Origin of the sequence: Sphingomonas sp. CFBP 8765 (assembly GCF_014841445.1) — a bacterium.
In the GTDB taxonomy this organism is placed as follows: Bacteria; Pseudomonadota; Alphaproteobacteria; order Sphingomonadales; family Sphingomonadaceae; genus Sphingomonas; species Sphingomonas aerolata.
The window spans coordinates 1-47,196 of sequence record NZ_JACYTY010000013.1; the positions used below are offsets into that span (position 1 = coordinate 1).

51 protein-coding genes and 1 riboswitch are annotated in these 47,196 nt (G+C 63.1%); of the genes, 21 read left to right on the forward strand and 30 right to left on the reverse strand.

Annotated elements, in window-relative coordinates:
- Nucleotides 1-2,155 (forward strand): Ti-type conjugative transfer relaxase TraA (gene traA, locus IFT87_RS19100; protein ID WP_192191635.1); only part of this gene is annotated, 2,155 nt, incomplete at its 5' end.
- 61 nt (nt 2,156-2,216) lie between these two features.
- Entirely contained in the window at nt 2,217-2,945 is a 729-nt protein-coding gene (locus tag IFT87_RS19105; protein WP_192143182.1) for a DUF6118 family protein, read from the forward strand.
- A gap of 49 nt (nt 2,946-2,994) precedes the next feature.
- On the opposite strand, the gene IFT87_RS19110 is transcribed toward IFT87_RS19105, so the two are convergent.
- A complete protein-coding gene (locus IFT87_RS19110) occupies nt 2,995-3,432 on the reverse strand; it encodes a MerR family transcriptional regulator (RefSeq protein WP_056677700.1) in 438 nt (145 codons plus the stop codon).
- Between the two features lie 36 nt (nt 3,433-3,468).
- On the opposite strand from IFT87_RS19110, the gene IFT87_RS19115 reads away from it, so the two are divergent.
- On the forward strand, nt 3,469-4,131 hold the full coding sequence (locus IFT87_RS19115) for a cation transporter (protein ID WP_055763288.1): 663 nt from the start codon (nt 3,469-3,471) through the stop codon (nt 4,129-4,131).
- 79 nt (nt 4,132-4,210) lie between these two features.
- Here the strand turns inward: IFT87_RS19115 and IFT87_RS19120 are convergent, their stop codons facing one another.
- Entirely contained in the window at nt 4,211-4,357 is a 147-nt protein-coding gene (locus IFT87_RS19120) for a hypothetical protein (RefSeq protein WP_156349056.1), read from the reverse strand.
- 194 nt (nt 4,358-4,551) lie between these two features.
- Here IFT87_RS19120 and IFT87_RS19125 point away from each other — a divergent pair, with 194 nt between their 5' ends.
- The 4 genes from IFT87_RS19125 to IFT87_RS19140 are packed head-to-tail and all read left to right on the forward strand — an operon-like array spanning nt 4,552 to nt 10,910.
- The gene (locus IFT87_RS19125; protein WP_192191636.1) at nt 4,552-5,817 is read left to right on the forward strand and encodes a TolC family protein; all 1,266 of its coding nucleotides are present in this window, start codon (nt 4,552-4,554) and stop codon (nt 5,815-5,817) included.
- On the forward strand, nt 5,814-6,983 hold the full coding sequence (locus IFT87_RS19130; protein ID WP_055763292.1) for an efflux RND transporter periplasmic adaptor subunit: 1,170 nt from the start codon (nt 5,814-5,816) through the stop codon (nt 6,981-6,983). The genes IFT87_RS19125 and IFT87_RS19130 overlap by 4 nt, the downstream gene beginning before the upstream one ends.
- Nucleotides 6,984-6,986: 3 nt before the next feature.
- Nucleotides 6,987-10,220, forward strand: a complete 3,234-nt coding sequence (locus tag IFT87_RS19135; RefSeq protein ID WP_055763295.1) for an efflux RND transporter permease subunit — start codon at nt 6,987-6,989, stop codon at nt 10,218-10,220.
- 3 nt (nt 10,221-10,223) lie between these two features.
- Nucleotides 10,224-10,910, forward strand: coding sequence for a ZIP family metal transporter (locus IFT87_RS19140; protein ID WP_055763298.1), 687 nt, complete (start codon nt 10,224-10,226; stop codon nt 10,908-10,910).
- A gap of 243 nt (nt 10,911-11,153) precedes the next feature.
- Here the strand turns inward: IFT87_RS19140 and IFT87_RS19145 are convergent, their stop codons facing one another.
- Nucleotides 11,154-11,342 (reverse strand): hypothetical protein, encoded by a 189-nt coding sequence (locus tag IFT87_RS19145; protein WP_041394287.1) that lies wholly within the window; start codon nt 11,340-11,342, stop codon nt 11,154-11,156.
- A 179-nt stretch (nt 11,343-11,521) separates the two neighbouring features.
- Here IFT87_RS19145 and IFT87_RS19150 point away from each other — a divergent pair, with 179 nt between their 5' ends.
- Nucleotides 11,522-11,737 carry a hypothetical protein gene (locus IFT87_RS19150; RefSeq protein WP_055763301.1) on the forward strand — a complete coding sequence of 72 codons (216 nt, stop codon included), beginning with the start codon at nt 11,522-11,524 and terminating at the stop codon, nt 11,735-11,737.
- 56 nt (nt 11,738-11,793) lie between these two features.
- Here the strand turns inward: IFT87_RS19150 and arsH are convergent, their stop codons facing one another.
- From arsH to IFT87_RS19215, 13 genes are all read right to left on the reverse strand, one after another.
- Nucleotides 11,794-12,552 carry an arsenical resistance protein ArsH gene (gene arsH / locus IFT87_RS19155; protein ID WP_055763304.1) on the reverse strand — a complete coding sequence of 253 codons (759 nt, stop codon included), beginning with the start codon at nt 12,550-12,552 and terminating at the stop codon, nt 11,794-11,796.
- Nucleotides 12,552-12,875, reverse strand: a complete 324-nt coding sequence (locus tag IFT87_RS19160) for a YnfA family protein (protein WP_055763308.1) — start codon at nt 12,873-12,875, stop codon at nt 12,552-12,554. The genes arsH and IFT87_RS19160 overlap by 1 nt, the downstream gene beginning before the upstream one ends.
- A complete protein-coding gene (locus IFT87_RS19165; RefSeq protein WP_055763311.1) occupies nt 12,872-14,158 on the reverse strand; it encodes an arsenic transporter in 1,287 nt (428 codons plus the stop codon). The genes IFT87_RS19160 and IFT87_RS19165 overlap by 4 nt, the downstream gene beginning before the upstream one ends.
- Entirely contained in the window at nt 14,158-14,586 is a 429-nt protein-coding gene (gene arsC / locus IFT87_RS19170) for an arsenate reductase (glutaredoxin) (RefSeq protein WP_082446616.1), read from the reverse strand. Before arsC ends, IFT87_RS19165 begins: the two co-directional genes overlap by 1 nt.
- Before the next feature lie 11 nt (nt 14,587-14,597).
- The gene (locus tag IFT87_RS19175) at nt 14,598-14,930 is read right to left on the reverse strand and encodes an ArsR/SmtB family transcription factor (RefSeq protein WP_055763316.1); all 333 of its coding nucleotides are present in this window, start codon (nt 14,928-14,930) and stop codon (nt 14,598-14,600) included.
- Nucleotides 14,931-15,103: 173 nt separating this feature from the next.
- A complete protein-coding gene (locus IFT87_RS19180) occupies nt 15,104-15,547 on the reverse strand; it encodes a DUF411 domain-containing protein (protein WP_055763320.1) in 444 nt (147 codons plus the stop codon).
- A gap of 54 nt (nt 15,548-15,601) precedes the next feature.
- Nucleotides 15,602-15,991 (reverse strand): DUF305 domain-containing protein, encoded by a 390-nt coding sequence (locus IFT87_RS19185; protein WP_235516307.1) that lies wholly within the window; start codon nt 15,989-15,991, stop codon nt 15,602-15,604.
- Between the two features lie 36 nt (nt 15,992-16,027).
- A complete protein-coding gene (locus IFT87_RS19190) occupies nt 16,028-16,780 on the reverse strand; it encodes a PepSY domain-containing protein (RefSeq protein WP_055763323.1) in 753 nt (250 codons plus the stop codon).
- Nucleotides 16,771-17,982, reverse strand: a complete 1,212-nt coding sequence (locus tag IFT87_RS19195) for a copper resistance protein B (protein ID WP_055763326.1) — start codon at nt 17,980-17,982, stop codon at nt 16,771-16,773. Before IFT87_RS19195 ends, IFT87_RS19190 begins: the two co-directional genes overlap by 10 nt.
- On the reverse strand, nt 17,979-19,916 hold the full coding sequence (locus IFT87_RS19200) for a copper resistance system multicopper oxidase (protein ID WP_055763328.1): 1,938 nt from the start codon (nt 19,914-19,916) through the stop codon (nt 17,979-17,981). The genes IFT87_RS19195 and IFT87_RS19200 overlap by 4 nt, the downstream gene beginning before the upstream one ends.
- 43 nt (nt 19,917-19,959) lie before the next feature.
- The gene (locus IFT87_RS19205; RefSeq protein WP_055763333.1) at nt 19,960-20,553 is read right to left on the reverse strand and encodes an RNA polymerase sigma factor; all 594 of its coding nucleotides are present in this window, start codon (nt 20,551-20,553) and stop codon (nt 19,960-19,962) included.
- On the reverse strand, nt 20,550-20,990 hold the full coding sequence (locus IFT87_RS19210; protein ID WP_055763336.1) for a periplasmic heavy metal sensor: 441 nt from the start codon (nt 20,988-20,990) through the stop codon (nt 20,550-20,552). The genes IFT87_RS19205 and IFT87_RS19210 overlap by 4 nt, the downstream gene beginning before the upstream one ends.
- Entirely contained in the window at nt 20,987-21,259 is a 273-nt protein-coding gene (locus IFT87_RS19215) for a hypothetical protein (RefSeq protein WP_055763369.1), read from the reverse strand. Before IFT87_RS19215 ends, IFT87_RS19210 begins: the two co-directional genes overlap by 4 nt.
- Before the next feature lie 122 nt (nt 21,260-21,381).
- Here IFT87_RS19215 and copC point away from each other — a divergent pair, with 122 nt between their 5' ends.
- From copC to IFT87_RS19235, 4 genes are all read left to right on the forward strand, one after another.
- Nucleotides 21,382-21,753: a copper homeostasis periplasmic binding protein CopC gene (gene copC / locus IFT87_RS19220; RefSeq protein ID WP_055763339.1), complete on the forward strand. Its 372-nt coding sequence runs from the start codon at nt 21,382-21,384 to the stop codon at nt 21,751-21,753.
- A 1-nt stretch (nt 21,754) separates the two neighbouring features.
- On the forward strand, nt 21,755-22,684 hold the full coding sequence (copD, locus tag IFT87_RS19225) for a copper homeostasis membrane protein CopD (RefSeq protein ID WP_055763342.1): 930 nt from the start codon (nt 21,755-21,757) through the stop codon (nt 22,682-22,684).
- A 318-nt stretch (nt 22,685-23,002) separates the two neighbouring features.
- Nucleotides 23,003-25,285, forward strand: coding sequence for a heavy metal translocating P-type ATPase (locus tag IFT87_RS19230; protein WP_200909707.1), 2,283 nt, complete (start codon nt 23,003-23,005; stop codon nt 25,283-25,285).
- Nucleotides 25,282-25,665: a MerR family DNA-binding protein gene (locus tag IFT87_RS19235; protein ID WP_055763348.1), complete on the forward strand. Its 384-nt coding sequence runs from the start codon at nt 25,282-25,284 to the stop codon at nt 25,663-25,665. The genes IFT87_RS19230 and IFT87_RS19235 overlap by 4 nt, the downstream gene beginning before the upstream one ends.
- A 221-nt stretch (nt 25,666-25,886) precedes the next feature.
- On the opposite strand, the gene IFT87_RS19240 is transcribed toward IFT87_RS19235, so the two are convergent.
- The 4 genes from IFT87_RS19240 to IFT87_RS19255 form a co-directional block, all read right to left on the reverse strand.
- On the reverse strand, nt 25,887-26,459 hold the full coding sequence (locus IFT87_RS19240) for a PIN domain-containing protein (RefSeq protein ID WP_055763351.1): 573 nt from the start codon (nt 26,457-26,459) through the stop codon (nt 25,887-25,889).
- Entirely contained in the window at nt 26,459-26,941 is a 483-nt protein-coding gene (locus tag IFT87_RS20605) for a helix-turn-helix domain-containing protein (RefSeq protein ID WP_055763354.1), read from the reverse strand. Before IFT87_RS20605 ends, IFT87_RS19240 begins: the two co-directional genes overlap by 1 nt.
- Nucleotides 26,942-27,549: 608 nt before the next feature.
- A complete protein-coding gene (locus IFT87_RS19250; RefSeq protein WP_031392880.1) occupies nt 27,550-28,113 on the reverse strand; it encodes a recombinase family protein in 564 nt (187 codons plus the stop codon).
- Nucleotides 28,114-28,259: 146 nt separating this feature from the next.
- Complete coding sequence (locus IFT87_RS19255) at nt 28,260-28,730, reverse strand: hypothetical protein (protein WP_031392881.1); 471 nt, start codon at nt 28,728-28,730, stop codon at nt 28,260-28,262.
- 201 nt (nt 28,731-28,931) lie between these two features.
- Here IFT87_RS19255 and parA point away from each other — a divergent pair, with 201 nt between their 5' ends.
- Complete coding sequence (gene parA, locus IFT87_RS19260; protein ID WP_031392882.1) at nt 28,932-29,609, forward strand: ParA family partition ATPase; 678 nt, start codon at nt 28,932-28,934, stop codon at nt 29,607-29,609.
- A gap of 1 nt (nt 29,610) precedes the next feature.
- Nucleotides 29,611-29,880 (forward strand): ribbon-helix-helix domain-containing protein, encoded by a 270-nt coding sequence (locus tag IFT87_RS19265; protein ID WP_031392883.1) that lies wholly within the window; start codon nt 29,611-29,613, stop codon nt 29,878-29,880.
- A gap of 283 nt (nt 29,881-30,163) precedes the next feature.
- Here the strand turns inward: IFT87_RS19265 and IFT87_RS19270 are convergent, their stop codons facing one another.
- Nucleotides 30,164-31,582, reverse strand: coding sequence for a YncE family protein (locus IFT87_RS19270; RefSeq protein ID WP_051916163.1), 1,419 nt, complete (start codon nt 31,580-31,582; stop codon nt 30,164-30,166).
- Nucleotides 31,579-32,076, reverse strand: a complete 498-nt coding sequence (gene copM / locus IFT87_RS19275) for a CopM family metallochaperone (RefSeq protein ID WP_235516305.1) — start codon at nt 32,074-32,076, stop codon at nt 31,579-31,581. The genes IFT87_RS19270 and copM overlap by 4 nt, the downstream gene beginning before the upstream one ends.
- Nucleotides 32,077-32,220: 144 nt before the next feature.
- Between copM and IFT87_RS19280 the strand changes: the two genes are divergently transcribed.
- The 6 genes from IFT87_RS19280 to IFT87_RS19305 all read left to right on the forward strand — a co-directional run bounded on the left by IFT87_RS19280 (nt 32,221) and on the right by IFT87_RS19305 (nt 38,370).
- On the forward strand, nt 32,221-33,390 hold the full coding sequence (locus IFT87_RS19280; protein ID WP_051916164.1) for a hypothetical protein: 1,170 nt from the start codon (nt 32,221-32,223) through the stop codon (nt 33,388-33,390).
- A gap of 46 nt (nt 33,391-33,436) precedes the next feature.
- Complete coding sequence (locus tag IFT87_RS19285; protein WP_031392887.1) at nt 33,437-34,420, forward strand: malate dehydrogenase; 984 nt, start codon at nt 33,437-33,439, stop codon at nt 34,418-34,420.
- An 88-nt stretch (nt 34,421-34,508) separates the two neighbouring features.
- Nucleotides 34,509-35,381, forward strand: coding sequence for a LysR family transcriptional regulator (locus tag IFT87_RS19290; protein ID WP_031392888.1), 873 nt, complete (start codon nt 34,509-34,511; stop codon nt 35,379-35,381).
- Nucleotides 35,378-36,529: a TDT family transporter gene (locus IFT87_RS19295; RefSeq protein WP_031392889.1), complete on the forward strand. Its 1,152-nt coding sequence runs from the start codon at nt 35,378-35,380 to the stop codon at nt 36,527-36,529. The genes IFT87_RS19290 and IFT87_RS19295 overlap by 4 nt, the downstream gene beginning before the upstream one ends.
- A 106-nt stretch (nt 36,530-36,635) precedes the next feature.
- Nucleotides 36,636-37,880, forward strand: coding sequence for a molybdopterin-dependent oxidoreductase (locus IFT87_RS19300; protein ID WP_197975372.1), 1,245 nt, complete (start codon nt 36,636-36,638; stop codon nt 37,878-37,880).
- Nucleotides 37,881-37,893: 13 nt separating this feature from the next.
- Nucleotides 37,894-38,370 carry a hypothetical protein gene (locus IFT87_RS19305; protein ID WP_031392891.1) on the forward strand — a complete coding sequence of 159 codons (477 nt, stop codon included), beginning with the start codon at nt 37,894-37,896 and terminating at the stop codon, nt 38,368-38,370.
- A gap of 9 nt (nt 38,371-38,379) precedes the next feature.
- Here the strand turns inward: IFT87_RS19305 and IFT87_RS19310 are convergent, their stop codons facing one another.
- The 8 genes from IFT87_RS19310 to IFT87_RS19345 form a co-directional block, all read right to left on the reverse strand.
- Entirely contained in the window at nt 38,380-39,744 is a 1,365-nt protein-coding gene (locus IFT87_RS19310) for a chloride channel protein (RefSeq protein ID WP_192191637.1), read from the reverse strand.
- A gap of 23 nt (nt 39,745-39,767) precedes the next feature.
- Nucleotides 39,768-39,844, reverse strand: a riboswitch (Fluoride riboswitch).
- A gap of 239 nt (nt 39,845-40,083) precedes the next feature.
- Nucleotides 40,084-40,524, reverse strand: a complete 441-nt coding sequence (locus IFT87_RS19315; protein ID WP_051916165.1) for a YidH family protein — start codon at nt 40,522-40,524, stop codon at nt 40,084-40,086.
- Entirely contained in the window at nt 40,524-41,609 is a 1,086-nt protein-coding gene (locus tag IFT87_RS19320) for a sulfite oxidase (protein WP_031392894.1), read from the reverse strand. The genes IFT87_RS19315 and IFT87_RS19320 overlap by 1 nt, the downstream gene beginning before the upstream one ends.
- 555 nt (nt 41,610-42,164) lie before the next feature.
- Entirely contained in the window at nt 42,165-43,040 is an 876-nt protein-coding gene (locus IFT87_RS19325; protein WP_031392895.1) for a replication initiation protein, read from the reverse strand.
- Between the two features lie 702 nt (nt 43,041-43,742).
- Complete coding sequence (locus IFT87_RS19330; RefSeq protein WP_082446614.1) at nt 43,743-45,293, reverse strand: type IV secretory system conjugative DNA transfer family protein; 1,551 nt, start codon at nt 45,291-45,293, stop codon at nt 43,743-43,745.
- A complete protein-coding gene (locus IFT87_RS19335; protein ID WP_031393027.1) occupies nt 45,293-45,574 on the reverse strand; it encodes a hypothetical protein in 282 nt (93 codons plus the stop codon). The genes IFT87_RS19330 and IFT87_RS19335 overlap by 1 nt, the downstream gene beginning before the upstream one ends.
- The gene (locus IFT87_RS19340; RefSeq protein ID WP_031393026.1) at nt 45,571-45,795 is read right to left on the reverse strand and encodes a conjugal transfer protein TraD; all 225 of its coding nucleotides are present in this window, start codon (nt 45,793-45,795) and stop codon (nt 45,571-45,573) included. Before IFT87_RS19340 ends, IFT87_RS19335 begins: the two co-directional genes overlap by 4 nt.
- A 13-nt stretch (nt 45,796-45,808) precedes the next feature.
- Nucleotides 45,809-46,138 carry a conjugal transfer protein TraD gene (locus IFT87_RS19345; protein WP_192191638.1) on the reverse strand — a complete coding sequence of 110 codons (330 nt, stop codon included), beginning with the start codon at nt 46,136-46,138 and terminating at the stop codon, nt 45,809-45,811.
- A gap of 174 nt (nt 46,139-46,312) precedes the next feature.
- Between IFT87_RS19345 and mobQ the strand changes: the two genes are divergently transcribed.
- Nucleotides 46,313-47,196: MobQ family relaxase (gene mobQ, locus IFT87_RS19350; RefSeq protein WP_192191639.1), on the forward strand; the 884-nt coding region annotated here is incomplete at its 3' end.

Consider the following 47,196-nt stretch of genomic DNA (forward strand, 5'->3'; position numbering starts at 1 on the left):
GCAGTTCGACCAGGTGATGGGGGCGGTGCGCGCCAGCCCCGAGCTGGTCGCATTGGGGAAGGACGGGCGCGACCAGGAGCGGTTCACCAGCCGCGACATGATCGCGGTGGAGAACCGGCTTGAGCGCGCGAGCGACGAGCTGGCGGGCCGCGCCGCGCATGGCATCGTCGATCGGCATCGTGACGCCGCGATCGACGCAGCCGAGGGCCGAGGGCTTGTCCTGTCGAGCGAGCAGCGCGACGCCTTCGATCACGTCACCGGCAACAGTGGGCTGGCGTCCGTCGTCGGCTATGCCGGCAGCGGTAAATCGGCGATGCTGGGCGTCGCGCGCGAGGCTTGGGAGGGGCAGGGCTACACGGTGCGCGGCGCGGCGTTGTCAGGCATCGCGGCCGAGAACCTTGAGGGCGGGTCCGGCATCCAGTCCCGCACCATCGCCAGCCTTGAACACGCATGGGGGCGGGGGCGTGAACAGCTAGGCCCAAGGGACGTGTTGGTGGTGGACGAGGCCGGCATGATCGGCTCGCGTCAGATGGAGCGGGTGCTGTCCCAAGCACGCGATGCCGGGGCCAAGGTCGTGATGGTCGGCGACCCCGAGCAGTTGCAGGCGATCGAGGCCGGCGCGGCCTTTCGCAGCGTCACCGAGCGCCACGGCGCGGCCGAGATCACCGAGATACGCCGGCAGCGCGAGGACTGGCAGCGCGACGCCACGCGTGCGCTGGCGACCGGGCGCACCGGCGAGGCGATCCATGCCTATGACAGCAAGGGCATGGTCCACGTCGCCGACAACCGTGACGAGGCGCGGGGCGAGCTGGTGGACGGTTGGGATCGCGCACGCCAGACCGAGCCGGGCAAGACCCGGATCATCCTCACCCACACCAACGCCGAGGTGCAGAGCCTCAATGGCGAGGCGCGCAACCGGTTGCGCGCATCCGGCGACCTTGGCGACGACGTGACGGTGAAGGCCGAGCGCGGTGAGCGGCAGTTCGCGACGGGCGACCGCATCATGTTCCTGCGCAACGAGCGCGGCATGGGGGTGAAGAACGGCATGCTGGCGACGATCGAGCGGGTATCGTCCGAGGGCATGGCGGTGCGCCTCGATGACGGGCGCGGCGTCGCGTTCGACACCAAGGACTATGCCCATGTCGATCATGGCTATGCGGCGACGTTCCATAAATCGCAGGGCGTGACGGTCGATCGCGCGCACGTCCTCGCCACCCCCGGCATGGACCGGCACAGCGCCTATGTCGGCATGTCGCGTCATCGTGACGACGTGCAGCTCCACTATGGCCGCGACGACTTCAGCGACCAGCGCCAGCTCGTCCGCGCGCTCTCGCGTGATCGCGGCAAGGACATGGCGGGCGATTACGCTAAGCCCGAGCAGGATCAGGCGCGGGCGTTCGCCGATCGGCGCGAGATCCGGTTCCCGGAACTCGCACGCCAGATGGTCGAGAAGGTGCGCGACAAGGCCAAGGGCATGTTTGCCGGTTTCCGGCCAAAGCCGGCTGTCGCGAAAGAGGGGGCGATTAACACTGCCCGCGATCACGGCCAGGGGGGTCTGATTAACACCGCCCGTGATCGCAGCCAGGGGGGGCCGATTAACACCACCTTGGACGTCTCTCAGGCCAAGGCGATCGAACGCTATGCACGTGCCGCGGGCGATATCGGCCGGATGCGCAACAAGGGTCTGCCCGTGCTGCCGCATCAGGAGAGCGCTTTGCAGAAGGCTGGCGAGAGGCTGGACGCGACCCGTCCCCATGCCGCGCGCGACCTTGCATCGGCGCTTGCGCGTGATCCGAAGCTTATCGAGCAGGTGTCGGGCGGCAATACAGTTGGCGCGGCACGCGCGATGGCCGACGAGAAGCGTGTGCGGCTAGACCCGGACGCGCGTGCCGAGCGGTTCGTGGAAGGCTGGCAGAAAATGCAGCAGGCGCGGGCAGGCATGGAGCGGGCCGGCGACAGTGCCGGTGCCGAGCGGTTGCGCGAGCGGATGGAGAAGGCGGCGGGCGGGCTGCACCGTGACCCGCAGCTCGAATCCGCACTGCGTCGCCATGCACCCGACCTGGCGCTGAAGCAGGAAAGCGAGCGGTCGATCGGCGATGCGCTGTCGTCGTCGCTCGATCGTGGGCGCGACCGGGATCGGGGGATGAGCCGGTGACGGTTCGTGCTTTCGGGTACGATCCGGTTTGTGGTTTCATGCAGTAAAGGGGAAGAAGTGCATGAGTGACGATCACGAACCGGACGCCGCAGCGGAGGCGTTTGAAGGTGTCCGCGGTGAGCTTGCGCTGTTGCGCCGCGCCGTCGAGCGGCTGTCCGCGGAGCGCGCCGAGGTGCCGGAGATACCCGATTACAGCGAGACGCTGGGGAAAATGGCGAAGGCGCTCAACGCGACCATGCAAAATGTCGGCGTGCTGGCGAAAACGGCCGAGGACAATGTCGCGCCGCGCTATGTCGCCGACCGGATCGTCGCGGCTGGCGGCCATGCCCGCGACGAGGATCGGCGCATGATCGCGACCGCCGGTGAGAAGATGGACAAGGCGACGACCGCTTTGCACGGTATCGGCGGTTCTGCCCGCCGTGCGGACGAGCAGCGCCGTACCTTGTGGCAGGTCGGTGCGGGAGCGTGCCTGGGCGGGGCGCTGCTATGGACGATCGTGCCGGGGATCATCGCGCGCGAGCTCCCGGGGAAGTGGCAGGTGCCCGAGTGGATGGCAGCGCGCACGCTTGACCTACCGAAATGGGAAGCCGGGCAGCGCCTCATGCGAGCTGCTGGGCCGGATGCTTTCGCCAACATCGCGGCAGCCGATCGGATCATCACCGCAAATCGCAAGGCTGTGCAAGCCTGCTACAAGATAGCTGTGAGGACTAAGAAGACGGTGCGCTGTACCATCGAGATCAGTCGGGATGACGTGGCGGCAAGAAGTGCGATCGTCAGCTCCACGGATTGAAGTGCCCAAGCGGTGCAAGCCGATCATTCCACCGGACAGCAGCGATGCGCTATGCGGAAGGGGCAAGTGCTTCGATGATCCGGCAGTCGGCGACGGTGTTGCGGCTACAGGAATCTATTAGCGCGTCGAGTTCACCAGCAAGCGCGGTGAGGTCTGCAATTTTGCGTCTAATCGCGTCGCGGTGTTGGTTGGCAACGACATCGACGGCGATGCAGGACTGATCGCGCCGATCGGCAAGCCCCATAAGCTCGCGCACCTGATCGATTGAAAAGCCAAGATCACGCGCGCGACGGATGAAGGACAGGCGGCGTAGATGCGCGCCCTCATAGGTCCGATAGTTCCCCGCCGATCGCTCAGGAGCCGGCAGCAAGCCAATCTGCTCATAGTAGCGGATCGTCTCGACTTTCGTGCCGGTCGCACCAGCCAGTTTTCCGATCGTCAGTTTCTCAGACACAGCGCTTGACCCTCTAGCGACTAGAGGGTGCATATAGGCTGTCAGATCGATTCTATCGAGGTGGCGAATATGGCCTGCACAAGCTGCGCGTCCGACAAGGCGGACACTCTCAACGACCCTAAGTGGCGGCGCGCGCTATGGATTGCGCTCGCCATCAATGGCGGCATGTTCGTTATCGAGATCGTTGCCGGCATCACGGGTGGATCGAAGGCGCTGCAAGCCGACGCGCTCGACTTTTTTGGGGATACTGCGAACTACGCAATCAGCCTTGGCGTTGCCGGAATGGCGATAGCCTGGCGCGCACGCGCTGCGATGTTGAAGGGGGCGACGCTTGCTTTGCTAGGCGTCTATGTCTTGTTCGCGGCGGGATGGGGGGCGCTCCACGAAGCAACGCCCCATGCCGAAATTATGGGCGTGGTCGGCATCGCCGCGTTGATCGCGAACCTTGTAGTCGCGGTCATGCTGTACCGCTTTCGAAGCGGTGATGCGAACATGCGGTCAGTGTGGATTTGCTCGCGTAACGACGCGATTGGCAACATCGCCGTCGTACTGGCCGCAGGCGGAGTGTTCGGCCTCAACAGCGCGTGGCCTGATCTCGCCGTCGCCACCTTGATGGCTGTGTTGGGAATATCGGGCGGTGTTCAGATCATGCGGCAGGCACGCGCCGAAATGCGTAGCGAGCCCTCACCCGCCCCCGCTAGTTACCAGCAGTCGTTACATGGCAGTCGGTAAGCTGCTAAGGCGCGGGCCGATGCACCGCCTCTCCGCCCTGTTCCTCAGTTTCATGCTCGTGCTTATGCTCGGGCTTGGATCAGTCGCGCATGCGACCGAAGGCGTGACGTGCGTTGATACCACAGCGGTCAGCTCCCTCGATCATTGCGACGGCGATGCCGACCAAGTGCCGGCAGACGCCGACAAGGCTTATCCTCACCATCATGGTGGTTGCCACGGCCATCATGTCGGCGTGCCGATCGCGTCCGATTCAACCGGACCAGCCAGCAGCGTTCGTATGACTGCATCGATGTGGCGCAATGCGCCCAAGGCCCCGGTAGCGTCGGACCCAGCCCTACGTCCTCCCCAAGCCTGACCAACGCCTAATTCCGCCGGGAAAGCCCGTGCGGATGCCCAAGGTTCGTCAGGAGTCCGTTACCCATGCACCGTTTTATTGCGGCCTTATTGGCCGTGGCGTCGTGCGCGTCGATCGCACAGGCGCAGTCAGCCGATCCAACATCGACCAGTCCCCCGCTCACCCTTGAGCAGGCGCTTTCGCTTGCCGGAGCCAGCGCCCCCAGCCTTGAGGCTGCCACGGCTGGCGTCCGGGCAGCACAAGCAGGCCGCACGGTTGCCGGCTACCGCCCGAACCCGTCGATCGTCGCCGAGACCGAGAACATTGCCGGCAGCGGCCAATATCGCGGTCTTCGAAGCGCCGAGACAACGGCAGGTCTGGCACTACCGATCGAGTTGGGTGGCAAACGATCGGCACGGATCGCTGTCGCAGATGCGATTGGTAATCGAGCGAGGATAGGCACGGCGTTGGCCGAGGCTGATCTACGGCTTGCCATCACGCAGCTCTACATCGAGGCGACCGCAGCGGAACGCCGACTGGTGACCGCGCGCGAGCAGGCCGGTATCGCCCGCGAAGCATCGCGCGCAGCCGGCGTCCGCGTTCAAGCGGGGCGAGCATCACCGCTCGAACAGCAGCGCGCCGATGTATTGCGGATCAACGCGGAGACGGCTGTGGAGCGCGCAGAGCGGCTTGCCGAGGTCGCCCGAAGCAATCTTGCCCGACGGATCGGCCAACCCCTCACGGGACCGTTGGACTTGGTGTGGTTCGGCCGTGTCGAGGGCTTTGGTCCAGCGCGGCCGATCGAGACCGCCGGGACGCTGGCATTGGCGGCGACACGCGCGGACGTGACAACGGCAGAGGCACAGGTGCGGCTTGCTAGGTCGCAGCGCATTCCCGACGTGACACTCAGCGCCAGCGCACGACGGCTTGAGGCTACGAACGACGTGGCAGCGGTGTTCGGGCTGTCGATCCCGTTCCCACTGTTCAACAACGGCAAGGCGGCAGTGGCGCAGGCGCGGGCGCAGACTGATCAGGCGCAGGCGCTACGTCGCGCGGCCGAGCTGGATACCGCGCAGGATATCGCAAGCGCACAGGCGAACGTCGCGAATGCCGCGACGACCGCTCGCAACGCCAGCGGGCCGGCATTGGCGTCGGCAAGCGAAGCCGCTCGGATCGCCCGGATCGGCTACCGGGAGGGCAAGTTCGGTCAGCTCGATTTGCTCGATGCCGAACGTACCCTGTCCGAAACACGAACCGCCGCGATCGATGCGCTCGCCACCTATCACGACGCCAAGGCACGCCTCGAACGGCTCGTTGCCGGAGCGCCCTCGACCGAGGAAACCAATCAATGACGAAGACCATCATGCGGGCGCTCGCGCCTGTGACCCTGGCTGTCCTCCTTGCCGGATGCGGCGGGGGTGGCAACGGCGAGGCCGGTGAGAAAGCCGGAGCCGAGAAGACCGAAGGTGCCGAGGCCAGCGAAGCCAAGGAGGGTCCAAAGGATATCGTCACCCTGTCCGCGCAGCAGATTGCGGATGCCGGGATAGAGGTTACGCGTCCTACAGTAGGCGGCGTGGCCGGAGCGATCGAGCTATCGGCAACGATCGAGGGCGATCCTCAGGGTGTGCAGGTTGTGTCCACCTCCGTAGGCGGTCGGCTCGTTTCCCTCACCAGCAATCTCGGGCAGTCAGTCAGCCGGGGAGACCCGCTGGCTATCATCGAAAGCCGGGAAGCGGCATCACTGAAAGCGGAGGTAGAAGCCGCGCGCGCGCGTTCCGCACTCGCCCAATCAAACCTTCGCCGCGAACAGCGCCTGTTCGCTGAACGTGTTTCGCCAGAGCAGGATCTGGTCGCAGCGCGGACGGCAGCGACGGAGGCCAGCATTGCCCTTCGCCTCGCGCAGCAGCAATTGTCAGCGACGGGCAGCGGAGGCGGCGCGCTCAACCGCATCGCGGTTCGCTCGCCGATCGCCGGCCAGGTCATCGCGAGATCCGCTACACTCGGGCAGGCGGTCGCGGCCGATGCAGAGCTGTTCCGCGTCGCCAACCTGTCGAAGGTCACTGTAACCACCTCACTCGTCCCCACCGATGCCGGTCGGGTGAAACCCGGCGTGCGTGTCGAAGTGACGGCACCGGGGCGGCGTCAGGAGGGGCGCGTCACGTTCGTATCCCCCATTCTGGACGAGACGACCCGATTGGTGCCGGTGATCGCTACCCTCGACAACGCCGGCAGCACATGGCGCGTCGGCGAAACGGTCAACGTATCGATCCTCGTTCCTGCGACCGGGGACCGCACCGTCGCCGTGCCATCGGCCGCAGTGCAGATGATCGAGGACAAGTCGTTCGTGTTCGTCCGCACTGCGACAGGATTCCGGGCAATTCCCGTGACGCTTGGTCGCACCAACGGCGGGCAAGTCACCGTAACGGCAGGCCTTACCGGCTCGGAGCGCATCGCTTCCACCAACAGCTTCACGCTCAAGGCCGAACTCGGCAAGGGTGCAGGCGGGGATGAGGACTGAGCCATGATCGGTCGCATCGTCACCCTCTCCGTCGAGAAGCGCTGGCTCGTCCTGCTTCTCACCATCGCGGCTGCATTGCTCGGGATTGGCGCGCTGCGTCAGCTTCCGATCGACGCCGTACCCGACATCACCAATAACCAGGTGCAGATCAATGTCGTTGCTCCTGCCCTCTCCCCCGATCAGATCGAGAAGCAGGTTGCGTTCACGGTCGAAACCGCGCTCGCGGGCATTCCTGGCCTTGAATATACCCGCTCGCTAAGTCGCAATGGCTTTGCCCAGATCACAGCGGTTTTCGGTGAAAAGACCGATATCTACTTTGCGCGAGCGCAGGTCGCGGAACGTCTGCGAACCGCTGAGGAAGACCTTCCCGAAGGTGTGAACCCCGAGATGGGGCCGATCGCTACGGGCCTCGGCGATATCTTCATGTGGACGGTCGAATATCGCGAGCTGGACCAAGTTCACCACCGCAACGGCGAACCCGGCTTGCAGCGCGATGCCAGCTATATCACCCCCGAGGGGGATCACCTTGTCAGCGACGCCGACAAGGCGACCTATCTGCGCACCGTACAGGATTGGATCGTCACGCCGCAGCTCAAAAGCACGGCCGGGCTTGCTGGCGTCGACTCCCTTGGTGGCTACACCAAGGAATATCTCGTTATTCCGGACATACAGCGCATGGCGGCAATGCGGCTAACGCTTCAGGATCTCACCACCGCCCTTCAGCGCAGCAATACCAGCGCGGGCGCTGGCGTGGTCAACCGCAACGGAGAAGGGCTGGCGGTTCGATCGGATGGGCGTGTTCGCAACGCCGACGAGCTGGCACGTACCGTCGTTGCCACCCGCGAGAGCGTTCCGATCCTGCTTAACCAGATCGCGACCGTTCGCACCGGGCAGGCGCTACGCATGGGATCGGCGTCAGAAAACGGCCATGAAGTTGTCGTCGGCACCGCGGTTATGCGGATCGGGGAGAATAGCCGCACGGTATCGACCGGCGTTGCCGAACGGCTGACGCAGATCGGCCGCTCTTTGCCGGTCGATGTTGTCGTGAAGCCGGTCATGAACCGGACCGAGCTGGTGAACTCCACAATTTCGACGGTTGCCCGCAACCTCGCCGAAGGTGCGGTGCTGGTAATCGTCGTTCTGTTTGCGCTGCTTGGCAATTTCCGCGCGGCGCTGATCGCGGCCTGCGTCATTCCGATCACGATGCTGCTGACCAGCATCGGCATGTTGGAGGCGGGCGTTTCCGCAAATCTGATGAGCCTTGGTGCGCTCGACTTTGGTCTGATCGTAGATGGCGCGGTCATTATTGTGGAGAACGCATTACGGCGTTTGGGCGAGGCGCAGCATGGTCGTGATGACGTGCTGACCATCGAGCAACGTCTCGGGATTGTCGCGGCGTCGGCGCGCGAGATGATCCGGCCATCGGTGTACGGGCAGGCTATCATCATCCTTGTCTATGCGCCGTTGCTCACCTTCACGGGTGTCGAAGGCAAGATGTTCGAGCCGATGGCGCTCACGGTCATCATCGCTCTGGTGTTCGCCTTCATCCTATCGCTGACCTTCATACCGGCAGCGATTGCGATCTGTCTCAGCAAGCGGGTCGAGGAGAAGGAAAGCCGCGTCGTCACCTTCCTCCGGAAACGTTATGAGCCGGGACTTGATGCGGCAATGCGCCGACCCACCCTCACCATCGGCGTCGCGATCGGTGCGCTGGCACTCGCCGGGGCCGCTTTTACGACATTGGGGCAGGAGTTCTTGCCGCAGCTCGATGAGGGCAACATCCTCGTGCAGGCGGTCCGCATCCCGGGCACATCGGTCGATCAGAGCCAGGCGATGCAATTCCAGGTGGAAAAGGCACTCGCCAAGGCCCCTGAGGTCCGTTTCGCCTTCTCGCGCACCGGCACGTCCGAAATCGCATCGGACCCGATGCCGCCTAACGCGACCGACACCTTCGTCATCCTGAAGCCGAAGAAGGAGTGGCCCGACCCCGGCCTGTCCAAGGAAGAGCTGGTCGAGCGGCTGGAAAAGCGGCTCTCCACTCTGCCCGGCAACGCCTATGAGATCACTCAGCCGATCCAGATGCGGTTCAACGAGCTGATTGCAGGCGTGCGCGGCGACATCGCGATCAAGGTCTTTGGCGACGACTTTGGCGAGATGAACGCGACCGCAGATCGGATAGCCGGCATCCTTCGAAAGACGCGGGGTGCAGCAGACGTGCGGGTTGAACAAACCGAAGGCTTGCCGATGCTCGATATCCGGCCGAACCGCACTGCCATGTCCCGCGTCGGGGTGACGGCGGGTGACGTGCAGGACACGGTTGCCGCAGCCATTGGCGGCCGACAGGCTGGCGTGATCTTTGAAGGCGATCGTCGCTTCCCCGTCGTGATCCGGATGGCCGAAAGCTCACGATCCGATCTGACGGCGGTTGCTCAGGTGCCGGTGCCGACCGGCAGTGGCGGCTTCGTACCGCTATCGACAGTGGCGGATATCGCCGTGGTCGATGGTCCCAACCAGATCAGCCGCGAGAACGGCAAGCGGCGTGTCGTGGTGCAGGCCAACGTGCGCGATCGAGACGTGGCCGGTGTCGTGGCTGATGCCCGGTCAGCCATCGACGCTCAGGTGAAATTGCCGCCTGGCACGTATCTCGAATGGGGCGGTCAGTTCGAGAACCTGGCATCTGCCCGCGATAGGCTTAGCGTTGTGGTGCCGATCTGCTTCGTGGTCATCATGTTCCTGCTCTACGGCGCGCTTGGCTCCGTCAGGGATGCGTTGATCGTGTTTACCGGCGTTCCGCTGGCGCTGGTCGGAGGCATCCTTGCGCTGGTGCTAAGAGGCATGCCGTTCTCCATTTCAGCGGCAGTCGGCTTCATCGCGCTATCAGGTGTCGCGGTTCTCAACGGGCTGGTCATGGTGTCGTCCATCCATGATCTGATGCGGCAAGGCATGGGTCGTGCGGTAGCGGCGCATCAAGGCGCTCTGGCGCGGCTCCGGCCGGTTGCGATGACGGCGCTCGTCGCATCGCTTGGCTTTGTGCCGATGGCACTTGGTCATGGTGCTGGAGCCGAGGTGCAAAAGCCGCTGGCGACCGTCGTCATTGGTGGCCTGATATCCGCAACCTTGCTCACCTTGTTCGTGCTGCCGACGCTCTACGCTCGTTTCGGACGGCGCGAGCTGCCAGCCCCATCAGGGGGACACATCGAACTGCCGCCTTTGAATCATGACAGCGTGAGGGCTTAAGCTATGCAGGCCGTTGCCTTCACGCTCATTCCCGTCGTCGCCGTACTGATCGGCTCGCTATTCGCGGTATCGAGACGGCCAAGTGATGCCTTCGTAAGCGCTATGCAGCACTTGGCGGCAGGCGTCGTGTTCGCCGCAGCGGCAGCCGAGATCTTGCCCCAGGTGATGCACGAAGGTTCACCGATCGCGACATTCACAGGCGGCGCGCTTGGCATTCTCGTGATGCTGTCGCTCAAAGCTCTTGAGGGTCGCGCCAGTGGCCCGATCGCTATGTTGGGCGCGGTCGCAGTGGATATCCTGATCGACGGGCTTGTTCTCGGGTTGGCGTTCGTCGCTGGCGGGAAGGCCGGCGTGTTGCTGACGATCGCGTTGACGTTGGAGGTGCTGTTTCTCGGACTGACCGTGACCACCGAGTTGGGCGAGACGATCAAGTCCAAGGCGCGGATCATCGCGATTACGATGGGGATCGCGTTGTTGCTGCCGATCGGTGCGGCGATAGCGACTCCCGTTGCGACGTTTCCGCCCGTCGTCATCGCCGGGTTTCTCAGTTTCGGTTTGATGGCGCTGCTCTACCTTGTGACGGAAGAGCTATTGGTGGAGGCGCACGAGAAGCCCGATACCCCGCTTATCAGCGCCATGTTTTTCATCGGCTTTTTGGGATTGCTCCTGATCGAGGAGTTTTTGGGCTGACCGCTCGACGTGGAACGTCTTGGACCAATGATGATGACGTCGAGCTTCGTCGGCGTATCGAGGCCAAGCAGACTCTGGCGGTAATCGCACGCGAGATGGGCCGAACGATGGATGCGGTTCGGGGAAGAGCCTCAACCCTACGGGTAACTCTCCGCTCGTCACAGCGACCATGGCGCGACGGCGTGCCGCGGCGGGTAGATGTAGACTAGAAAAATAGGGGCGGTTGCCCGCCCCTATCCAGCTTCAGCCGTGCTTCATGCCGCCCTTAGCATGATCGCAGCAGTCCGCGGCCTTGGCTTTTGCGCCATCCTTGCAGCAGTCCGCACCGTCCTTGCAGCACGCCATGTCGGCGCAGCAATTGGCGACAGCGGCGAATGCGCCAGTCGACAGAGTGAGGGCGAAGGCAGCGCTGATGAGCTTAAACTTGGTCATGATATTCTCCGAAATTTACGTGTGATGGTGTTCGACGTCACACGGTTTGCGGAGGGGGCGTGGCCGGAGCGTATGCCATGCCCAAAAGGCCCGTCTGTGGAGCTGGCCAAGGCGATAGATGGGAGGACGGAACCAGCCCGATATGCTCGACGGTTTCGCCGGCAACCGCAACGCACGGTATGGCGCAGGCCGACGCAGGTGCCTTTTTGATGGGAGCGCCTGCTGATTTGCTGGCGCAGTCCATCATCGCGGACGCAGCCGGAGGCGCGGCCATCGCCATCGTCTCGCAGAGCGGGCCAAGCCGGACCAGCAACATCACTGCCAGGACGAAAAACGCCATGGAACGCAATATCTTGGAGAATGGGCGAGCCCGGCGTTTCATTGGATGCATCTAGAAGCACACTCAGTGATGCACAATGTCGGAGGAGCGGTTCGCCACACTAAGAGAACTTTACTCGCCTTTCCGGTACGTTGGCGAGGTTGCGATGCTCGAAAGGTCCGTGGCGCTATCGATCGGCACATCTGCCTCCTTTCGCTCGGAATAGCGATCAACAAGCTGCGTGGTGTGCGGGCGTAGAAGGACCGTGAAGCGCACCAGCTCCTCCATCACATCCACGATCCGATCATAGTAGGCCGAAGGCTTCATTCGGTCGCTTTCGTCGAACTCCGCAAACGCCTTCGCGACGCTCGATTGGTTTGGGATCGTCACCATTCGCATCCAACGGCCGAGGACGCGCAGGGTGTTCACGCTGTTGAACGACTGCGATCCGGCCGACACCTGCATGACGGCAAGCGTGCGGCCCTGCGTCGGGCGCATCCCACCCATCGACAGCGGCAGGTGATCGACTTGCAGCTTCATGATGCCGGTGATCTGGCCGTGGCGCTCGGGGCTGCACCACACATGCCCCTCCGACCACATCGACAGTTCGCGTAGCTCGTGGACGGCCAGGTGATCGTCCCCCGTCACCTGATCGGGCAGCGGCAACGTCGAAGGATCGAAGATTCGCGTTTCGCAGCCGAAGAATTGCAGCAGGCGAGCGGCTTCCTCAACGCACAACCGCGAAAAGGACCGCTCCCGCAAAGAGCCGTAGAGCAACAGTATGCGCGGAGGTGGATCACCAGCGCCCAGCCCAAGGGCAGGACGATCGAGCGCATAGCGCCGATCAAGGGCGGGTAGATGATCGGGGTCAGAGAGGGCGCGAAGCGGCATCAGGCGGTCCTTGGGCCAAGCAGAATGATACAGGTGCCGATCAGGCAGAGTGTCGCTCCACCAGCGTCCCAGCGGTCGGGCCTCACCCCTTCGACAGCCCACAGCCAGATCAGCGATGCACAGATGTAGACGCCGCCATAGGCTGCATAGGCCCGCCCTGCTGCATCGCTGTCCACGCGTGTCAGCAGCCAGGCGAACAGCACAAGCGATACCACGCCCGGAGCCAGCCACAGGGGCGATTTGCCCAGCCGCAACCATGCCCAAAAGGCAAAGCAGCCTGCGATTTCCGCGAGCGACGCGGCCAGATATACGAGTGCCGTCATCCCATGCTGATCCTGATCGCGAGTGCCGCGAGCGTTACCAGCAGCACCGGAATCGTTAGCGTCGCGCCGACCTTGAAGTAATAGCCCCAGCCGATCCGAATGCCCTTTTGCCCGAGGACGTGCAGCCAGAGCAGCGTCGCGAGCGAGCCAATCGGTGTGATTTTCGGGCCAAGGTCGCACCCGATCACGTTGGCGTAAATCATGGCTTCCTTGATCGCGCCCGTGGCGTGCGTCGCGTCGATCGACAGCGCACCCACCAGAACGGTCGGCATGTTGTTCATCACCGACGACAGCAGCGCGGCAATGATCCCGGTGCCGAACGCCGCACCCCAAACGCCGCCTTGCGCGGTGCGATCGAGCAGGCCGGCAAGATGGTCGGTCAGTCCGGCATTCCGCAGGCCATAGACGACCAGGTACATGCCGAGCGAGAAGATCACGACCTGCCACGGCGCGCCGGCCAGCACCTTGCGCGTCTGGATGACATGGCCGCGCGCGGCGATGACCAGCAAGAGCACGGCACCGGCAGCAGCGACGGCGCTGACCGGCACGCCGATAGGTTCGAGCAAGAAGAAGCCGGCGAGCAGCAGGGCGAGGACGACCCAGCCCGCCTTGAATGTGGCATGGTCACGGATCGCATCAGCGGGCGCGCGGAGCTGCGCCACATCGTAGCTGGCGGGTATGTCGCGCCGGAAGAACAGCAGCAGCACGACCAGCGTCGCGGCGATCGACGCCAGATCGACCGGCACCATCACCGAGGCATAATCGGCAAAGCCGATCCGGAAGAAGTCGGCCGACACGATGTTGACGAGGTTGGAGACGATCAGCGGCAGGCTTGCGGTATCGGCAATGAACCCCGCCGCCATGACGAACGCCAGCGTCGCCTTGTCCTTGTATCCCAGGGCCCTCAGCATCGCGATGACGATCGGCGTCAGGATCAGCGCGGCGCCGTCATTGGCGAACAGCGCCGACACCGCCGCCCCGAGCAGGACGATCAGCACGAACAGCCGACGACCATGCCCCCCGCCCCAGCGCGCAACGTGGAGCGCCGCCCATTCGAAGAACCCGGCTTCATCGAGCAACAGGCTGACGATGATGATCGCGACGAACGTCGCGGTCGCGTTCCAGACGATGCCCCACACCACCGGCACGTCAGAGAGCGAAACGACCCCGACGAGTAGCGCGACGGCCGCGCCGCCTAGCGCGCTCCAGCCGATGCCCAGGCCCTTGGGCTGCCAGATGACGAGCGCGATCGTGACGACGAAGATAGCGAACGCGAGCAGCATCAGGCGATGCGCTGGCCCGAAGCATCCACAACCTGTTCGCCGTCTTCCTTGGCAAACGCGCCCTGTTGGGCATCAGGCAGCAGATCGAGGACCGCTTCGGACGGTCGGCACAGCTTCACGCCGAGCGGCGAGACGACCAGCGGCCGGTTAATGAGGACCGGATGCGCCATCATCGCGTCCACCAGCGTGTCGTCTGACAGCGCATCGTCACCAAGGCCCAGCTCCGCATAGGGCGTCCCCTTCTCGCGTAGCAGATCGCGGGGCGTGATCCCGGCGCGGTCGATCAGCTCGACCAGCAACGCGCGCGAGGGTGGGGTTTTCAGATATTCGATGACGTGCGGCTCGATGCCAGCATTGCGGATCATCGCCAGCGTGTTGCGCGACGTGCCGCACTCGGGGTTGTGATAGATCACGATATCGACGGCCACGGGGCGTCCTTTCAGCAGCAGGGGGTGAGTTCGGCCAGGAGCGGCGCACACAGTTCAGGCGAGCCGGCACAGCAATCCTTGACGAGGAACAGCGTTAGCGCGCGCAGCCCGTCTAGATCGGCACGGTAAATAATCGACCGGCTATGCCGTTCCGAGCGCACGATGCCGGCGCGCGCGAGAATGCCGAGGTGCGCGGACATGGTGTTCTGCGGCACGTCGAGCTGACGGGCAATTTCACCCGCCGCCATGCCGTCCGGTTCGTGGCGAACCAGCAGGCGAAACACGTCGAGGCGTGTGCCTTGCGCGAGCGCACCAAGCGCAATGATAGCCGAATCGTTATCCATGCATCCGGCATAGCGGATATGTTAAGTTATGAAAGCTCTCACGATCTTCAAACCACTATCGATTCCGACAACGCCCTGCACCGACATGAAAGCGGCAGGCGTAAAGACCATGCCGGCCACGACATGTCGGGCATGAAAAGTAAATGGGAGGGAGGCGTCCGCGCCTCCCTCTTTTAATGGCGGGCGAACACCTTGCGTCCGGTTGGTCCGAACGCGATCACCTCATAGGGCTGTGCGTTCATGCCCGGCATTTCCATGCCAGGTGATCCCACCGGCATACCCGGCACGGCAAGCCCGTTTACGCCTTTGGGATGCTGGGCAAGCACCCGTTTCATGTCGGCAATCGGTACATGGCCCTCAAATGCCATACCGTCGACTACCGCGGTGTGACATGAACTGAGGTCGGCGGGGACACCCATCTTGCGCTGAAGCACATCGCGGTGAGCGTCATCGATGATCTGCACGTTGCGCCCGAACTGCTGACGGACCTGCTTGGCCCACTGCTCGCAACAGCCGCACCCTGGATCGCGGTGCATGGCAATGCTGTTCGCCGCTAAGGCCACAGCCGGGGTCATCATCGCTGCGGCGACGATCGCACTCCGGATCGTAAACTTCATTGCTAAACTCCTTTGGTGAAGCCCCGCCCGGGGGCGGGGTTCCTGCCAGCGGCCTTATTGGGCGCGCTTGCCATGCGACTTGAGCCAGCCCTGAAGCTCGGCGATGTCCTTTTCCTGCTTCGTAATGGTCATCTGCGCCATCCGCTTCGTGTCGGCATCCTTCGCGTCCCGAAGCGCCACGCGCGACATGGTAACGGCTCCACGATGATGTTCGATCATCTTGCGGGTCCACATCTCCGATGCGTCTCCCTGCTTCGCGGCCATCATCTTCTGATGCATGTCCATCTCGGATGCGGCGTAAGGATTGCCCGGATCATTCATCATCTTGGAATGATCCATTCCCTGCATCTGGCTATGATCCATGCCCGCCATGCTGCTCTGTGCGGCAAGCGGACTGGCGGCGAGCGCTGCGGCTAACATGCCGATCGTGGTAATGGTCTTCATAGTCGTTCTCCCGAGGTATCCCCCACCTAGAGAGAGTTACGCGGCAACGTCGTGCACCCCTTGGACTTTTCTTTGCCTGCGGCGCGGCCAGCGCATGTAGAGCAGCACCACGCCTGCCACCGCAAGGGCTAGCCCCCCAGCTGCAAATGCCATCATCCAAGGGGTGTTGAAGTTCTCATGGTTTTTCCAGTCCATGATGTGGAGGCCCCAGAAAAAATCATAGAGCCGCCACGTACCCGTTCGGACACCGACAATCCTACCGTTCTCCGGTGACACGAACACGCGCGTCGTCTCGGCGTCCTCGAACTCCACACGCCAGACCGGCAGTTTGCCACGAAACTCCGTGCTCGCTGTTCGAGCAAACATGACGGACGCAACAGGGACACCGGGGCCGCGATATGCCGCGCGTGCAACTCGTAGCGCAAAGGGCGCATCGATACGCTGCATCGGCAAACCGGTCCGGGCGTCGTGCATCCGGACCGTGCCGTTAGCCATCGTCAACTCGGCGACGGGTTGTCCGAACAAGGTCGTGTAGCGCAGTTCGCGCACCGGGCCGGGGGCAGCGCCCAACACCGATGCCGGGGAAGCAAACTCCTGAGCCGGATCGATCGTCGCCGTGTTCTCGCGTGCAACGAGGTGTTCTCCTCGTACCCGCTCGATCGGCAGGATGCTCATCAACAAGCCGCTGGAGAACCAGAGCAGTAGCTGCACCCCGATAATCAGTGCCAGCCAGCGATGAAGCTTGCTGGCACCGACATGAAGGCGGAGCCTGCCGCTCCTCAGAACCAGGTCCTCACGCCGGCAACGAAGCTGAAGCCGCCCGTGTCATCACCGCGTGCTCTCGTGAAGCGTGCCGTGTCGCCGAATTGCCTTTCCCACGACACGCCGATGTAGGGCGCAAACTCACGCGACTTTTCGTAGCGCAGCCTGAGCCCGAGTTCGAGGTCCGTAAGCCCCGATCCGATGCCGTCCTGGCGCACGTCTTGGGCTGCAAAGTTGGCTTCCACGCGAGGCTGAAGGACGAAGAATTGTGTCACTCGCTCGTCGTACCATGCCTCGGCTCGGCCAAGCACGTCGCCCTTGTCAGAAAGGAACAGTGCCCCCTCGACGTCGAACCAATAGGGCGCAAGCCCCTCGATCCCGACCGTCGCGTAGGTGCGAGAAGGGTTCGGCTTGAAGTCGTAGCGGACGCCCGCCTGAAGGTTCCAATAGGGATCGAGCGCACGGCTGTAGAGCGCCTGCACCTCGGCCGCTTCGAGCGGTTTGCCAAATGTGCCCTCGCCTTCGCTCTTCAGGGTGAGACGGTTGATGTCTCCCCCGATCCAAGCCTCGCCATCCCATCGATAGCCGTCCCCGCCTTTGCGCGCCTGATACTCGGCAAGGTTGAAGAGCACTTGGTAGTAGGTCATTCCGCCATGCTCGCGGCGCAGGTCGCGGTTGGCATCGCTCATGGCTGCCTCGCCGTAATAGCGAGACGCTGCCAGCACCGGAGATGGTGCAGGCGCGGGCGCATTGCCCGGCTTCAGGTCTGTACCGACAGGCACGGTCGCCATTCCCGGCATTGAAGACATGTCATGCTGCGTTGGCTGGCCGGGTGCCATATCCATGCCGGGCATCGCCGACATATCATGGCCGGTGTGCTCGCCTGTTGCGGTAGCCGGAGCAGGGTTCATGCCTGACATTTGGGACATGTCGTGGCCGGCGTGCGGATCGGCCGCGTTCGCACCGCTCATGTCCATGCCGGGCATCGTGTGTTCGGCATGTGGATCGGCTGCAGGCTTGGAGGGACGCTTTGCCGGGACCTTCCTAGTCGCTGCCTTCTTGGCAGGGGCCCGCTTTGTGGCCGGTCTCGATCTAGCGGTCGGTTTTTTCGCCGGCATTTTCATGCCCGGCATGCTCATGCCCGGCATCATTGAATGGTCCATCGTCTGCGCCGTGGCAGGTGCCGTGGCGACCAGCGCGCCGATCCCGGCGAGAAGCAGCGCCTTCATGCCGCCTCTCCCTTCGCCGAACGGACCTGGACGACCTGCATCATGCCCGCGTGCATGTGGTAGAGCATGTGGCAGTGGAATGCCCAATCGCCCTCGTTGGCGGTCACGTCCCAACTGACCTTGCCCCCCGGTTGGACCATGACGGTATGCTTTCTCGGGCTGTACGCGCCGTGCCCCGTCACCAATTCGAAGAAGTGGCCGTGCAAGTGGATCGGGTGGCCCATCATCGTGTCGTTGACCAGCGTGACGCGGACGCGCTCGCCAGCAAGAAATGGGATCGGTGCCTTCACCTCGGACAGCTTTTCACCGTCGAGCGCCCACATGTAGCGTTCCATGTTGCCGGTAAGGTGGATCTGCACCTCGCGCGACGGCGCGCGCACATCGGGATTGCGATCGACCGCGACCAGATCGCGGTAATTCAGCACACGATGCCCGACATTCTCCAGACCCTGACCGGGGTCGCCGGTACGATCCATCGGCATCGGCGAGATGGTCTGGACACCCGGCCCCTTCTTCACGCCCGGCGCTTTCGAAAAGTCGCGCATGTTCATGTCCATGCCCGCCATGCCGCCCATTGCCATACCACCTGCGGCGTCGGGCGCACCTGCCATGCCTGGCATCGTAGCACCCGACTGCATCGCGCCGTGATCCATCCCGGCCATTCCGCCCGCGCCGGCACCGGCAGCACCGTGGTCCATCTGCGCGTGGTCCATCGCAGCGGCGGGCTTTTCAGCCGTGGCCATTGATCCGTGATCCATTCCAGGCATGCCACTATGGTCCATGCCCTGCATCGAACCGCCGCCCGACATATCCATGTTCATGTCCATCCCCATGTCCTTCATGGTGGCGACAGGGCGCTTGCGAAGTGGAGGGACTTCAGCGGCCATGCCTTCGCGGGGGCTTAGCGTTGCGCGCGCCATGCCGGACCTGTCCACGCTCTCACCGACCAGCGTGTAGGCGCGCTCGTCCGATGGAGTGACGATCACGTCGTAGGTCTCGGCCACGCCGATCTGGAACTCGTCGACCTCAACGGGACGGACGTTGAGGCCGTCCGCCTGGACAACGCTCAGCTTCAACCCCGGAATCCGGACGTTGAAGGTCGTCATCGCGGACGCATTGATGACACGCAGCCGCACCCGCTCGCCCGGCCTGAACAGCCCCGTCCAATTGTCCTGCGGCCCATGCCCGTTGACGAGATAGGTGTAGTTTGAACCCGTCACGTCGGCGACGTCGGTCGGGTCCATCCGCATCTTGCCCCAATCGAGGCGATCCTTGAGCGGCTGGTCCTCGCCCTTGAGCAGGCCGGCGAGCGTCTGCTGCTGCCGGTTGAAATAGCCCGACTGCTTCTTGAGCTTCATGAAGATGCGATGCGGGTGGAGCTGGCTGTGGTCGGACAGCACGATAACGTGCTCGCGATCCGACTGGATCGGGTCAACGCCCTTGGGGTCGATCACGATGGGGCCGTAGAGCCCCATCTGCTCCTGCAACCCGGAATGGCTGTGATACCAATAGGTGCCGGCCTGCACGATCGGGAACTCGTAGGTGAAGGTCGTGCGCTTATCGATGCCGGGGAAGGCAACGCCCGGCACGCCGTCCATCTGGAACGGCACGATCAGGCCGTGCCAGTGCAACGAGGTCTGCTCATCAAGACCGTTCTCGACATGCAGCCGCACGGTCTGACCTTCCCGCAGCCGGATCAGCGGTGCGGGCACAGTGCCGTTAATGCCGATGGCGTGGCTCTGCCGTCCGTCGATCATCATCATCTGGTGCGCGACCCGGAGCCGGATTTCATCACCCGATACAGTAGGCAGCGGCTTCACAATACCAGCGGAAACAGGCTGCGCCCATGCCGGCATATATGCCGACAGCGCAACACCGCCTCCTGCAAGAGTGGCACCGCGCAGCAATTGGCGGCGGTCTAGAACGCGCGACATGGTAGCTCCTTGGGATTGAGCCGCTGCCGGCCCGTCTCACCTCTTACGCGTCCCGTGCGCCTACCCCTTGGTTCTCTTTCAAATTTTCGGCGAGGCGCGCGCGAGCCCGATATAGCCTGGTTTCGACCGCCTTCTGGCTGATCCCCAATACATCGGCCGTTTCCGCCTGGCTCAAACCCTCGATCGTGCGGAGCACCAACGGTTCTTTGAGATTCATCGGCAAGGTCGCGATGGCGCGCGTCACTTTGGCAAGTTCCTGCCGATCGGCTGCTGCGTCATCGATTGCTACCTGATCGTCCGCGATCGTCTCGGCCTGTTCGTCGAGCGGTGCGGCAAAGGAGAAAAACCGACGGACCGCGCGCTTCCTTGCCCAATCCCGGCATTTGTTGACGGCGATCGTAGAAAGCCATGCTTTCATCGCCCGCTGTGTATCGTAGCGCGGCATCGCCTGATGCGCCGCGACAAACGTCTCTTGAACCAAATCGAGCGCTTCGTCGGCCTCGCCGACAAAGGCGCGCGCGAGCCGGAATATAGGCTGACGATAGCGACGCATGATTTCGGAGAATGCCGCTTGTCGGCCAGCGATGCTGAGCGTCGCCAGTTCGCCGTCGGACAGGGTGGTCCAATCGAGGCTCACCCCTGGTCGTCGGTGAGCGCCTTCACCACCGCAGCATCGAATTGGGGGGTCTGATCCGGGCGCAAAAGCTGCCGCATGGCGAAGATATGCGCCAACGTTGCCTTCTGTAACTCGCCCATCGCCGCATGACTCTGATCGACCGCGGCGGTCACCTTGGGGCCGTTGCCATGCTCGGTCTCAATGGCCTCGGCTAGCCGTGCATTGTCCGCGCGCATTTCCAATTCCAGCGCGTGGCGTTGCACCGCGAACCGGTCCTCTAGGCTTTTCAGCCGGGCCTGCTGATTGCCATCAAGCGCCAGCTTATGGTGCAGGACCTCGTGCAAGGCGGTGCCCGGTTGCTTAGGCTGGGGCAGCAACACGCGCGCAAGAAATACGCCTGCGATAGCCGCGAGGAAGGCCAGTACAACGCAGACGATAAGCCGCTTGGTCGATGTCATGGCTCACCAATCAGCAAGACCGATGGCGCCAGTGGTGATGCGCCCCCGAGCGGCGAAAGCGACACCGCAGGGCTGGCGGTCGCCGGAAGTTCCGCGCCAACCATGCCGATCGCGAGCGCTGCGACCATCACGCCCCCGACGCCCAATCCGGTCAACCGTGCGACGGGCTGCGCACCGATGCGTGCGAACACCTGCGCTTCGATCCCGTCCAGCGATGCCGGCACGGGTGCGCCCGCGAGCCTCGCCAATGTTCTGTCTAGATCGTCCATGCTGTCCACTCCGCGCCTCTACCACTTGTTACGCAGCGATGCCCATCACCCCTCGACTTCCGTCATGAGGGGCGAGCGGCCGGGCCGCGTAGAACAGGCACGAACCTGATCGGAGTATTCCCATGCGTCGCGTCTTCCTTCCTACCGCTGTCGTCCTTCTCGGCCTTGCCGGAGCCGCCCAGGCCCATCCCAAACTCGTATCCGCATCCCCGGCACCGAATGCGATGGTCGCGAAGCCCGCCAATGTCACACTGCGCTTCAGCGAGAAGCTGATGCCCAAGTTTTCCGGTGCGGATCTGATGATGACCGGGCATGGCGGCATGACGCACGCACCAATGAAAGTCGTCGGGACCGCAACTGTCGGCTCGGACGGTCGCACCCTCGTCGTCACGCCCAAGTCGCCGCTCGGCGCGGGTAGCTATAAGCTTGCCTGGCATGTGGTCTCGACCGACACACACCGCATCACCGGAAACTACGCCTTCACGGTGAAGTAAGGTGGAAGCCGACTGGCCGCTGATCGCGGTTCGCTTCGCGCTTTACGTGACGCTGAGCGGGCTGTTCGGCCTCTCGGCATTCGGCCTCTACGGGTTGAAGGTCGGTGAGCGCGGCAACGCGCTTGCCTTCCGCCCTTGGCTGTTCGGGACCGGGCTTCTCGCCCTGCTATTCTCCGGCATAGCGGTCGCGCTGCTCGCAGCCGCGATGGCAGGTGCACCTCCGTGGCCGATCGATCGGGAAGCAGTCGGAATGCTGCTCTCTGACTCCGCAACGGGCACGGCATGGAAAGTGCGCATGATCGCGCTCTTGGTGGCGTCTATCGCTGCCCTAATAGCGGCGCGGCGCACGATGCCGCTTGGCTTGGTCGCCATCTTTTCCGGCGTCGCTCTCGCAACGCTCGCCTGGACGGGGCACGGGGCGATGGACGAAGGCGCGACCGGGTGGGTGCATCTGGCGGCCGATATCCTCCATCTCCTGAGCGCTGGTGCGTGGGTGGGAGCGCTGCTCGGGCTTGGGCTGCTGGTGACACGACCAGCGCGGCGCACCGATGCCGCCCACCTCGCACTGACCTATCGAGCGCTGCACGGGTTCGGTCTGACCGGCACGATTGTCGTCGGTACGATCGTCATCACCGGCCTCATCAACGCTTGGCTGTTGGTTGGCCTTGGCAATCTCCCGACCCTCGGCACGACGGTCTACGGCAGGCTCTTGATCGCCAAGCTTGTGCTGTTGGGTGGGATGCTCGGACTCGCTTCGCTTAACCGCTTCCGCTTTACACCGGCATTCGAACGATCGGTGTCAGCAGGCGATTATAAAGGCGCGCTGCGAACCTTGCGAACAAGTCTTGCAGTCGAGGCTTCGTGCGTGGTCGCGATCCTCGTGCTGGTAGGTTGGCTCGGCACGCTCGAACCCCCTGCGTCGGCCATGTAGCTATTGGTTTGAGGGCAATCGAGCTTTGCGACGTAATTTAATTAGGTGCCGTGAGTCGTTGGAAGGGGGGCTTGACCCTGACACGGTGTCAGACCCTACATGCTCTCGGGTTGAAGGAGTTTTTCTATGAACGACCCTGATTTCCACGCCCATTTGGCCGGGGGCTGCGGGTGCTCGAACAAGCAAGCTGATAAAGCTGCTGCGATCGAGCGCGAGGCGGGCGCGTCCTGCTGCTCGTCCTCCAAATCTCCGGCTGTTCCACAAGCTGCCAAGGAAGGATGCTGCTCAGGGAAAGCGGGCGGAGAACCTTCTGCCACAGTGACCGACCCGGTATGCGGCATGACCGTTGATCTGGCAAAAACAGCGCACCATGCCGAGCATGCCGGGCACGAGTATCATTTCTGTAGTGCAGGGTGTCGAACCAAGTTCGTCGCTGACCCTGATGCCTACCTTGGGGCCAAGCCAAAGCCCGAGCCGGTGGCAACCCCGGGAGCGATGTGGACGTGCCCCATGCACCCTGAGATTCGTCGGGAAGGGCCGGGAACGTGCCCCATTTGCGGCATGGCCCTCGAACCGGAAGAGCCGTCGCTCGATGACGGTCCCAATCCAGAACTAGTCGATTTCACCCGGCGTTTGTGGGTAGCAGGAGCGCTCACCGTTCCGCTGCTCATTGTTTCGATGTTCGCCGAGATGTTTGGGCTCCATGTTGTTAGCCCTACCGCTTCGCCTTGGGTCCAACTCGCACTCACTGCGCCAATTGTGCTGTGGGCGGGATGGCCGTTTTTCGAGCGGGGGTGGATGTCGCTTCGCACCCGCCATCTGAATATGTTCACGCTGATCGCGATCGGCGTCGGTGCGGCATTCCTCTACAGCCTGGTCGCAACACTCGCGCCCAGCATCTTCCCTGCGACGTTCCGGATGCACGGGGGCATGGTCCCAGTCTATTACGAAGCTGCCGGCGTCGTCGTGACACTGGTGTTGCTCGGACAGGTTCTCGAATTGCGCGCCAGAGCGGCGACTGGCCGCGCGATACGCGCCCTCATGGACCTCGCTCCCAAGACAGCGCGACGGTTGCGGTCTGACGGGTCAGAGGAAGAAGTCAGCCTTGCCGACGTGGCAACCGGAGATCGGTTGCGGGTCCGCCCCGGCGATGCGATCCCGGTCGATGGCGTGGTGGTCGAGGGTCGCTCCTCGGTCGATGAATCCATGCTCACCGGCGAGCCGGCCCCCGTCCTCAAGGAAGTCGATGCCGCAGTCACGGGGGGGACGGTGAACGGCACGGGCAGCCTCGTTATGGAAGCCGGCGCGGTCGGTTCGGACACGATGCTGGCGCGCATCGTCCGCATGGTCGCGGAAGCGCAGCGCAGCCGTGCCCCGATCCAGGCGGTCGCCGACCGGGTATCGGGCTGGTTCGTACCTTTGGTCGTGCTGATCTCGGTCGCGACCTTCGTGGTGTGGTCGCTGGTCGGTCCCGAGCCACGCATGGGTCACGCCCTTCTTAATGCGATCGCCGTGCTGGTGATCGCCTGCCCGTGCGCGCTCGGGCTCGCGACCCCTATGTCGATTATGGTTGGCACCGGCCGCGGCGCGCAGGCCGGCGTGCTCGTCAAGAATGCCGAAAGCCTACAGGCACTCGATAAGGTCGATACGCTGGTCATCGACAAGACGGGCACGCTAACGGAAGGCAAGCCGTCGCTGGTCGCGATCGAGGCAACCGGCACCGTTGGAGAGAACGACATGCTCGCGCTCGCTGCGGCTGTCGAAGGACAGTCCGAACACCCGCTAGCCCACGCGATCGTCGTCGCCGCCAAGGAACGCGGATTGCAACTCGCCACGGTCGCAGACTTCGCTTCGCAGACCGGCATGGGTGTCAGTGCCACGGTTGGCGGCCGATCGGTGGTGATCGGCAATGCCGCACAAATGAGCCGGGTCGGTGCCGATCCCCAGTCACTCGACGCTTCGGCCGATCGCCATCGGAGCGAGGGAGCCGGCGTCATCCTGATCGCGATCGACGGCGCACTCGCGGGCTTGCTCGCGGTTGCTGACCCGGTGCGCCCTTCGGCGCGCGACGCCATCGCGGCTCTTCGCAAGGAAGGTCTGCGCGTTATCATGCTGACGGGCGACAATCGCGGGACGGCCGATGCGGTTGCGCGCGCCGTGGGCGGCCTGGACGATGTACGCGCCGATCTGCGACCGGAAGATAAGGCGCGGATCATCGGCGAATTGAAAGCTGATGGTGCCAAGGTTGCAATGGCCGGCGACGGTATCAACGACGCCCCGGCGCTGGCCGCTGCCGACGTTGGGCTCGCGATGGGGACGGGAACCGACGTAGCGATAGAAAGCGCGGGCATGACGCTCACACGCGGCGATCTTTCGGCGATCGTGCGCGCGCGCAAGCTCGCCCGTGCGACGATGCGGAACATTCGGCAGAACCTGTTCTTCTCATTCCTGTTCAACGGGGTCGGCGTGCCCGTCGCGGCCGGCGTGCTCTACCCCGTTGCCGGCATCCTTCTGTCACCAATGCTGGCTGGCGCTGCGATGGCCCTCTCTTCCTTCACCGTCGTGCTCAACGCGCTGCGTCTGAACACGGTGAAACTATGAACATCGGGGCGGCGTCGGAGGCCAGCGGCGTCTCGCAACGCATGATCCGCCACTACGAGAAGATCGACCTTGTGCCCGCACCGCTCCGGCGCGGGAGCTACCGGGATTATTCGGAAGTGGACATTCATCGGCTGCGGTTCATCGCCAACGCGCGAGACCTTGGGTTTCCAATCGAGGAGATCCGCACGCTACTCGGCTTGTGGTCGGATCGGGATCGGTCGAGCGCCGAAGTTAAGGCGCTGGCGAAAGCGCGCGCTGCCGAGCTGGGCCGCAAGGCGCGCGCGTTGAAAGCTATGCAATTGGCGCTGATCGACTTGGTTGAGCGCTGTCACGGCGATGATCGCCCGGAGTGCCCAATTATCGAAAGCCTCGCTGAATAATCCGATCGAGCGCGGCGCTTAGCGTGCCGCGCTCTACCGCCTGTGGGCGTTCGCAAGCGGTTCTAGTGTTCTCCCTTCTCGTGTGAAAACGGCTTTTGGGAAAGATCTATCGTTCCCAAAAGACCATCGTTTTCGAGGAAGCTTTGTGTCAAAACCGAACGGTTCTGACGCTTGAGATAGGTCGCCGCCTTTCAAGCGCTTACTGGTGTCAGAACCCTCATTCAGAATAGCTCGACAAGGGGTTGCAGTCGGTGGCTTGCTTGGACCAAATCGCTTTTCCGAAAGCGGTCGAGGTAATCTTCGGCGGTGACAGCGGGATTGTGAAACTGACGGCGTTGGTTTCCGATTGCGGTCAGCGCCTTGGCCGTATCGAGGTCGATGACATTAACGATGAAGTCGTCGGGATGCTTCACCTCGATACCGTGGCGGGCGGCTGCTTCGACCGGAAAATCCTTGAGGTTGTACGTGACAATCGCGTCGGCTCTGCCGTGAATCGCTGCGGCAAGAACATGGACGTCCTTGGGATCAGGCAGTGTCAGGGCAGGCATCAGCGGTTCGTAGCCTTCCACCAGCGCCTCTCCGAAGCTGTCCATGTAGGTCCGCTGGCGTTGGAAATGGTCAGCTGCCAGATCGGCAAACCGTCGCCTTAAGCTTTCCTCCCACTCGGCCAGGATGGCCTCGCTCCAGAGCGGCCGGAACAGCCGGCTGGCGGCGAACCACAAAAGCGCACCCCGCACGATGGAGGGGTGCATGACGTTGGCATCGAGCAGGACGGTGTAGCGGCCGACCAGCATCAGGGACGATCGAGAGGCGTGTGATCGTCGAAGAGGCCAGCTTCCTGATCCAGATCCGCCATTTCCTGCAGGGCCTCATGCCGGGCCGCATCCATGCGGCTGCGGTAGGTCAGCACGTCGCGTCCGAGCAGCTTACGATGCGTGCCGACCATCCGGAACGGCAGATCACCGCGTTCTAAGAGCTTAATGAGGTGTGGACGCGACATGTTGAGCAGGTCGGCTGCTTGGCTAGTTGTAAGCTCTGCCTGTACCGGCACGACAGTGACGGCATGACCGTTGCCGATCTCAACTAGCATCTTGACGATGCTGTTGAACACACCAGACGGCAGGCTGATAACGTCCTCACCTGCCCCTTCTACAGTCAGGTGAATAGGGCGGCTGGAATCTACCCTCGACAGTGCACGCGCGGCGTTACCGGCCGCCTCGATCTCGTGTGCAGTAGGCTCGTAGGCCTCGTCGATATTGAAGGCCACGGCGGCCATGTTTCATCTCCCAGGGCGGAAGCCATCTAGTGACTGCGAGTTGTAAACGCAATAAGTGAAACGAGTGTCAACGGGAAGACGTTCCACTGCGGTGATCGTCGAGCATGCTGAGCGGGGTGGGCGTAATCCAGTCGCCTCCCAGCTTGGGGTATGGACCGTAGAACAGATCACCCAGCGCACGCCGATAGTGCGCGTTCATCCAGCGCCGGCGTCGATGCTCCGGGCCATCGTGGAGCATGTGGCAGCGTTGGCAGAGCGCTGCGAGCTGGTGAAGCGCACTGTCGCTCGGATCATGGTTAAGGTGCGCACAGGCCAGGACCACCGGTGTCCACCGGCCTTGTACCAGAATGTTTTCCGTAGGCCGTCGCACGCGCCGGCCCCGGCCATTGCGCCAGCATTGCCGGTTCCGATCCCACCACCGTCCGTCGCCTAGGTGGAAGACCTTCTGCCTGTGGGGACGTCCACAATGCTCGCAGTGTCCCCCCGCCCGCACGAAGCGTACCTGGTGTGATAGCTGCACCCAGTCGATCGGGTACAAGAACACGTGCTCGGGCCGGATAGGCATCAGGCCTTCCCTGCCGAAGTGTCAGGCTGCGCAGTCCACCGCATTATAAAGCCACCGTCGCTGCGGTCAGCGCCCGGTAGAGTGTGGCATGGTGGCATTTGAGCAGCTTGGCGGCTTCGCGCACCGATGTGCCTTCGCTTATCAATCGTTCGCCGAGCGTGATCTGATCGGGGGTGAGCTTTGGCGGACGGCCAAAGCGGACTCCCCTCGCCTTAGCCGCCACTCGTCCGCTGCTGGTGCGCTGGTGGATCAGCTCACGCTCGAACTCAGCGATGCCGGCGAACACGGTCAGCACCATGCGACCAGCTGGCGAGGTCGTGTCGGCCCAGGGCTCGGCCAGCGAGCGCAGGCCGGAACCAGCCTCCTTCAGCTTCTCGGCGATGTCCAGCAGGTCGCGCGTCGAGCGCGCCAGTCGGTCGAGCCGCGTCACTACCACCGTGTCGTCGTCGCGCAGCTGCTCGATCATCTTGGCCAGCTCGGGCCGGTCACGCTTCGCGCCCGAGATCTTCTCCTCGAACGTCCGCTTGCATCCGGCCTCCTTCAACGCGGCGCGTTGCAGCCGGAGATCTTGGTCATCGGTGGACACACGAGCATAGCCAATCAGCATGTTGCAAAATTGTATCGTAATAAAAGTATTTTGCAACCGACTTTTGCGACATCAGCACATGAGAGAACACGAGCTCTAAGGGCTCTGTTGCGAAACTTAGAACATTTGAGACAGTCGACAGTTGCTATCCTGCGGCCCTCACAGCCTCATTCTTCAAGCCTGCCTGTGCGAGCCTCCTTCTTCGACTTGTCCCATTCCTTCTTGATGAGCCGTTGGGCTGCTTTCTCGACCGTATCCGCCTTTTTGAGCCAATCGGGCTTTGGAGTATGCCGCGCACTCACTAGCTCCTCGACTGCGCGGAAGAGCGCGCGATCCAGGGCATGTTTGTCCTCAGTCCCTACGTCGCGGCAGGCCGGGTTTAGGCGGAGTACGATACCAGCGCGCGCGGCATGTACCTTTCGCCAATTCACCGGCTTGGCAGGGCTAACTGCACCACGCCGCACCTCGGCCGTTAACTCTACAACCAGCCCTCGCATTGCTTCTCGCCATACCGCGCGCTCGCTGGTGACGATCTGGACGAAGATGGCCTTGTCTGCGTTCTCCTTCCCGGCCTGCGCGCCAAAACGCGCGCCAAGGTAGGCAAGCACGCCCGCAAAGGCCGTTCCGAAGCCCTGCACCCACGTCCAGCCGCCTGATCCTGACCCCCCTGATATTCCTGTCACGTATGCTCCCTTATGCCGCGAACCTCGGGTGCAGCTTACGACCACCCAACCACGCTGCTACAGGCCACGAAGGCTATCAGTTCACAAGTGAGATTGTTATCTTGCTCACTTGTGTGCTATCCATCATGTTCACACGCGAACACGTGCAGGGGCTACATGAAGACCATATCTATCATCAGCCAGAAGGGCGGAGCGGGTAAGACCACGCTTGCCATCCACCTTGCCGGTGCCGCCACCAGTGCGGGCCTCTCCGCGCTGATCCTCGACGCGGACCCGCAAGCGACCGCTAGCCAATGGAACCACTGGCGAGGCGGCGCGGACCCTGAGGTCGTAGATTGTGCCTCCCCCACCCTCCTTCCGCGCAAGGTGCAGCAAGCAGCCGATCTAGGCGCGGACCTAGTCATTATCGATACGCCCCCACACGCGGACATCATGGCGCGCGAGGCGTGCAAGGCTGCGGACCTGATCCTTATTCCTTGTCGTCCCCAAGCGTTCGACTTGTCAGCCGTTGAAACGACGGCCGAGCTGGTGAAGGCAGCAGGCAAGCCGGCCTTCGTGCTCTTCATGGGCGGTCCTCAGCGCGCGCCAACTACTTACAGAGACGCGCGGGAGCTGATTGAGGGCAGCGAAGGCGTTGAGGGTATGGGTGTGCCGGTCGCGCCCGTCATGCTCACGATGCGCGCGATCTATCACCACAGCACGGCGCAAGGGAAAACCGCGATAGAGGCGGAGCCTGACGGTAAGGCGGCGGAGGAGATCGCCGCGCTATGGACGTGGACAAGCGAACGTGTGAACTTGCCCACAAGTAAGCAGGGCAGAAAGAAGCGAGGCTGACATGAGCAAATTTGGCGCCATGAGGCAGCAGCGTGCAGAACGCGCGAAGGTGGAGCCGAGCGTCTCGACCCCAGCCATTGAGGGCTCGGCGTCGGTGCGATCGGCGGCGCGGCAGGGCAAGAAGGCTGTCAGCGCATACTTTAGTCCGGAAGTTAGCCGAGGCTTAAATGTGCTGGCGGCCGAGAACGGAACTACCCTTCAGGCCTTGATGGGCGAGGCAATCGACCTTCTCATGCGCCAGTACGGCAAGCACCCGTTCGGGGAGCGGTGACGCGCAGCTTTGAAGAGGGGTCTGCACATAGAACGGACCCAGATGTACGCTAACGCGATCGGGTGTCAGCAAACCCCCAGATTCGGGTTTCCGTACAGCTGACCAAAGCGACAGGGTTTGTCGCACACTCTGCCATCCTGTTGGCGCCACGACCCAAGGCCGGAGCGCACCCTGTCCGAAAGCATGTGTTTTCCGACAGTCTCAAAACGCTGCGGCAGCCTATACCAGCGTCATGACCAAGATACCGGATACGGACAAGAGATCGCAGGTTTCACCGGAATCCTCATTTTTGCACCTGAACGACGGCGCCCGGCATCATCGGGTCGCCCGGAGCAATGACGAGGTAACGGCGCATGTCGCCTTTTGCGTCGCTGACGATCTGGCGGAGCGGTCCGAGCGTGTTGACTATCGCGCCGCCCGCCGGATTGGTCATGAACTTCGCCAGAGGCTGGATCACGCCGCTGCCATCAGCGCGGGAGGATAGCCCAAGGACATAGGGCATCTTTGGACTGAGGCCCGCAACCGCCGCCTGCAAAATCTGGACTTGGCCCTGATCGAACAGCGTGACCTGGCTGCGCCCAGTCCCGGAAAGAGTCAGCTGGATCTTCATGCCGGCCTGGGCGAGCGGCATCAGGTTTGCACGGCCATCGCCTACCGGCACCGCGCCGGGAACGTAGGCCACGCCTTGGGGCCCCTGACCGATCGGAATCGTCGCGATAACGGTGTTGCTGGCGGTATCGATCGCCGCGACTGCGTCGGCGTTCTCCAGCCCGACATACATCCGCGTACCGTCGCCCGACGGCCAAAGGCCGTGCGGGAGCGCGCCGACCGGGATGTTCGCGACCTGCGCGAAGTCGGTGGTGCGGAACACCTTGACGACGTTCTCGGTGCCGACCGTCACATAGGCGAACTGGCCAGCCTTGGTGCGGGCGATGTTGACGTGGTTGGTGATCGCGCCTGTGTCGAACGTCTTGAGCACTGCGAAGGGTGGCTTGGCGTCGAACACCATGACTTTGCCGACGTCTTTCAGCGTCAACCAGACCTGCTTGCCGTCGGGCGTCGCGGCGATGTCGGGGCAGAACGGGCTCGCCTGCTTGACGCGACCGACGATCTTCTTCGAGGCGGTGTCGATCACAACGGTCTCGGGAGAAAAGCTCGAACAGACGTAACCGTATTTCCCGTTCGGCGAGAAGATCGTCATGCCGGGGCCATTAGGAACGGGGATGCGCGTAGTCGGCGCGAAGGTCTTGCCGTCGAGCACCTGGATATAATCCTCGCCGCGCACCGCGACCCAGACTTCGCGACCGTCGGGGCGGAAGAACGCTTCGTGCGGCGATCGGCCCACATAGGTCGTATGCTTCACGGCATTGGTCGCAGTGTCGATGAACGTCACCGAGTTCGAGCCGATCGAGATCGCCGCCAGCGTCTTGCGATCAGGCGAGAAGCCCATGCCGTGGACGAGCAGCTGTCCCTTGTAGAGCGGGCTGAGGTTCGCGGGGGTCTGGTCGCCGAGTTTTATCACGCCGAGCAGCGTGTTGGTCGACGGATCGATCACCGACACGGTGTTGGAGAACTGGTCCGAGGTGTAGAACCGGTCCTGCGCGCTGACGGGGACGTCGGGGGTCGCGTTCGGCACTTGCTGGGCAAACGCAGGGCCCGAGAAACACAAGGCGGCGCAGGCGGTTAGGGTGAAACGCTTCATGGACGGTCTCCGTGATGGGGGTGACCGGTCGCGGTCGGTTCGGTGTGAGGCAGCAACGCGCCGCCTTCGGATAGGATGCCCTGCATCACCGCGATTTCCTGACGCTGTTCGACGATGATTCCCTGGGCGAGCCGGCGCAGGCGTTCATCCTTGCCGAACCGCAGTTCGACTTCGGCCATGTCGATCGCACCCTGATGATGCGGGATCATCATTCTTGCGAAGTCGCGATCGGGATCGCTTGAATAACCGGTCATCATCGCGCCGTGCATCCGCGCCATCGCCGCATCCATTGCGGACGCGAAACCGTCCGTTTGCGCTAACGCACCCGTCGATACGGACACGGCTATCGCCGTTAGCAAGGCCGTGCGAGATTTCATCGTCATGCCTTTAGTATTCCCATTTATGACACGCGAGCGATGAATGCCGAGCGTGACAGCGTAAATGATCGCGGCGCAGCCATCGATCCAACGCATAAGCATGGTTGTTCTGATCATCTAAAAAGAACGGTAGACAATCTATGATCGCGTTTTCGTATTGAAACCATCGCTACCATGCGTTGGACGCAGGGGAGATATCGGTCGATCTAGCGGCATCGGACTGGCACGATCACCCGCCGGATCCGCGATAAGGATCAAACGATGAAAGCTGCGATCGTTCTGGTTGCCGCGATGTTGGCCTCCGTAGCCCCAGTCCCGGCGATCGCTCAGGCCTATTGGGCTGCACCTGCGGCGGACGACTTTCCCTGCGATATCAAGGCGGTTCAGGCACCGTGGTCGAAGGCTGATATCGACCTTAGTCATCATGACCGGATCTATGTGTCTGACCCGACATCGACAAAGATCGTTGTCATCGATCCTGCAGCGGGCAACGAACTGGGACGCATCGACCTCACCAAAAGCGCGATAGCTGAGCCCAGCTTTTCCAGCCCCAAAGTCCAGCACCTGGCTGCAACGCGTGACGGGCGGACCCTGGCGGTATCGGCATTAGCGCAGCACAGTGTGACGCTCGTAGATCTGGCCACGAACACGGAACGAGGCCGGACCGTGTTCCAGACGTCGCCTACCGCCGTCGCGTTTACGCCCAATGGGCACGAACTCTGGGTTTCGCTCGGCGATGAACATGCCATCGCAGTCGTGGATCCTAAGACCGCGCGGGAGATCACCCGCGTACCAGCAAGTGGCGGAGCGGGCGCGACCATCCTGTCGCCAAACGGACGCTATGCCTTTGTATCGCTTACTGAAAGGCCGTCCATCCTGGTTGTCGACGTCGAGCATCGGCGCGTCGTCGGACACGTTGCCAGCAACGGTGCAGGTGAGGGAGCAATCGCGGTCTCGCCAGATGGCAAACAGATTTGGGCAACACGCCGCGAGAGCGGCACGACCACGGTTTTTGCTGCCAAACCGCCGTTTGCGGTACGCGAAGTGATAAACACTGGTCCAGCAACGGGCGCGGTCAACTTCGCCCAGCGCGCGGACGATTCCTTTGCCTATGTCAGCATTGGCGGCGATCAACCTGCAATCAAGGTCTATAGAACCGACAGCCTGGAGGCTGTGGCAACCGTCCCGCTACAAGCGGCTCCAAGTGCGGTTTGGCCGTCGGGCGATGGTACGAGAATCTATGCCAGCCTGGCCGGAACCAACAAGGTCGCTGGGATCGACACGCTGACGTACACCACCGTGTCGACAATCCCTATCAGTACGGATGCGCAAAGCCTGATCTACGTTCCTGGTGCCGTGCGATCAGGAAAAGGTCTCGCCAATCTGGTGCCATCCGGGCGCGATGCGGCGCTTGCCGTGGCGGCGCGTTGATCGGTCTTACACCGTCTGTAATTTCCCAAGGAAAGCCCTTTCTAAAATGACCAAGCCCCCCGTCAGGATCGCGATCAGCGGTGCCGCAGGACAAATTTGCTATTCGCTGCTCTTCCGGGTTGCGCAGGGTGACGTGTTCGGACCGGACCAGCCCGTTATCCTTCAACTGCTCGACGTGCCGCAGGCTATGGACGCCGTACGCGGCGTGGTCATGGAACTGGAGGATTGCGCGTTCCCGCTACTGGCAGGTGTGATCATTACTGATGATCCGATGGTGGCTTTCAAGGACATCGATGCGGCCATGCTGGTTGGGTCTCGTCCCCGCTCAAAGGGCATGGAGCGCCGTGATTTGCTCGCTGCCAACGCAGCGATCTTCAAGACGCAGGGCGCAGCATTGGACGCAGTGGCCAAACGTGACGCCAAGATCCTGGTCGTCGGCAATCCCGCCAACACAAATGCCTGGATTCTTGCGCAAAGCGCACCGGGTTTTCCTGCCGAAAACATCACGTCGATGATCCGCCTCGATCACAACCGCGCGCAGGGACAGCTTGCGGCCAAGGCGGGTGTAGGTGTCGATGCGATTACAAAGCTCGTCGTCTGGGGAAACCATTCGCCGACGATGTTTGCCGACTGGGGGAATGCCGAACTCGATGGCCAAAAGCTTGCCGACCGTATCGGAAACGAGGCCTGGTACCGCGAAACCCTGATCCCCACCGTTGCGCAGCGCGGAACCGCGATCATCGAAGCACGGGGTGCGTCCTCGGCCGCGTCGGCCGCAAATGCAGCGATCGACCATCTGCGCGACTGGGTGCACGGCGCAGGCGATAATTGGGTGTCGATGGGCGTGGTGTCAGATGGCTCCTACGGTATCCCGCAAGGACTGGTGTGCGGCGTGCCGGTGCACTGCATGAGCGGTGGGTATGCGCGTATCGAAGGCCTGACCCTCGATCCGTTCCAGCGATCGATGCTCGATCGCACGATTGCCGAACTGGTCGATGAACGTGAGGCGGTTATCGACATTCTGAAATGAACGATCGGTATATCTGATTGGAATGACTGTAATCTTTGGTTGGTGCGATTGATCTCCTTTCCCTATCATTGGGGCAAGGAGATCGGGCATGACCCTCGAACAACTCAGGATTTTCGTCGGTGTCGCAGAGCGCGAGCACATGACGCGCGCTGCCGAAGCGCTCAATGTGACGCAGTCAGCCGCAAGCGCTGCCATCGCCGCGCTAGAAGCTCGGCACGGCGTGCCGCTGTTCCACCGGGTCGGCCGCGGGATCGAACTGTCCGAAGCGGGCCGCATGTTTCTGGTCGACGCGCGCGCAGTGCTTGGCCGTGCCGCCAGCGCGGAACTTGCACTGGCCGAATATGCAGGACTGGAGCGCGGCACACTGCGGCTGGTCGCAAGCCAGACGATCGCAGGCTATTGGCTGCCCCGCCAGCTGGCGGCGTTCCATGCGCGCTACCCCGCGATCTCAATCGAACTGGCGATCGACAACACCGAGGGGGCCGCGGCGCGCGTGCTCGACGGTGCGGTCGAGCTCGGCTTCGTCGAGGGTGTGATCGACGAGCCCGCGCTCGCGCATTGGACGGTCGCGAACGACCGCATGGTGCTGGTAAGCGATCGCGCAGCCGACACGATCGACGAGGACTGGATCCGCGCCGCGCGCTGGATCGTCCGCGAACAGGGATCGGGCACGCGCTCGTCGTTCGAGGAGGTGTTGCGCCAGCGCGGCGTCGATCCGTCGGACCTCACCACCGCGCTGACCCTGCCGTCGAACGAGGCGGTACGTAGCGCGGTCGAGGCTGGCGCAGGCGTCGCGGTCCTGTCGCAGCATGTCGTCGCACCTGCAATCGCGGCCGGAACGTTGCACGATCTGCCGCTCGGTCTGCCGCGGCGTCCGTTCTACGCGCTGCGGCACAAAGAGCGCTATCGTACCCGGGCGGCCGATGCGCTGACCGATCTCATCAAGGAGACTGGCAAGTGACCGCCGATCTGAAACCCGTTCTTGATGGCCTGAAGCCGCTCAGCCGGCTCGACTCACCGCGCGAGATGATCCGGCAGTTCACGCCCAACTGGTTCGCCGCGACCATGGGCACCGGTATCCTGGCGCTGGCCTTACCGCAGGTGCCGGGCGTCGGCACGTCGCTGCACCCGGTCGGCGAGGCATTGTGGTATTTCAACATCGCGCTCTTCACGCTGTTCGCCGGGCTCTACACCGCGCGCTGGACGATGTTCGGGCACGAGGCGCGGCGGATCTTCGGGCACAACACCGTATCGATGTTCATCGGTACGATCCCGATGGGCCTCGCGACGATCATCAACGGGTTCCTGGCGTTCGGCCTGCCGCGGTTCGGCGCCGGCGTGATCCCGATCGCCGAGACATTGTGGTGGATCGACGTCGCGATGTCGCTCGCCTGCGGTGTAGCGATCCCCTACCTCATGTTTACCCGGCACGAACATTCGCTCGACGGCATGACCGCGGTGTGGCTCCTGCCAGTGGTCGCGGCCGAGGTCGCAGGCGCGAGCGGAGGCCTGCTCGCACCGCATCTGGCCGACGCCCATCATCAGTTCGTGGTGCTGGCGACCTCCTATGTCCTGTGGGCCTATTCGGTGCCGGTCGCGTTCGGCATTCTCGCGATCCTGATCCTGCGGATGGCTCTCCACAAGCTGCCGCACGAGAGCATGGCCGCCTCGAGCTGGCTCGCGCTCGGTCCGATCGGCACCGGTGCGCTCGGGATGCTGGTGCTCGGTAGCGACGCGCCCGCGATCCTCGCCGCCAACGGCCTCGGCCAGATCGGCGCGGTAGCGCAGGGGATCGGCACGATCGCCGGGCTGTTGCTCTGGGGCTTCGGCCTGTGGTGGCTGGCGCTCGCGACGCTGATCACGATCCGCTACTGGCGCGCGGGTATCCCGTTCAACCTTGGCTGGTGGGGCTACACCTTCCCGCTCGGCGTCTACACTGTCGCCACCTTCAAGCTCGGCACGACGCTCCAGCTCGGCTTTTTCGGGATCGTCGGCACCATCCTCACCATCGCGCTCGCAGCGATGTGGCTGCTGGTCGGCGCCAAGACGGTCGCAGGCGGCTGGCGCGGAAACCTGTTCGTGTCGCCCTGCATCGCCCAAGCCAATTGATGGGCCGAACTGATCGTCCTGCCGGATCGAACCGGCCCATCCGATCGACCCGTACCGGGCAGACCGTCGGACGGATCGCGCATAAGAGCATGACATCGAAGGGAGAATGCTGGTGGACAGCCTGGATATGAAACTGGCGCAGGCGACGAACCGCCGTCGCTTTCTCGCAGAGGCTGCGATCGGCAGCGGCGCGCTGATCGCCGCACCCGCGCTGGCGCAGAGCATGGTCGACCTGCATCTTCCGGGTGGCCCATCGGAACGGCCGATAACCAGTGCGTTCCCCGGCAAGGGCAGCATGATCCTCCAGCGGATCCACCCGCCGCTGCTGGAAACGCCGATGAGCGTGTTCAATGGCGACGTCTTCACACCGAACGACCAGTTCTTCGTCCGCTGGCACTGGGCCGACATTCCGACCGCGATCGATGTCGAGGCGTTCCGGATCAAGGTGCACGGCGCGGTCACGCGGCCGCTGTCGATCTCGCTCGCGCAACTGCTGAAGTTGCCACGCGTCGAGCTGGCGGCGATCAACCAATGCTCGGGCAATTCGCGTGCGCTGTTCCAGCCCCCTGTTGCCGGTGCGCAGTGGCGTCACGGGGCGATGGGCAACGCCAAATGGCTCGGCGTGCGCCTGCGCGACGTGCTCGATATCGCCGGCGTGAAGCCGGGCGCGGTCGCGGTGCGGTTCGGTGCGCTCGACCAGCCGGTGGTCGCGGGTGGACCGGATTTTGCGAAGTCGCTGTCGATCGACCACGCACGCGACGGCGAAGTGATGCTCGCCTTCGGGATGAACGGTGAACAGATGCCGCTCCTCAACGGCTTCCCGGTCCGGCTGATCGTACCCGGCTGGTATTCGACCTATTGGGTCAAGATGCTGAACGACATCGAGGTGCTTGCCGCGCCCGACGACGGTTACTGGATGGCCAAGGCGTACAAGATCCCTGACACTCCAGGCGCGAACGTGCGGCCTGGCCAGAAGGATTTCCCGGCCGTCCCGATCAACAAGATGATCCCGCGCAGTTGGGTCACGAGCCTCGACGAAGGGCAGGCGATCGCGTTTGACCGGTCAATCCCGCTGGGCGGCATCGCGATGGGCGGCGATTGCGGCGTCGCCAAGGTCGATGTGTCGACCGACAACGGCAAGAGCTGGTACAAGACGACGCTTGGCCCCGATCACGGCAAATACAGTTTCCGCCGCTGGGATGCGCAGGTGCCGCTCAGCCATGCGGGCCCGACCAGACTGATGTCGCGCTGCTGGAACACCGCCGGCATCGCGCAGCCGATGACGCCGATCTGGAACCCGGGCGGGTTCATGCGCGGCAACATCGAAACCACCAACATCGTCGTCGGCTGAGGAGCGCTCCCCCATGAAAACGCCTTCCATCGGCACGCTGTCGTTCGGGTTCGTCGGCGCGACCGTCGTTCTTCTACTCGCGATCGGTGCCCCGAACAGCCGCATCGCCCCGCCGCCTGCCGCCCCGACCGCACCACCGCCGCCAAGCGTTTCGGCGCGCGGCTTCTCGCTGGCGTCCACCTCGGTCGATCTCCCGACCGACGAAGGGCAATATCCCGCCGGCCCGCATGCCGACGTCATCAACGCCAACTGCACCTCGTGTCATTCGGCGAGCATGGCGCTGAACCAGCCGCCACTCTCCTCCGATCAGTGGACCGCGGAGGTCACCAAGATGCGCGAGGTCTACAAGGCTCCTGTTGCACAGGCTGACGTGCCGGCGATCGTCGCTTATCTGACCGCCATGAGCGCAAAGCAGCCGGGCGCCGCGAAGGGCAAGGCGCAAGACCCCGATCCGAAGGCTGCGCCCGACGTATCGGGGGGATCAGGCTAAGCACATCACTCACGACACGCGGTTCTGCGCGCGAAGTGCTGTGCGGCGTGTACGTGTCTCGCGCAGTGTTGCATTGGGCGCGAGGCCGTTCGCGGGCACCTTGGGTATCGCAACGCGCTGCGACAGGTAGATGCCATTGTGGCCCGAGCAGAGATAGGCCACGAAACAGGCGACGGCGATCGGCACCGCATAGCTGGCGCCAAACAGTTCAATCCCCATGAAGGTGCAGGCGAGCGGGGTATTGGCAGCCCCGGCAAAGACCGCAACAAAGCCGACCGCGGCGAACAGGCCCGTCGGTACGTCCAAGAAAGGCGCCAGCGCGTTACCGAGCGCCGCGCCGATGAAGAACAACGGCGTGACTTCACCGCCTTTGAAACCCGCACCGAGCGTGACGACAGTAAACAGCAGCTTGATCGCCCAACTCCACGGATGCGTGTCTGGTCCGAAGAAGCTGGCGATGGTAAGGCTCTCGGGCCTCGCTGCCAGGACACCCAGGCCTAGATAGTCGCGCGTGCCGAACAGGAAGACGAGCGCGATAACGACGACCCCGCCGATCACTGGACGTAGCGGACCATAGGGGACGATCCGCTTCAGACATCCCCCGACCACGTGGTTGGCTTCGGCGAAGGCCAAACCGACCAATCCGAATATGATCCCCGCAATACCCGCCTTCGTCACGAGCAGCGCATCGACCGGTATCAACGCACCGATCGGGTAGACACCGTGATGGATACCCCAGGCGAGGCACGTCCAATCGCCGACTAGCGCTGCAACGAGGCAAGGCACTAGCGCGGAATATTCAACGCGGCCGATCGCCAGCACTTCGAGCGCGAAGACCGCGCCTGCGATCGGCGTGCCGAAGACCGCGCCGAACCCGGCTGCGATACCCGTCATCAACAGGATGCGCGTGCCGCCCGCATCGAGGCGGAGCGCGCGGCCGAAACCGCTGGCAAGGCTTCCACCCAATTGGACGGCGGTGCCCTCACGTCCGGCCGAGCCACCGAAAAGATGCGTCACCACTGTGCCGAAGAAGATGAGCGGCGCCATCCGCAGAGGCACCCCGCCGCCAGGCTCGTGGATCTGCTCGACGATCAGATTGTTGCCGCCTTCCACTGTGCGCCCGGTGACATGGTAGAGGAATCCGACAACGAACCCGCCCACCGGTAGCAGATAGAGCAGCCAAGGCGATGCAAACCGCAGTCGCGTAACGGTATCGAGACTCAGCAGGAACGCCGCACATAGCGTCCCGACGAGTGCCGCCATGGGCAGCAAGATCAGCGCCCAGCGCAGGACAGAGATCGCATGGTCGTGACGATCGCGCATGAATGCCGCGACATTCAGCGTGCCGACGAGATTGCGAAAGGTAGCGCGCACAATTCCTCCTTGCTGCCTGAAGGCGCCAAGTAGGAATCATCAGCTCTTATCAGAGCGGTTCGGCCAAATTGCCCGGCAGAAATCCATTGCCAAAGTCGATCTATTAGACGTTTGCCCCAACCGTCAATGGGCATGTTGGTCGGGCAAATGCTCGGACCGGCCAGTCGGCAGCGTCTATCTGAGCCCGTTATATGTACCGACCCCGGGTACGCTGCATGCGGGACCGATCGGCTTTGGCCCACGTCGTTTTCGGGCTTCGTCACAAGGGGGCGATACCGCACGAAAGCCGCGGATGCGCTGCGGGGTCTGATCGGTTCGCAGCAAACCTAGGGATGGCTGCTACGAGCGTGCCGTCCAGATGCCGACGAGCGCGGCCAGTGACACGAGCATAAGAAACCCGTTCATCACTAGGAGCAACGTCGCTGGCAGGCGCTTGATGTCCGGTCGTGGCGGCGGGGCGCCTGCGCCCATCTCTCGCCACACCGCAGCGGCGAAGCAAAAGGCGCTGAACAAGATCAGCATGGTCCCGGTCGCCGTCGCCAGCCACGGGAACACGACGTCCTTGAGCAGCGCGCGCGCGCCGATACCGGAAGCGAGCGCCGCCAGTCCGGTACGCACCCAGGCAGCATAGGTGCGTTCGCCGGCGAGGATTGTGCGGTCCGCGGCAAGCTCTGTGCGACGGTCGGCGCTGTCCACCTGCTGGACTGCGCTGTCCTTCAGCTTGCTCGCGCTCTCCGCCAGCTTCGCATGGGCCCGATCGGCGTCGTGCGGCGCGTCCATCAGCCAGCGGTAACGGCGATGCGATGCCAGGCAGTCGAGAGATAGCCGGCGAAGTTCCAGATCGGCTCGGGCCGTTCGGGCTGCATCTGCCCGGCACCGTCAACGGCGCGCACGATCAGGACGTGGAGTCCGGGAGACAGATCGACCGTGACGTGCCACTGCGTCCAGCTCCAAGGCGCATCGGGTTTTGCAGTCAGTTCCGCCTGCAGCCAGTCGGTGCCGCCATTGACGGAGACCTCGACGCGGGTGACCGCTCGGCCGAAGGCGACCGCATAACCCGCGATTTCGCACGCGCCGGCGCTGACATGCGCGCCGTCCACCGGCGCGCAGATCGCAGCATTGAGCGGCATCTCCTCGATAGTCAGACCCCGATCCCAGTCTGCGTCCTCCTTCGCTACCGACGCCGGAAAGAGCTTGTAGTCCTTAGCCTGGATCGGCGCATCGGACGGGCGATCGCGCACCTCGATGCGCGTCAGCCACTTGGCGCTACGAACGCCCGCATAACCCGGCACGACGAGCCGCAGCGGTGCGCCATGTTCGGGGGCCAGCGCCTCGCCATTCATGGCCCAGACGATCAGCACGTCGGGCTCTAGCGCCTTGGCGATCGAGATCGAGGCACCGAACGGTGCCGTCTCACCATCGACATCCACGTTGTCGGCCCCCGTAGTGCCGACGAACGACGCGCCGTCCTGGATGCCGGCTGCGGCGAGCACGTCGCACAGTGCGACGCCGGTCCACGCCGCATTGCCAATCGCGCCCACGTCCCAGGGATCGCCCGAAGTCTTTTCCACGTCTTGAAGATGTGCCCGACGATTGCCGGCGCACTGCATGGTCGCGGTCACTGTCCGGGTCGCAAATGCCGTTTGAAGTTCGGCAACCGTGTAGGAGCGCGGGCGGTCGACTAAGCCGTCCAGCGCTATACGATGATCGTCGGCCAGCTCCGGCGTTGGTCCGTGACTGCGGATGTAGAAGTTCGCCTGCGGCGTCAGGAAGGACGTGATCAGTTTATCCGGGGGCGTTTCCGCATTGAGCGGCTCCGGACAGCGGAGGATCAGATTCTGTTCGGCGCGATCGGATGCGGTCATGCAAGCGGCCTACCATGATGAAATCAGTAGCGAAATCGATCGTTTTGCTGGGCGATGTCACCCAGACTCTTTCGATAGCCTATCCCTTTCTAGACGGCGGTGGAGCGATCACCATGCCGTCGCGCGAAAGGCGCCGAGCGCCAGACAGCCTTTCCCGTAGATCGTCGCGATGTGACTGGACTTGCTACGACGGCTTTGTCCCAAAAGTCGTCGCTAGGTACTAGGGATGACGGAAAACCCTGTCGCCATCGCAGATGCGCGACAAACGGGTGATTTGCGCCGCCTGAACCCGGATGAGGGCGCTTAACGTATATCTGGGTCCGTTCTATGTACCGACCCCGAAGAGGGGGCGATCCGAATGATCCGTCCCGAGTGGAACATGCAAGGGCTGGGTGAATGCCCGGCATCTGTAACGGGCACCCCGGAATCCGCCAGCCCACTTGTTGGCATGTGAACATGATAGCACGAGAACACGAGAACACGATGGAACGTGAACACGTGTCTGGCATGTAGAGGTTGGTAGCAAAGCCTATCGGTGAGTTTTGGGGTAGCGGCTCACCTTTGGGCCGACGCGCTGAAATCTACCAGCACGGGCAGTTCGGGAATTCCGCCGCGCAGCTTTGCCCGTCGTACAATGCTGTGCTGGTCGATCAGGTTCTGTGCGTCGCGCTTGCCGCTGGACGTTTTTGGGAACCAGTGGAGTGCCACCCGTTCGACCTTGCGCCCGTTCTTGATCGGCGTAAAATCGACATAGAAGGGGCAAAGCTTGTTAATTTCCTCGACAGCCACCTTCAGACAATATTTGTTCATATCAGCGAAGCGTTCGAGTTTACCTTCAGGCACGTTAAGCAGGCCGCGCAGCTCTTCGATCGTAAACTCCTCTTTCTGTTTGTATTCGAGACCAATGCGCCGCTCGATCATTTCATAGAGACAAAGTGCGTATTTTGACTCGAAGCAATACATTACCTGCGTCTTGAGACGGGCATAAACCTGACTGTTCCGCAGTATCTCGATTAGCTCTTCTGGGATACGATAGTGAAGGAAGCCGTCTTTTTCGAGGCTTTCATCACTTGGGCCGAGCAGCTGGACACGGCGCTTGTAGCTCTTGCCATCCTTGCGGATCGTGACGATCGCGATGGTGCCCATGAGGCGCAGCAGTGAACTCTCTATGCGCTCGTTGCCTTGGTGCGTCCCTTTCAGTCCGGATTTCGCAATGCGATGGATGATCGGCTCGCCAATGCGTTCCCAGGCATTGGCGATCAGCAGGTTGTAGATACGGCGATCCGCGAGGGTGAGGGGGCTTAGCTCTACAATATCGACCAACTCGCCGGGCTTGACGATTTCACCGTAGTTGGCGGGATCAAAAGGATTTCCACGTCCCTTCTGGGCCAGCGTGCGGAATGTCATATCGACCACGGCAGGTTGCGACATAGGCTTGACCAACGGTGAGCTAGAGGAACTTACCAACTCACCCTAATCACGAAAAGTGAGCTAGGCAAATGTTTCAGCTCCCCCGTGGAGCAGAGAGGCGGATACCCCAAAACTCACCGATCCTTTTAACCCAACCATTGGGGTACCCCAACACTCACTGGACCCTGCCCGAACACTCACTTTTACCGACCCCAAAGCTCACCGCATGCTACCCCGAAACTCACGCGAATCGACCCCAACGCTCACTATTGGAGGCATTTTTCGGCAGAAATACGGACCTTTCAGGGCTCTGAATCTTGAATCAGAAGAATTAGAGAATCTGAACGGCGAAAGGTGAGCTTTGGGGTGGCGAGCCTGTGGATAACCACCGTCAGAATAGGCAAATGGAATCGGCCTAATGGCCGATGCACTATTCGTCTGGTGCCAGCTGCGCTGTCACCAGAGCGGCGCAAACGCCGCGTGCTTAGCGGAAAAAGAAGAAAGGCAAGCTGGCGACCAGATACTACGCCAGAGCCGACCAAGAGCGCCATGAGGGCAGGGAAGAGGGCTTTGCCACGATCCGCACCCTTGCAGCACCGAACCTCGCTGTTGGTGCTTAAATCAGCTCCTTCGCGATCGGTTTCGTAGATCGTCAATCCGATCACCAGCTCCGTCACCTTCGGAAGGTGAGGCGCTACCCCAAAACTCACCTTTCGCACATCGTCACGCAGGATCGAACAGGCCAGTGAACTCGCGTTGATCGTAGTAGCGGATTTTCTCGACCGCGAGCGGGTTTTCGCCCTGGCGGAGCAGCAGAAGCTGATCGGGCCGCATTCGCATGATTTCGTCCGGTGTGGCGAGCCGGCGAGCGGAGACGTGCCCGCTGACACTCTCCGAGGGACCAGCGCGGTTTTCGCCCCAGCCGGTGCCGCGCGACGTGCTGACGGTATCATATTCGATCGTGGTGTCGCCGATCGTGCGCGAGAGCATGTCGGCGGTGGCATGATCGTTGACCCCGAACGTCTGGATCACGCCGGCGTTGGACATGAAGGTGCCGGCGCGCTCGCCATAGGTGGCCTTAAGCTGGTGCATGTCCTGGAGGATCGGCCAGAGCTGGAGGCCATAGCCCGCCATCAGGCCCATCGCGCGTTCAACCGGTTCGAGACGGCCGAGCGCGGCGAACTCGTCCAGCAGGAACAGCACGGGCCGGGCAGGACGGGCGGTGGACCGCGCCATGTCGGTGACGGCCTGGCTCACCAGCAGCCGCAGCCAGCGCGCATAGGTGTCGAGCCGATCGGGCGGCAGGCACAGGAACACGGTGGCGGTCGTGTCCTTCAGCCCCGCGAAGGTGAAATCCGACGCGGCGGTGCTGGCGACGATGCGAGGGCTGTCGAGAAAGTGGGTATGGCGCTGTGCCGAGGACAGCACGCCAGCGGCTTCGCGATCGGACTTGCCGAGCTGGCGGTTGGCGGCGCGGGCGATCAGGCCACCGGCGCCGGCGCTGTCCTGCATTTTGGCCAGCAAAGCGGCAAAGCCGGCAGGGGCGAGCGTCAGCTTGTCGCGCACCGTCGCCAGCACTCGGGCGTCGGCGGGTTCGTGGACGACGGTATGCAGGATCAGCCCCGCGATCAGCGCCTTGGCTTCCTCGTTCCAATGCGCTTCGCCCGATTGCCCCGGCGCGTCATGCACTAGGGCGTCGGCGAGGGTGTTGGCATCTTCCGCGAGATCGAGGCTGGCGGGATCGAGCCGGTCGAGCGGATTGTAGCGGGCAGGCGGCTGACCCGACACGCCGAACGGATCGAGGCACCAGACCTTGCCCTTGGCGGCACGCGCACGGGCGGTGACGCGGGCATTCTCACCCTTGGGGTCGATGCAGATCACCGAGCGATCGAGCAGCAGCAGGTTGGGAATGATCGTGCCGACGCCCTTGCCCGACCGGGTGGGTGCCATCGTTAGCAGATGCGCCGCGCCGTCGTAATGCAGCAGCTTGCCTGACTTCGCCGAGCGGCCAATCAGGAGATCTCCGTTCGCCTCCAGCTTTCGCACGTCGGTTCGGTCGCCGAAACGAGCGGAGCCGAGCAGATCGCTCCGCTGGTTGGCGGCGCGCCGGTTGAAGCGCCAAGCCAGGAACAGGATCGCGCCGGCCAGCAGGAACGGAATGTCGGTCGCAATCTCACCATAGCCGAAGATGCCCTTGAGCCAGGCGTTGCTCGCCATCAGCACCACGAAGGCGACGAAGACCGCGAACAGCGGGCTGATCCGTCGCCTCGGCATCAGTGCGCTTCCATCGGCGTGACCGGCAAGGACCGGTCGGAGTCGGGATGATCGAGCAGCCGGAGCAGGATTTGCGATACAAGGGGAGGGGGCACGCCCTCGTCAAGCATCATCGCGAAGAACGCATCGTCGTTGGGCGTCGGGATCATGTCCTCGATGACCAGGTTGGCGCGCGAGTCCGCCATGTCCTCATGCCACATCGCGATTTCCGCCGGCGTGCCGCGCACGAAATTCATCGCGCGGACTTGGGCACGGATCGTCTCGATATCGAAATCGCTCATTGCGCTTCGCTCCCTTCCGCTTCCGCGTCGAACGCCCGCTTGCCGCGCCGCTTCCATAGCGCCAGCACGTCGCCAGCATCGTCGCCGCGACCACGCCCGGCGAGATCGAGCAGCGCGCCGTAGAGCGTGGCGCGATCGTCGTCGGTCAGCTCGACCAGCCCGGCTTTCTGGACCAGCCCGCCCAGTTCAATCAGATGGCGTGTTCGTTCGCGACGTTGCACGACCCAGCCCCTGCTATCCGTTCGCCGTTCCGCCGCTTCCGCCCGCAGCGTCGCCGCCTGGTTCAGTCGCAGTGCCCGATCCGTCGATTGCAGCAGCGCCGCCACCTTTGCGCCCACGTCGTTGAAAGAAGGCCGCGCCCTTCGCGCGCCATGCCTCCTTCGCGCCCGCATCCTTTGATCCGATCGCATCGAGCAGCACCCCGGCGAGGGTTTCCGGATCAAGCGCATCGGCCCCGGTCGCAACGACGAGCTGGCCAAGCTGTTCGACCCGCTTTGCCTTGAGCGCGCGGGCCTTGTCACCCAGTGCCTTCAGCTCGGCATCGTAATCGCGAACCTTCTGCATCGCCTTTACCCTTCCGCGTATCGCTCATCAACATCTTAGCGCGCCGAGCATATGGGTAAAGCCAGAACGAGCAGAACGCAGCACCAAGTCAATCAGGAGGAGCGAAGCGGAGGATGAGTGCGCGCTTATACGTCGTTGCCGACGTGCGCTCAGAAGTGCAATAAGCAGGGCGTCATGGCGATCTACCATTTCTCCGCCAAGGTTGTGAGCCGCGCGAACGGATCGAGCGCCGTCGCGAGCGCCGCCTATCGCTCCGCATCCGAGCTGCACGACGATCGGTTGAACCGGAATCACGACTTCAGCAACAAGGCAGGCGTGATCCACTCCGAAGTGATGTTGCCACAGGGCGCACCGGAGCGTTTAAACGACCGCACGACCTTGTGGAACGAGGTGGAGGCAGGCGAGAAACGCAAGGACGCGCAGCTTGCCCGCGAGGTGGAGTTCTCGATTCCGCGCGAGATGAATGAGAAACAGGGCGTCCAGCTAGCGCGCGATTTCGTGAAGCAGCAGTTTGTCGATCGCGGGATGGTCGCGGATCTGAACGTGCATTGGGACAAGGCGAAGGACGGCACGCCCAAGCCGCACGCGCATGTCATGCTTGCGATGCGCGACGTGGGGCCGGAGGGGTTCGGGAAGAAGAACCGCGACTGGAACTCGACCGAGCTTTTGAAGGACTGGCGCGAGGCGTGGAGCGCCCACGTTAATGAGCGCATGGCCGAGCTTGGGCTTGAGGGTCGCATCGACCACCGCAGTTACGAGGCGCAGGGGATCGGGCTGGAACCGCAGCACAAGATCGGCCCGGCCGCATCGCGTCGTCCGGAGCAGGGGCTTGAGGCGGAGCGGATCGAGGATCACACGCGCATCGCTCGTGAGAACGGCGAGAAGATCATCGCCGATCCCAATGTCGCGCTGGACGCGATCACGCGGCAGCAGGCCACGTTCACCACTCGCGACCTGGCGACGTTCGCCTTCCGGCACAGCGACGGCAAGGAGCAGTTCGACCAGGTGATGGGGGCGGTGCGCGCCAGCCCCGAGCTGGTCGCATTGGGGAAGGACGG

Bases quoted from the DNA above. Each gene is read 5' to 3' on its own strand.
- IFT87_RS19105 (WP_192143182.1), top strand. From the start codon at position 2,217: ATGAGTGACGATCACGAACCGGACGCCGCAGCGGAGGCGTTTGAAGGT.
- IFT87_RS19110 (WP_056677700.1), bottom strand. From the start codon at position 3,432: ATGCACCCTCTAGTCGCTAGAGGGTCAAGCGCTGTGTCTGAGAAACTG.
- IFT87_RS19115 (WP_055763288.1), top strand. From the start codon at position 3,469: ATGGCCTGCACAAGCTGCGCGTCCGACAAGGCGGACACTCTCAACGAC.
- IFT87_RS19120 (WP_156349056.1), bottom strand. From the start codon at position 4,357: ATGATGGCCGTGGCAACCACCATGATGGTGAGGATAAGCCTTGTCGGC.
- IFT87_RS19125 (WP_192191636.1), top strand. From the start codon at position 4,552: ATGCACCGTTTTATTGCGGCCTTATTGGCCGTGGCGTCGTGCGCGTCG.
- IFT87_RS19130 (WP_055763292.1), top strand. From the start codon at position 5,814: ATGACGAAGACCATCATGCGGGCGCTCGCGCCTGTGACCCTGGCTGTC.
- IFT87_RS19135 (WP_055763295.1), top strand. From the start codon at position 6,987: ATGATCGGTCGCATCGTCACCCTCTCCGTCGAGAAGCGCTGGCTCGTC.
- IFT87_RS19140 (WP_055763298.1), top strand. From the start codon at position 10,224: ATGCAGGCCGTTGCCTTCACGCTCATTCCCGTCGTCGCCGTACTGATC.
- IFT87_RS19145 (WP_041394287.1), bottom strand. From the start codon at position 11,342: ATGACCAAGTTTAAGCTCATCAGCGCTGCCTTCGCCCTCACTCTGTCG.
- IFT87_RS19150 (WP_055763301.1), top strand. From the start codon at position 11,522: ATGGCGCAGGCCGACGCAGGTGCCTTTTTGATGGGAGCGCCTGCTGAT.
- arsH (WP_055763304.1), bottom strand. From the start codon at position 12,552: ATGCCGCTTCGCGCCCTCTCTGACCCCGATCATCTACCCGCCCTTGAT.
- IFT87_RS19160 (WP_055763308.1), bottom strand. From the start codon at position 12,875: ATGACGGCACTCGTATATCTGGCCGCGTCGCTCGCGGAAATCGCAGGC.
- IFT87_RS19165 (WP_055763311.1), bottom strand. From the start codon at position 14,158: ATGCTGCTCGCGTTCGCTATCTTCGTCGTCACGATCGCGCTCGTCATC.
- IFT87_RS19175 (WP_055763316.1), bottom strand. From the start codon at position 14,930: ATGGATAACGATTCGGCTATCATTGCGCTTGGTGCGCTCGCGCAAGGC.
- IFT87_RS19180 (WP_055763320.1), bottom strand. From the start codon at position 15,547: ATGAAGTTTACGATCCGGAGTGCGATCGTCGCCGCAGCGATGATGACC.
- IFT87_RS19185 (WP_235516307.1), bottom strand. From the start codon at position 15,991: ATGAAGACCATTACCACGATCGGCATGTTAGCCGCAGCGCTCGCCGCC.
- IFT87_RS19195 (WP_055763326.1), bottom strand. From the start codon at position 17,982: ATGAAGGCGCTGCTTCTCGCCGGGATCGGCGCGCTGGTCGCCACGGCA.
- IFT87_RS19200 (WP_055763328.1), bottom strand. From the start codon at position 19,916: ATGTCGCGCGTTCTAGACCGCCGCCAATTGCTGCGCGGTGCCACTCTT.
- IFT87_RS19210 (WP_055763336.1), bottom strand. From the start codon at position 20,990: ATGACATCGACCAAGCGGCTTATCGTCTGCGTTGTACTGGCCTTCCTC.
- IFT87_RS19215 (WP_055763369.1), bottom strand. From the start codon at position 21,259: ATGGACGATCTAGACAGAACATTGGCGAGGCTCGCGGGCGCACCCGTG.
- copC (WP_055763339.1), top strand. From the start codon at position 21,382: ATGCGTCGCGTCTTCCTTCCTACCGCTGTCGTCCTTCTCGGCCTTGCC.
- IFT87_RS19235 (WP_055763348.1), top strand. From the start codon at position 25,282: ATGAACATCGGGGCGGCGTCGGAGGCCAGCGGCGTCTCGCAACGCATG.
- IFT87_RS19240 (WP_055763351.1), bottom strand. From the start codon at position 26,459: ATGCTGGTCGGCCGCTACACCGTCCTGCTCGATGCCAACGTCATGCAC.
- IFT87_RS20605 (WP_055763354.1), bottom strand. From the start codon at position 26,941: ATGGCCGCCGTGGCCTTCAATATCGACGAGGCCTACGAGCCTACTGCA.
- IFT87_RS19250 (WP_031392880.1), bottom strand. From the start codon at position 28,113: ATGCTGATTGGCTATGCTCGTGTGTCCACCGATGACCAAGATCTCCGG.
- parA (WP_031392882.1), top strand. From the start codon at position 28,932: ATGAAGACCATATCTATCATCAGCCAGAAGGGCGGAGCGGGTAAGACC.
- IFT87_RS19265 (WP_031392883.1), top strand. From the start codon at position 29,611: ATGAGCAAATTTGGCGCCATGAGGCAGCAGCGTGCAGAACGCGCGAAG.
- IFT87_RS19270 (WP_051916163.1), bottom strand. From the start codon at position 31,582: ATGAAGCGTTTCACCCTAACCGCCTGCGCCGCCTTGTGTTTCTCGGGC.
- copM (WP_235516305.1), bottom strand. From the start codon at position 32,076: ATGATCAGAACAACCATGCTTATGCGTTGGATCGATGGCTGCGCCGCG.
- IFT87_RS19280 (WP_051916164.1), top strand. From the start codon at position 32,221: ATGAAAGCTGCGATCGTTCTGGTTGCCGCGATGTTGGCCTCCGTAGCC.
- IFT87_RS19285 (WP_031392887.1), top strand. From the start codon at position 33,437: ATGACCAAGCCCCCCGTCAGGATCGCGATCAGCGGTGCCGCAGGACAA.
- IFT87_RS19290 (WP_031392888.1), top strand. From the start codon at position 34,509: ATGACCCTCGAACAACTCAGGATTTTCGTCGGTGTCGCAGAGCGCGAG.
- IFT87_RS19300 (WP_197975372.1), top strand. From the start codon at position 36,636: ATGCTGGTGGACAGCCTGGATATGAAACTGGCGCAGGCGACGAACCGC.
- IFT87_RS19305 (WP_031392891.1), top strand. From the start codon at position 37,894: ATGAAAACGCCTTCCATCGGCACGCTGTCGTTCGGGTTCGTCGGCGCG.
- IFT87_RS19315 (WP_051916165.1), bottom strand. From the start codon at position 40,524: ATGGACGCGCCGCACGACGCCGATCGGGCCCATGCGAAGCTGGCGGAG.
- IFT87_RS19320 (WP_031392894.1), bottom strand. From the start codon at position 41,609: ATGACCGCATCCGATCGCGCCGAACAGAATCTGATCCTCCGCTGTCCG.
- IFT87_RS19325 (WP_031392895.1), bottom strand. From the start codon at position 43,040: ATGTCGCAACCTGCCGTGGTCGATATGACATTCCGCACGCTGGCCCAG.
- IFT87_RS19330 (WP_082446614.1), bottom strand. From the start codon at position 45,293: ATGCCGAGGCGACGGATCAGCCCGCTGTTCGCGGTCTTCGTCGCCTTC.
- IFT87_RS19335 (WP_031393027.1), bottom strand. From the start codon at position 45,574: ATGAGCGATTTCGATATCGAGACGATCCGTGCCCAAGTCCGCGCGATG.
- IFT87_RS19345 (WP_192191638.1), bottom strand. From the start codon at position 46,138: ATGCAGAAGGTTCGCGATTACGATGCCGAGCTGAAGGCACTGGGTGAC.